Raw genomic sequence first — 57055 nt, 5'->3', positions numbered from 1 at the left:
GGCGATCAGAGCATCCTCGGTGAGGCCGCCGTAGAGTGGCTGCATCGGGTTGTTGAACATGGTCGCCACCGTGCACCCCGAGTCGCGGGCGAGCTGGAGGTTCATGGCCTCGTCGCGCTCCCCACCGTTGCCGCCGGTGTTGCGTACCGCGCAGAAGTCCGGGAAGCGCAGCTTATCCGGGCGGCAGACCTGCACCCGGTGCTGCCAGACATTGCCCTGCCAGGTCTGCGAGATTAGGGTCAGCTCCTCGATCAGGACATCCCCGACACGCTTCTCGCTCTTTTTCTCCCAGCGAAACGCGGGCTCGGGGCGGGCAAGGTAGGCATCAAGGCCATTAAAGACAGACATCAGCGTTGTGTTCATGCAGAGATTATAGCCGACATCAGCCAGGGCCTGAAAGTCCCCGTCTCTGGCCGCCTTCGGCGAAGCGGGCCGGGCCCGCGGAGAAAGCGGCATCAGACGGGGACTTTCAGGCCCCACGGAACAAGAAATCTAGCGCAGCTCGGGGCTGGGCGGGAGGACATTGTTGAAGCTCGGGGTGGTATGGATCGCCGGGTTGAAGTTGCTGAAGGAGCGAACGAGGCGCTGGTTGGTTCCACCAGGGAGCCCCACAAACGGGGAGCTTGCCGACGGCCGGCCGCTGGGATCGAAGGAGACCAGCTTGCCCATGTCGTTGGCGATAAAGTTTCCGGCCTCGTCGATATCGATCCCGACCGGGAACCTTGCCCCTTGGAGCGCTACTTTCCGTAGGTTGGTGATCCCCTTCTCGCCCCCGAACCAGCTGTAGATATCCACCGAGCCATCACAGAGCAGCGAGAGCTCATCGGTGACCGGGTTGCTGACCAGCTCCAGCCTGTAGGGAGTCGCCAGCGGGATATCGAGCCGGTCGGTGCGCAGCGGCTTGAGGTCTGCGTCGAACTGGATCAGCACCCGGCTGGCACGGTCGAAGGCATAGAGCACCCCACGCTTCTCGGAGAAGGCGATCGCGGCGATCGAGAGCCCAGCGGGGAGCGTGAAGACCTTGGCCGTGGCACCATCGCGGCTAAAGGCGGTGAGTTGCCCCGGCTGGAGAACAAAGAGCTTGCGCTCCGGCCCACCGATCACCAGCCGCTGTGGCTTGCTCAGGGTCGGCAAGCCCGTCTCCGTGCGCTGGACTGCGGGCAACACCCGAGACTCGCCGGTCAGCAGGTCCAGCTCGTAGAGCGCATCGCTTCCCTCGATCAGGTAGGGAGTCTTGGTCGAGATTGGGTCGTAGGCGATATCGCTGACACTGCCTCCCGTCAGAGAGCGAAACGTGCGGATGGTCTGCAGCTGCTCCGCATTGGCCAGCTTCACAGGCGAGAGAAGCAAGAGGCTCGATCCCTGCGAGACCAGCCCCTGCTTCGGCTTGATCACCAAGGCACCGTCGATATAGCCGCTCCCGTAGCCCTTCATCCGGCTCTGCACCCGGAAGCCCTGGAGATGATCGACGGAGTTGGCATCGGTGTAGCCAAAAAAGCCGGGGACATCCTCGGAGTCGTAGGTATCGGTGGCGAAGGCGGACTGGGCGAAGAGCATCTTGTCGTTGGCGGGGTCACGAATCCCGATCTTGCCGGGGGTAAAGAGCCCGGGGGAGGCGATATAGCTCAGGGAGACAAAGTGCCCGCCCCGGCGGAAGTGTGGGAGCGCCGTGTCCGCATCGCTGTACCAGCCCACCCCGACATTGACCAGGCGCCCCGAGATCGCCATCAGCGCCAGGTCGATAAAGCGTGGGGACCAGAAGTTGTTGGCATAGACCAGGTCCACCCCAAACTGCGCCGGATTCAAGAACATCTTGGTTGCGTTCAGGGCCGCGTTGCCGCCCGTGCCCTTGGCCGGATCGGTGCCCATCAGCACTCCAAAGATAGTCAAGTCAATGCTCATCTGGTTGTAGAGCGTCGGGTCATTGGCCTGCCAGTTCTGCGCACCGGGCCAGACTGTGCTATAGCCGTGGTTGGAGACATAGGCCAGCAAGTTCATACAGGCAGTCGGCACACAGTACATGGAGCCTTTATTGGGAAGCCCGACGACACTCCCGAGCGAGTCTCGCCGCTGGTCTAGGTCGGTCATATTGCTCAGGTTGTAGCCGTAGTCGAGCTCCCCATTGATGATTTTATAGTAGGCATAGTCGCCCACATCGGCGCGGGCGGCCTTTGCCGCGAGCAGGCTGGCTCCGGCCAGTACGGAGATTCCCAGAAGTGTTGTCCATCGTTGTTTCATTGTGCGTATTCCATTCGGTGTTGGTTCGTTCCGTAGAACTGAGCCTAGAATAGAGCACGGGGGTGGACGGTGCGGTGGACGGATCGTGTGCCGGTGCGTGGACGGTGTGTTCTTTATTGGCCCGCGAGGAGCTGGGCGGCCTCTTCGGTGAGGGCGTAGCCCGCGCCGTACTCGGCGGAGAAGCTTGCCATGCCCAAGCTCTCGCAGAGCTGCTCCCGGTCATCGTCGTAGAGCTGCTTCTCCAGCAGGGTGTAGGCCCCCTTCATGTTCTCCCGGAGGCGGTCCGCGGCCCCGAGGAGCTGGGCGGCGCGGGCGAGCTTGTCCTCGCGGCGTGCCAGGTGTGCCAGGGCGATCAGGCAGGTCAGGAGTGGGCGGCGCTGCCCAAGAGGGAGGCTCTGGAGCAAGAGCGTGTGTGCGGTCGCCAGCTCGCCGCGTGCCAGCGCGACCAGCCCCAGGCTATTGAGCGACTGGGCGATCCCGCGCTGGTCCCCGAGGCTCTGGTTAAGCTCCAGGCTCTCCTCCAGCAAGGTCTGTGCGGCCTCGTAGCCCCCCAGCACCAGCTCGATCTTACCGATATCCATCAAGAGAGAGACGATTCCCGCCTCCATCCCGAGCTCGCGGTGGATCGCCAGTGCCTGCTCCATCAGCGAGCGTGCTCTCTGGTAGTCGCCCTGGTCCACCGCCACATCCCCGAGGTTCTGCAGGTCGTTGGCCTCCAGGTAGCGGTCTCCCAGGGAGCGACTCAAGGCGAGCGACTCGGTGTAGAGGGTCATGGCCCGCTCGTTGTCGCCCTGCTCATTGGCGAGCAGCCCCAGGTTGTGCAGCGCCCGCGCGATCCCCTTGGTCTCGCCCAGCTCCCGGCAGAGTGCCAGGCTCTCCTCGTAGAGGGCTTGGGCCCGCTCGTAGTAGCCCTGCTCCAGCAAGACACTCGCCAGGTGGTTGAGGATACTGGCGCTCCCCCGCCCGTCGTGGAGGGCACGTCGTAGCGCCAGAGACTCCTCAAAGCAGTGTGTCGCGGCGGCGTAGTCCCCTTGGTTTCGGGCGAGGTTCCCCGCCCACATCAGCGCCTGCGCACGAGCGGGAGTGCCCTGGGGCGAGTCGGGGCGGGCGAGGGCCTCAAGGAGCTGTGCGCGTCCCTCGGTCCAGTGCCCCCGTAGGTACCAGTAGCGGCACATGTTCGTGCAGAGCTCCAGGTGCTGCTCCCCCACGCTCAGCACGATCGCATGGCGCAGGTTGTGGTACTCCGCATCCAGGCAGGCGAGCCAGTGTGCTTGCTCGCTCCCCAGCAGGTTGGTCTCGGCAGCGTGGGCGAGCTGCTGGTACCAGGCCTGGTAGCGCTCGGAGAGGGGGGGCCAGTCGGTCTCGGGGAGCATCAGGCGGCTGTACTCCCGGATCGTCTCCAGCATCCGGTAGCGCCGCTGCCCCTCCTCGCTCTCCTCGGTGAGCACGAGCGAGTGGTTGACCAGCAGCTCTAGCAGGTCCAGCACATCGCCTTGCTCCAGCCCTGCACCATCGGCACAGATCGCCTCGACCGCCTCCAGAGAGTAGCTGGCATGGAAGATAGAGAGCCGGGTCAGCAGGCAGCGCTCGGGCGGCGTGAGCAGGTCGTAGCTCCAGTCGTTGAGGGCGCGCAGGGTCTGCTGGCGCGGCAGGGCGATCCGACTGCCGCCGGTCAGGAGCTTGAAGCGGTCATCGAGGCGTCGCGCGATCTGCTCGATACTCAGGGTCCGTGCGCGTGCCGCCGCCAGCTCCAGCGCGAGGGGAATTCCATCCAGGCGCTGGCAGATCTCAATGGCCGCCTCGACGGTCTCCGGGGTCAGGACCAGGTCGGGCTGGACGGCCTGCGCGCGCTCGAAGAAGAGCTTGAGGGCCGCGTAGCGCTCGATCAGCTCGGTCAGCTCCTCGGGGCGGGCGGAGTGGGTGGGAGTCTCCAGCACCGGCACCCGCCAGACCACCTCGCCCGTGATTCCCAAGGGCTGGCGGCTCGTGGTCAGGATCTGCAGGTTGGGGCAGCTCTGGAGCAGGAGCCCCGCCAGCTCCGCGCTGGCGTCGATCATGTGCTCACAGTTATCGAGCACCAGCAGCAGGGCACGCGGGCGCAGGTGCTCCACGAGGGCCTCGATAATGGGCTGCTTGTCGATCTCCTTCAGGCCCAGGGCCGCCGCGCAGAGATGGGGCAGGTGGTTGGGGTCGCGCAGAGGTGCCAGGTCGACAAAGCACGCTCCATCGGGCTGTGCCTTTTGTTGCTCCCAGGCGGTCTCCAGCGCGAGGCGTGTCTTGCCAATCCCTCCGGTGCCGGTCAGGGTCACCAGGCAGGCATTGCTGAGGCACTCCGTGATCGCGGCCTGCTCCCTCTCCCGCCCAATCAGTGCGGTCAGAGGACGCGGCAGGTTGTAGCGAAGTGGCACACGGCGCAGGACGGGAGGAGCCGGCGCAGGAGGGGGCGTGGGGGGTGCGGGCGGAGCGGGGGCGCTGGCGAGGGCACGGATCCGGTTGTAGAGAGCGGTGGTCTCGGTCGAGGGGTTGCTGTTGCTCTCCCGGCGCAGGGTGCTCCGTAGCTCCCGGTAGACCTCGGTGGCGGCGAGGGGGTTGCCACTGGCGGCCAGTGCCTCCATCAGCAGGCGCTGGAGCCCCTCGCGCAGGTAGTCCCGGACAACGGCCTGGCGTAGAAAGGGGAGCGCCTCGGCGAGCTTCCCTTGCTCACGCTTACGCAGGGCGAGCTGCTCCACGGCACGAAAATACGCCTCGTGGCGGGGCTCCCGCTCCTCGGTCGCCCAGACCTCGTAGTAGCCCTCCAGCAAGGGGGCGCGGTAGAGGGAGATCGCCTGCTCCAGCGACTCAGTCGTGTCCTTGCGAAGGGCCTGGTCAAAGGTCAGGACATCGGCCTGCTCGGAGGCGAGTCGCAGGACGAGTGTGTGCTTGGTTGGGGAGAGCAGCTGCTCCGCGGCGGGCCCCAGTGCCTTTCGCAGGTCGGTCAGGGAGCGCTTGAGGTTCTCCAGCCCCTGGCTATCGTCGCTCTCGGGCCAGAGCACCCCCGCCAGCCAGACACGCGAGAGCTCGCGGTTGGCCCGTAGGGTCAGCAAGGCAAGCAGATACAGCCCACGCCGGGAGCGCAGCGAAGGCAGTGGCTCTCCGTTAACCTCAACCGTGATGGGGCCGAACAGCCGCAGGTACAGCATTTTCTCCCCATCATTTCACCCCACGACCACGCAAATCCTCTATCGTTGTCCACGATTCTGTCCACGTTTGGCGCGTAGAATGCATACTATGAAGTGGGGAAGTGTGCCCCACTCAGTGAACTAAGGAACCAAACAAGAATGAACCTACAAAAAACCACGACCCGACGTGCCCTGCTGAAGACAGCGCTTGGCATGGGAGTCGCTCTGGGCATCGGTGCCCGCGCCCGCGCTTTCGTCCCCAGCCCCTTCACTCCCAATGTCCCTTGGACAGGCCAGCTCACGGTTCCGGCCTTGGGGTACTTCGGCAATCCCATAGAGCTGACCGTCAACGATGATGGCGTCACGGGCTCGTTGACCGTTAAAGATACTTCAAACGTTGCCACGATTGCTTCCTTAAAGGTTCTCTCAATAAATTTTGCCAACAGTGTTGCCACGCTTGCCTTGGAGAACGGGGCCCTGATCTCAGGGAACGTGGGTGCCGCGCAAAACACGGGCAGTCCTGAGTTCCAGCCGTTTGGAAGCTACAGCAACAGTGGCTCGCAGGGGACGGTCACCCTACTGCGCAACCAGTCACAAGGGCTTGTTGTTTCGTCTCTTCCCATCGACGGCGGCGTTGTCTCTGTCGAGATCTTCCCACCGGACTGGCTCGGGCGAATGACCGTCAGTGGCTCCCCGATCGTGAGCGGCCCGATGCGCTTCCACCACGATATCCCTGCTGCCGGCCCCTTGCCCGCCTTCAGCCAGATCCGCGGCCTGATAGTCCTCAATGGTGTCAGCTTCGCCACCACCATGACCTTTGCCCCGACCGCGAGCAGTGATGGCAGCTACGCCTTCGACCTCGTGGGCGACTCAGGTCGCGGCCTCGTGATGCTCATGAGTGGGCGCTTTGTCCCCGCCGTAAAGAGCACGCTGGCCGTGATTCCCGCCCAGATGCTCGGTACCTTCCAGCTCTTCACTTCCCGCGGAACCGCCGCTGGAGTGGGCAGCTTTGCGCTCCGAACCCCTTAGTAAGAGACCGTTTTACAGACTGCTCCTGGTTCCTTTCGATGGAGCAAGTGAGATCACACATTTTTTTAGAGAGAAAATACACACCATGAGCTCCCGAGCCTGCCTTCTATCCTTCTGTTTGCTTGCCCTTCTCTGCGCGGGGAAAGCACGGGCAAACGATGCCAGTATCTCGGGGGTCGGGGGCTCTGTGGTGGCGCTCCGCACCGAGCACCCCTCGGTGCAGATGGTCCGCGAGACCGTCCGGCTCGATCTCTACAAGGGCTACTACGAGACAACGGCGGACTTTGTCTTTAAGAACCACGGCAGCGCACGTACGGTTCGTATGGGCTTCCCCGAGCGGGGAGAGGGCGAGGGAAAACAGGGCATAATCCAGAACTTCTGGACCTCGGTCGATGGCAAGAGAGTCACGGCCCAGCGCATCCGAACCCGTCACAGTGAAGAGGAATATAGCGCCTACTGGGTCAAGAGTGTCCCTTTTGGCAAGAACGGGGAGCGCCATGTCCGTGTCCACTTCCGCACCAAGTACGGCGGCGGGATCGGCGACACCCTGGCCGCCTACGACTTTACGGGGGGAAACTGGCGCGGCAAGGTGCGCGAGAGTGTCCTGATCATCACGCCTCATCAAGGCGCTCCTCCACTTCCCTTTGTCCAGACAGAACAGCCGGGTAACTGCAAGGTCCTCGCTCGCCAAGATGCCCGTAAGCCGCGCCAGTATGTCTGGCACTCGTGGGAGGCAGAGGCCATCCTTCTGCTCTCTGAGAGCGAGCGGAAGTACTCGAACTAGGCGAAGGGCGTGGTAAAATACCCGTCCCATGCCACAGCCACCCCAGATCGTCGTTGAGAACCTGGTCAAGCACTTTACCGTGAGCTCCGGGGGCTTCCTGCGCCGCCAGAGCCGCACGGTAAAGGCACTGGAGGGAGTCTCCTTCACGATCGCCCCCGGCGAGGTGGTGGGCTATATCGGCCCCAATGGCGCGGGCAAGTCCACCACCGTCAAGATTCTCTCCGGGATCCTGGTCCCCGATAGCGGCACGGTCCTGGTGAGTGGGCGCATCCCCTGGCGCGAGCGGCAGAGCCATGTCGCCAAGATCGGGGTGGTCTTTGGCCAGCGCAGCCAGCTCTGGTGGGACCTTCCCGTGGCGGAGTCGTTTGCGCTCCTGCGCGAGATCTACGCAGTCCCCGAAGCCCAGCACGCCCAGACCCAGGCCGCGCTGGTGGAGACGCTGGACATCGGGAGCTTTCTCACGACCCCCGTGCGCCAGCTGAGCCTGGGCCAGCGCATGCGCTGCGAGCTAGCCGCCTCGCTCCTGCACCGCCCGGAGATTCTCTTCCTCGACGAGCCAACCATCGGGCTGGATGCCATCAGCAAGCTGGCGGTCCGTGAGTTTGTCGCGCGCCTCGCCCGGGAGCAGGGGGTCACGGTGCTCCTCACGACACACGACATGGACGATATCGAGGCGCTTTGCTCACGGGTGCTGGTGATCGCGAATGGCCATGTCCTCTCCGACGGTCCCCTGGAGGCACTGCGCCAGCAAGTCAGCCGCGAGCGCTGGCTGGTGATCGAGACCGCACAGACACTCCCCCCGCTCCCCGAGGGGGTTGCCGTCCTGCGTACCGAGGGCGAGCGCATCACGCTCGGCTTCGACCCAGAGCGCCTCGCGGTCGCGGAGCTGATCGCCCGCCTCAGCCAGAGCATGACCATCCGCGATCTCTTTGTGCAGAACCCTCCCATCGAGGAAGTGATCGCGCGCTTCTACCAAGCCCCGCTCCCCACAGCGGCTCCGTGATATACTCTGCGACGTCCCATGTCCAATCTCCACCACCTTTTTGAGAGCAACCGCGCCTGGTCGGAGCGGCTTCATCAGCAGGACCCGGACTTTTTTCAGACCCTCTCCCAGCAACAGTTTCCCGCCTACCTCTGGATCGGCTGCTCCGATAGCCGTGTCCCCGCCAACCAGATTGTCGGGCTACTTCCCGGCGAGCTCTTTGTCCACCGCAATATCGCCAACCTCGTGGTCCACACCGACCTGAACTGCCTCTCGGTGATGCAGTTTGCCGTGGACCTGCTCAAGGTGCGCCATATCATTGTCTGCGGACACTACGGCTGTAGTGGTGTCGGGGCGGCCCTGCGCGGCGACCGGCTCGGCCTCAGCGACAACTGGCTGCGGCATGTCGAGGATGTCCGGCAGAAGCACGCCACCACACTGTCTACCCTCCCCCCCGACGAGACCCATGACCGTCTCTGTGAGCTCAATGTGATCGAGCAGGTGGTCAATGTCTGCCAGACCACGATCGCCCGCGATGCCTGGGAGCGCGGCCAGGAGCTCTCGGTGCATGGCTGGGTCTACGGCCTTCAAGACGGCCTCCTGCGCGACTTAGACGCCACCGCAACCCACGCCGGTGAGGTATTTCCCGCCTACGAGCGTGCCCTGGCCGCCCTGGGTTAAGTTCTCATGAGAGCCTACGCCGCGATCTTCACCGCCCGCCTCAAGATGCTCCTGCAGTACCGCGCGGCAGCCTGGGCGGGAGTCGGGACCCAGCTCTTCTTCGGGGCCGCCCTCGTGGCGATGCGCCTCGCGTTCTACCACAGCAGCAACGCCATTCCCCCGCTCCCCGAGGCGCAGATGGTCACCTACTCCTGGCTCGTGCAGGCGTTCTTTGCCCTCTCGCCCTTCACCTCCAACCCCGACCCCGAGGTGCGCACCATGATGCGCGATGGCACGGTCGCCTACGAGCTCGCCCGCCCGCTCGACCTCTACACCCTCTGGTTCACCCGCAACGCCGCCAACCGCCTCGCCCCGACTCTCCTGCGCTGCTTCCCGATCTTCGTGATCGGCATGGCGTTTCTCGGGATGCAGCCCCCACCGTCGCTCGCCGCGCTGGGTGCCTTTCTGCTCGCGCTCCTCGGCGCTATCGCCCTGATCGCCGCGTGGTGCACGCTCATCACCATCTCGCTGCTCTGGACCATCTCCGGCGACGGGATCGCGCGTATGGCTCCGGGGCTGGTCGCCGTCCTCTCCGGCCAGATCCTCCCTCTCTCGCTCCTCCCCGACCGCCTGAAACCCCTCCTTCAGTTCCTCCCCTTCACCGGCATGGTCGAGTCCCCCTTCTCCCTCTGGATCGGCCAGCGCGCGCCCAGCCAGGTCGTCCCCATCCTCCTCCACCAGCTCGCCTGGACCACGGTCTTTGTAATCGCCGGGCGGTTTTTGTTGGCGAGAGGGCTCAAGCGGCTGGTGGTGCAAGGGGGATAAAATGCTGGGTGCCTCGACGGAGATCGTCGGGCTCTAGGGCGCTTCGCGCCGCCTCGCTGCGCTCGGAATAAGCTTGTACCGACGAGGCACGAGGAGGAGGCCGAAGGCCCCATTGCCCCACGTTCACCGTGAGGGATAAGGGATAAAATGCAGCATGAGAGCTGTCTACTCGCCGCGCTTTGATATCAACTTCTTCGGGCTAGAGAAGCTGCACCCCTTCGATGCGAAGAAATACAGCCGGGCGTGGGCACTGGTGCCCGAGCTCCATAAAGATGCGCTGACCGTGACCGAGCCCGTAAGCAATGCCGACTTGCTACGCGTACACAGCGAGGCGTATCTGGCGAGCTTGCGCCATGCACACAACCTTGCGCGGGCACTGGAGCTGCCGATTATCGGGGGCTTGCCCGTGAAGCTCACCGAGCTGGCGGTGCTCAACCCGATGCGCTTCGGGGTGGCCGCGACGATTCTCGCGGCGCGAACTGCCGTGGCGGAGCGGGAGCGGGTCTTCAGTCTCTCCGGCGGCTACCACCACGCCAAGCCCGACCAAGGCGAGGGCTTCTGTGTCTTCAACGATATCGCGGTCGCTATCGCGGTTCTTCGCGCCGAGGGGCTGACGGGAGAGATCGCCTCTATCGACCTGGACGCCCACATGGGCAATGGGGTCGCGCACTGCTTTCTCGACGACCGCAGTGTCTGGCTCTTTGACATGTTCAACGCCTACCGCTACCCCTACAGCGATGCGGTTGCCCGGATGCGCCTCGACTGGCCCATTCCCCTCCAAGACGGCACGGCGGGGCCACTCTATCTCAACCTGCTCCAGACCAATCTCCCCGAGTTCTTAGAGACGGTCGCCAGCATGGGAGAGATCGCGCTGGCAATCTACAACGCCGGCACCGACCCGTTTGAGAACGACGCACTCGGTGGTCTGCGCCTCACAGAGCCAGAGATGCTGGAGCGCGATCTCTTTGTCCTGCGCACCCTCCACGACCTCAACCTGCCCACCATCGTTCTGCCCAGTGGCGGCTACAGCGATGCCAGCCACCGCCTGATCGCCCGCACTCTTCTCGCCGTAGCAGGAGAAGCCACGCTCTAGCGGGAACTAAGACCCTGAAGGAGAGTTTGTCATGCTTCGATCTCTGCCCATCGGCTACTTTCTTCTCGCAACACCCGCACTTGCCCAGGCCGCTGCCCCCGCTCCACCGCTCCAGCCACCCACGACCCTTGCAGAGGCGCTGAAAACAACCTACTGGAACGCCGAGCAGCGAGGGCCACTTCTCGCAGTCGCCCCCGAGCGGGTCAGCCCACGCCGGACCAAGGGGCAGTTTCCCACCCCACCGCGCCCCACCACCAATGGCTACAATGCCCTGGATGTCTGCGACTACTTCAACCAGCAGCCCTTCCGTGTAGGCGGCCTCACCGTGATCGCGCCCAAGACCATGCGGCTCTTCACCCGCCCCAGCCTAGCCCCCGAGCTCGCCGTCCCTCTCAGTCGAGAAGAGGCCTGGATGGAGTTGCTGGCGTCCCTCAGCAGCGCACAGTGGAAGCAGCTTGGCGGTACCAACGGGCTTGGCCTGAGCGACCTAGGCGAGAAACAAAAAGGCTACTTCCTCGCTCTCCTGCCCGTCCAGATGCACCTCTCCCCAACCTACAACGGCGAGGCGACCAACACGCCCCCTGCCCAGCCGCGCGACCTCACGGGCACACAGCTTCAGAGCGTCCGCGTGCGGCTGGCGCGCCAGCTCAGTCTGAACTACCTGATCGAGGGCAAGGCAAACCAATATGTCAGCTTTGGTGACGGTGGCTCCAAAGACCAGCGCTACCAGCTCACGGCATCGTACAACACCGACGACGGCGAGGAGTCGGTCGATCCCCTGAGCGCACGGCTCTATCCCAAGGTGCCCAACAAGCTCAAGCCCAGCGACATGGACTTTGCCAATGCCCGCCTGGATGCGCGGATCGCGCTGGGAGAGCTCAAGACACTCGACGAGCTACTACAGCGGATCGGGGCCGCCACCCGCCTGACCTTCAAAGCCGACTACCGGGTCCGTCGCCTGTCGGTCTCTGTCCGTGGAGAGAGCGCCCGCGCCGGCGACCTGCTCCAAGCGCTCTGCCTAGGGGTCTGTGGTGCGTTTCGCCGGATCGAGACCCCCCAAGGCACGACGTTTCTCCTGACCGAGGACCGCGAGGGCCTCACCACACGCCAGGCGGCCTACGATCTCTGGATACAGAAGGTCTACGAGCTACGCCAGAAGCAACAAGAAGAGCGCACCAAGAAGATGCAGGCCAATGGTGCCACAATCCCCACCGATAACCCGGACGGCCTCTCCCCGGAGACACTCAAAAAAGTAGGGGAGATCTTCCGCCCCCTAAGCCCCGGCGAGGAGCCCGGTATCGCGGCAGCAGAGCTCCCTGCCAGCTACCAGAAGCAGCTCGCAGAGGCAGGCAAGATGGAGTTCACCCTCGGGGACGAGAATGGGGGGAGCACTCCAGGACGTATCCGCACCGACCGGGTCTCGCTCCGCTCGGAGTCCAAGCTGCTCTGGGTGCTCCCCGGTGTGGGCAGCTTTCCCAATCAGGAGCTCAGCCTCGGCTGGAGCCTAGACATGGCCCTGCACAAGAATGAGCTCACCCTGCCTTCCCCCAAGCTCGCCCCGGACGCCCCACTCTTTGCGCCTTGCTGGAAAGATCGCGGGCTCGTGCTCACTCCCAACAGCCCCGAGCAGGCGCGCGAGGCCGTGACACTGGCCAAGCAAGCGGGTTTTAACACCCTGTGGGTTTGTGTCCCTCTGGAGACCGCGCGGGCAAAGCCGCTTCTGGAGGCCGCTCTTGCCGCCGGGAAAACGGCCGGAGTCACGGTCCGCGCCCAGCTTGCTCTGTGGGCGATGGCCAGCGAGCCGGTGCCTCTGGATAAAAATCCTCTGGGAGAGCCCTACGCCTCTCTTGGCAACCTCTTCCCACTCGCCCCAACCCCGGCAACACTTGCCACACTCACCACGCTGGTGCGGAGCCTCACGGCGCTCCCTGGGCTTGAGGCCATCAGCATCCTGGGGAGCTTCCCCAGCTATGCGAGAGACAACTACCAGGCCACCCATGAGAACCTCGGCTATCTCCCCGAGAACCGTACAGCATTCCTAGCCCAGACCGACAGCGATATCTTCGATGTGCCCACACGCCGGTACAGTGCCTATCCCGTTAGGCTGGGCCACTTTAGCAACCTCGACCAGCAGTTCATACTGCTCCCCAGTGGTAGCTACGGCCCCGACCCGGCCTACCATGACATGAGCAAGGACTGGCAGGAGTTCCGTCAGAAGCAGTACAAAAGCTTTCTTTTCGCCCTTGATCCCGCTGTTCGTACCCTCACCTGTCCGTGCTACTCCAACCTGGGCTATCAAGGTTTTCTTGGTCTCTGGACACTGCCAACGAGTAAAGGTCTCCCCGGCTTCGATGGCAACGGAGACCCTGAGGCCTTCCTACTTGCCCAAGCCCGTCGCCAGTCCAGGGTCGCGCTGCGCCAGTTTACTCTCTGGCCGACAGCAAAGCGTGAGGACTTTGTGGCCTGGCTCCAGCGAGCCGCGACCAGCGACACCAAAGCAAAGCAAGGCGCCGATGGCATTGTGGTCGATCTCTCCCTACAGCCCCTCACCGAGGCAAGCGGCTTTCTTGCGGCACTCTCTAGCAACAAGGCCACTCCTGTGCGATAAAGCTGCGTGAAGATTTTATTTGTTTGTGGGAAAAACACCGTGCGCAGTCTCACAGCCGAGAGGCTCTACCAGAAGACACCCGGTATCCAGGTGCGCTCTGCAGGGACGGAGCGCTCGGCGCGGGTAAAGGTGACCGCCGGGGATATCGGCTGGGCAGACCGCATCTACGCCTTTGAGAAGAGCCACCTCCGGGAGCTCAAGGAGCGCTTCGGCGAGGCACTCGCGGGCAAAGAGGTGCTCGTGCTCCATCTCTCCAACCCCGGCGGGAAGTACACGCTCCTCGATGAGCGCCTCGCCGCCAAGATCAAAGAGGCCGTGGGAGAGCTGGCGTGCTGAGGGTCCTACTTGCGCTCATGCGGGCCTCGATCCGCTCGCAGATGCAGTACCGCACGAGCTTTGTCCTCTTCTCTCTGGGGAACTTCTCCGCAGTGGCGGTCGAGGTGCTAGGGCTCTGGGGGCTCTTTGCGCGCTTTGGCAACCTCCCCGGCTGGAGCCTGGCGCAGGTGGCGGTTCTCTACGGCATAGTGCACATGGCCTTCGCCCTCGCCGAGGCCGCCGGGCGCGGCTTCGACCAGTTCGCCAGCGTGGTGCGCGCCGGGGAGTTCGACCGCTTTCTGCTCCGTCCCCACCCCACTGCCTTGCTCTTGGCCGGCCAGACCTTCGAGCTCTCCCGTGTCGGGCGGCTGGCGGCGGGGCTGACGGGCCTGCTCTGGGGGGCGTCCCACGCGGGCGTGCACTGGGACGCGCTAAAAGTCGCGACGCTCCTTGGTGCCATCCTGGGCGGTGCGCTGATCTTCTACGGGGTCCTGGTGATGCAGGCGACCCTCTGCTTCTTCACGGTGGAGTCGCTGGAGATTGTCAATGCGCTCACCTACGGCGGGATCATGGCCGCGGAGCTTCCGCTCACGATCTACCCCCGCTGGATTCGCCTGCTCTTCACCTTTGTGGTGCCCATCGCCTGCATGAACTACCTCCCCGCATCGGTGATCTTTGCCCACCCCGGCGTCTCCCCTTGGCTCGCCCTCCTCAGCCCCGTGGTCGGGGTTGGCTTCCTCACCCTCGCCCTCCAGCTCTGGAAGCTCGGCGAGCGCCAGTACCGCTCCACCGGAAGCTAGAGATACAATTTCCTCATGTGTGACCTTGGAGCCCAAGACGATTTTTTCCTCTTCTGCCAAGCCAATAAAGGCTGGCATATTGAGCGTACCCCCCAAGGCAGAGTCATCATCCAACCGCCAAAAGGATGCCTATCCAGCTGTCACTGTTTGGAGCTTATTGCTCAGCTACATCCTTGGACTCAGTGCAACGCGACGGGACGAAGCGTTTCTCATACAGGCTTTGACCTCCCCAATGGTGCCATGCGCTCGCCTGACGTAGCATGGATAAGTAAGTCCCGTCTCGCGGCGCTCACTACAGAGCAGAAGAAGAAATTTCTCCCCCTCGCCCCGGACTTTGCCGCCGAGCTACGCTCTGAGACGGATAGCCTAAGCCTACTGCAAGACAAAATGGCCGAGTACATCGCCTGCGGTGTCCGCCTCGCCCTTCTGATCGACCCCACCACCCACAGAGTTCACGTCTACCGCCCCAACACCGAGCCGCAAGTTCTCGAAAACCCCACCACCGTAGACTGCTCTCCCGAGCTCCCCGGCTTTATTCTCGACACCCAACCTCTCTTCGCCAACGAGCTTTAAGCAAGCGCTCACGTCGCGCCGATAGAGCGTTATGACATCACGCGAGCTCCAGCAGTGGCGAACACAGCTCAAGTCCCTCCTCGCCACGGGGGATATTGATGGTGCGGCACTGCACGCTCTCTCATTTCCTACTCCCGCCTACCGTCTGCGCTGCCTGATCTATGTCTGCCGTGAGGTGCGGGAGCCGGAGCGGGTCCAAGCGCTACTCGCTCGGGCTCAGGAGCAAGTGGCATTGATCTCACAGCCCCAAGCACAGTCGCACGCCTGGGGCCGACTCTGCCGCACCTACGCAAAGCATCACTTGCTCAACGAAGCAGGCTGTGCCCTTCTTGTCGCCGATCCCTATGCCCGAAAGGCGCACCTGGGCTATCTCATCCAGCTCTATCGCTACGAACGGCGGTATGCGGAAGCGCTCCAGCTCTGTGAAACCTGGCGCGAGGTCGCCGAGCCGCACGAGCGCTCTCTTATTGAAACCCTGGTCGAGCTCCTTGACCTGCCGCTGGAGAAGAAGCGCCGTCAGCTAAAGCGTAGCAAACTCCCCCCACAGCCGCTCGACATTGATTCCGCGCTCCTCAAGGCAATTATTGCCGCCCGTGGCCAAGAAGATACGGAAAAGGCGGTGTACGCTTTGCTCAATACGACGGGCTACACACACAGTCGCCCTCCAGGCAACATTGACCGCGAGCTTTTTCGCAGGGCGATGCACCATGCCCACCGCTGGGTTCGTAGATGGCGCCGTAGCTTGGAGTGGCTATGCTTCTGGACAAAAGAGCCAGAGCTGGGATATCTCTTCGATGATGCGCTCCTCAAGGCTGCTCGGGAGCAGACCGATCCTACCCGTCGTGCAGCGCAGCTACAAGCACGGCTCTGGACTGCCCGCTTCCATAAAGATCAGGCAGCTCTGGAGAGCTTGCTTGAAGAAGTTCGCACAGCGATTCGCACTATCCCTGACTTACGTCAGCGTGAACACGCCTTCACGTTCCTTGGCTGTCACCTGCACTGGCTGGGCTGGCGAGGAAAGCGACTCAGCTGGGAAGACGGAGCAAAAACATAACCCCCTCTCGTCCCGACGAAGTCGGAAACAGAGCGAGAGGGGGTCGGCGTAGTGAGGAACGAACGAAGCCGGGGGGAGTGTCCGGGAGTGCCGTCCCCTAAGCCGGACTATCCGCCTTCAGATCAAGGTAGAGAAGCTCCTGCTCCGTGAGGTCGGTGTTGAGCGCGGCGACATTGGTGTCCACCTCTTCCTGGTTCTGAGCCCCGACCAGCGCGAAGACATTCATCGGGTAGTTGAAGATGTAGGCCAGCGCGATCTGCGGGATGGTGAGGCCCTTGGCATCGGCGAGCTCTTTGACACGGTCGAGGCGCGTGAAGTTGGCATCGGAGCAGTAGCAGTCCCGTACCAGCTTGGCCTGGCCCTCGGTGTAGGTCTCGACACCCTCGCGGTTGAAGCGCCCGGACCAGAAGCCGCCCGCCATGCTCGACCAGGAGAAGATCGGCATCTGGTTGGCCTTGTACCACGCACGCTCCGCCTCGTACTGGTCCCCGGAGATCGTCAGACAGCCGCCCCACGGGACGCGGATCGGGTCCGCAAGCGAGAAGTTGGGCGACGACGACGTGAACGGAATCTGGCCGGTCTGCTCGGCGTAGTCGTTGGCGGCTTGTAGGCGCGCGGTGCTCCAGTTGCTCCCGCCAAACGCCCCGATCTTGCCCTGCTTGACCAGAAGGTTCAGCACATCGACAATCGGCCCAACTTCCACGTTCTCATCGTCGCGGTGGAGCACGTAGAGATCGACATAGTCGAGCTGCATCTTCGCCAGGGTCTCGTGGAGATCGTGCTGGATATCGAAGGGGGTGACTTTCTTGCGGATGCTATCGTGGGCGCCCTTGGCAAGGATCACCACATCGTCGCGGATGCCCCGCTCGCGCACCCACTTGCCCAGGAAGGCATCGGTGCCGTAGATGTAGGCGGTATCGACACAGTTGATGCCCGCCGCAAACGCGGAGTCGAGCTGCGCAAAGCCAATGGCTTCGTCGTTGCGGTTGACCTGAATGATGCCCTGCACCAAGCGCGAGACGGGTTTTGCAATCCCCGCGATCGAGCCGTATTTCATCTGATTGCTCATAACGCCTCAGGATTCGCGCAACACAAGGAATTTTCCTGCGTTCGTTTGAGGCCATCTCCGCGGGGCCATCTCCCCCGCCCTCGTTCCTCGTGCCCCCCCTCTTCCCTGGTTTGCTCGTTCCTCGCAGGAAGAGGGGCAAGAGCCTAGGTGACAGGAAGAGGCACGGGATAAAAAAGAAAAGCCCCTCTTCCCGTGAGCTTGCGAACAAAAAGGGGAAGAGGGGAAGCGCTCTAAGGCGCGGGGAGATGGCCGCGAAGCGGGCGCGGGGAGATGGCGTTTACCGCCTACTACCCGACGCCTTGGGCGCGCTGGAGGGACTTGCCCTCGCTGGGGAGGCTGGGCGCGACAAACATCTCGACCTGCTGCATCTCCTTGATATTGTGCGCTCCGAGCGAGCCCATCGAGAGCCGGAGCGCTCCCACCAGGTTCATCGTGCCATCGTCTTTGTGTGCCGGTCCGTGCAGGATCTCTTTGAGCGGCCCGGAGACCCCGACCTTGATGCGCGTGCCACGCGGCAGGTCGGCGCTCATGGTGGCCATACCCCAGGAGTAGCCGGGAGCCGGAGCCTCTTGCGCGGCGGCGATGGTCGAGCCCAGCATCACAGCATCAGCCCCCGCGGCGATTGCCTTGGAGATATCCCCCCCGTTGCGAATGCCACCGTCGGTGATGATCGGGACATAGCGGCCCGTCTTCTCGAAGTAGTCGTCGCGGGCGGCGGCGCAGTCGGCCGTGGCGGTGATCTGGGGCACCCCGATCCCGAGCACCTTGCGGCTGGTGCAGATATGACCGGGGCCAACTCCCACCAGGATCGCGGCGGCACCGGCCTCCATCAGGTCCATGGTCGCCTGGTAGCCCACCGTGTTGCCGACAATCACCGGGATCGGGCAGTTCTTGCAGAACTCGGCGACAGGGAACTCGGGCACCACCGACGACTCAAAGTGGACACTTCCGACCGTGCTCTGGATGAAGAAGAAGTCCGCACCGGCGGGGATGGCGGCCTCGGCGGCTTTCTGTGCGGAGTGCGGCGCGGCGGCCACGGCGGCGATCCCTCCGGCGGCCTTGATCTCCTGGACACGCTTTGCGATAAGATCGGCGCGCACCGGAGCGGCGTTGTAGAGGCTCTGGATGTAGGCGATCACACCGTCGGGCTCGTGGTCGGCGATACTCTGGAGGATCTCCTCGGCGTTCTCGTAGCGGGTCTGGATGCCATCGAGGTTGAGCACGGCGATCCCGCCCTGCTTGCTGAACTCAATCGCCAGCGCCGGGTTGACCGCGCCATCCAGCGCCGATGCCAGGATAGGCACCTCGATCCGGCGGCCTGCCAGCTCCCAGGAAACATCCACGTCGCGTGCATCAATCACCAGCGGCCCTGGTGCCAGTGCCACCTCGTCGAACCCGTATGCGCGTCGCGCCTTCCGACGACCGCCAAGAACAATCTCCAAAGAATTTTCCTTCCACTCCCCATCTCCACCGCCCTTCGCTTGCCGGAGGGGGTCGCCGTCTCAGCGGCGGGGGGAGGTCAAAATTATTAGGACTATCCTATCACACCCACGCATCCCCCCCGGTGGGAGCGGGGGGGATGATCTGGACTACCCGAGCCGCACCTCCAGCGATGGCGCACCGCTGGCCCAGTGGCCGTTCTTGTCCACGAGTACCAAGCGCACGTGTGCCCCACGGATCTGGAGAAAGCCCAGCGAGCGCTTACCGCCTTGCTGTAGCAGCTCGTTGAGCGGGAGACGAACCGTCGGCACGGTGGGATTATCCACGAAGAGGAGGAGGACCAGCCCGCTATCGAGCTGGTAGGGCGGACCTTGTGGGTAGCGCACCTGGAGCGCGGTGAGAAAGTTACCCACGCTCACTGCCTTGGACCGCCCCGCCTTGCTGTCGTAGAGGAGTGCCTCGCCCTGGATAAAGTTTGGTACGCCCGAGAACGCGACACACTCCAGTGCGCCTCCTTCATCCAGATCGTAGGTACCGGAGTCGTCGGGCTCCCCGAAGAGCTCGCCTGCCTTGTGGGGATGCCTCGACCTTGCCTCTCCGCGTAGCCGCTCAAAGAATCCCTGTTTTGGGGCCGGTGTCACAGAGCGACAGATATCCGCGGTCCCCACAGGCATATCCACAAGCGATTTCAGGGCCATCGCTCCCAAGCTACCTCCCATAGACGAGGCACCTGCCCAGCCCTTTGGGTGGGCGTTGGCAATGGGAACCGATGCCGTCACCACCTGCCCCTGCTCTTTTCGACTGGCAGAAAAGGCGGTCAGGGAGCAGATCACCCCGGTGCGAAGAGACTCCTCGATCAAGAGCTTACGGAGAGAGGCAGAAGCGTCGCTCGCATAGATTTCGGGTAGCCCGAGCGCCTTCAGCGTGCGCCGAATCTCGTCGGACTGTACGTGGCCTGTGAGAAGATAGTCCAAGGCGTTGAGGCGTCGTACTCCCACCAGCGCCTTCACGGCTGCAGGGCCAGGCTGAGGAAGTGCCGTGGCGAGGACCTCTCCCTGGCTCTCCAGCGTAAAGGGTGCCTCCGTGGCCTCGGGAAGCTCTCCGACAACCCAGCGGGCTCGCTTCTGGGGAAGATCGCCCAGCTCCTGGGTAGACGTGCCCACTCTCAGGGTCAGCCCGGTGTGCAAGGGAGCGTCCCACTCCCGCAGGATCTTATCGAGTGCGGTGGTGATGTCGTCCTGCTCGGGGTCGCTGGTCAAGAAGTGGGCACTCCCGCCCCCTTTCTCCGTGAGCTGGTGGACAAGGTGGCTGTGGGGAGCGGCATCGATACAGATCACGCTCACACGCCGCCGCTGGTCGCGCCGTGCCTCGCGCTCCACTAAGCTCAGAAGCCGTCCCGTGTCCGTCACCTCCGCATCGGTGATGATCAGGACATGACGGGCCAGCTCCGTGCCAGCAGTCCGGGGGATACGGAGCGCTTGCTCCAGCGCCTCCCCCAGCTCGGTTCCTCCGGTATCCTGGTGCCGTTTTAAAAATCCAATTGCCTCACCGATAGCCTTTGGTGTGGCGAGAGAGAGCTCGGGGGAGAACCAGCGGCAGGTGCTATGGAAGAGCCCCAGTGCAAAGCGGTCTTGGGGTGTCAGGGACGAGAGAAAGCGGGTCAGGGCCTGATCGGCGGCGCGCCACTTTGTTCCCTGCATCGAGCCTGAGTGATCCACCAGGACAATCACCTCACGTGGGAGCCCCGCAGAAGATGCCGTCAGCGGTGGCGCGACCTGAGCGAGAAAGACATTCTCGTGGGTAAAGACACGCAGCCCGATCTGGCTCTCCGACGCGGCGGCGCGCCAGAGAATCACACAGTCCTGGTTGGGGAGGACGCTCTCCAGACGTAGGCTCAGCCCCTCGTCATTCACGGTGAGTGTCGGATGGTGGCTACTACACGTGGCACTTGTCGCCCCTTTGAGTGTCAGCTCGAGAGAAAAACGGTGTCCCGGATCGCGCAGGGTAAAGAGTGGGTTGCCCCGGGCGTGTGGCGAGCGCCGCTCCGCGTTTCGGATATAGCGGGGCGCGGTCGTCAGCGGCAGGCGCAGCGACCACTTGCCTCCCTCCTCCGCCTGCGCGAGCTGGACAAAGTGGGTCGTGACTTGCACCTCTTGGTCGGGGAGGATTCCAGCGACGTGGAGCGTGAAGACATCCGGCGACTCGCGTGTCACGAGCGCTGCCTGCCGCCCCTGGCTCTTGGCGCTCTGGTACTCTGCCTCCGCGGCGGCACGCTCCTGGAGCACGGCCACCAGCTCGACCTCGCCAAAGCGAATGGTCACCCCCAAAACGGCGGCGTCGCCGGGAAGGGGAAAGCGGTAGAGCGCCTCGATGGCTCCGTCAAACGCCGCTTTGGAAAACGCGAAGGTCTGCACCTGAGTCAGCTCCGCCAGGGGCCCGGCCACGATCCCGGTGACAGTCGTTTGGCGGAGGGGGACAAACCCTGTCACCCCCTCGCTCTGAATCTCCAGCACCGAAAACCCATCCAGCCGCGTGTTTGCAAACCGTGTTGTGTTCAGCATACCTACCTCCTTGATGCTATAAAGTGTCTACATACTCTTGCGCCCTTCGATGCCCTTGCGCTGCCGCCTTTCGCATCCAGTGCGCCGCCCAGCGTCGATTTTTCGCCACCCCGAGTCCTTCGTCGTAGAGGACTCCCAAGTTGTACTGCGCCTTTGCATCTCCTCTCTGCGCCGCATAGCGCATACAGCGAGCCGCTTTCTCAAGGTCTACTTCCGTGCCTTGCCCAAGCCAGTGCATCACCCCCATGTTACAGACAGCAGGCACATCGCCAAGTGCGCCCGCTTTTTTGTAGAGCGCCAGTGCTTTTTCTAGGTCTCGTGCAACCACTTTTCCCTCCTCATAGCACCGTGCTAGATTGAAGAGAGCCACCTGATGATCGCCTGCGGCGGCTTTCTCGTACCAGAAGAGGGCTTTGACTCGATCTTTTTCCACACCGAAGCCACTATCGTAGCAAAATCCGACCACATTCTGGCAGTGGACATGCCCCAGCTCCGCCGCTTGCAGAAGAAGAGGAAACGCCTTGCGGTAGCTCTTCCGCCCCCCGATACCATAGAAGAAGTTTTGCCCTAGCTCTGCGGGATCGGGTTGAGGGGTTTTCCGTTTCATTAGCTTCTCTATCGAATCACTGCCCCACTTTTCTAAACCACTACTTCATGCCAGTGCCACGTGAGCGCCTCTTCCGCATCTTGGAATAAGGTGACAAGTTCCGGGAGGGGATCGGGTTCATGGAGGACGTTGGACTTCATCTCCTCCCAAACAACCTGCCAGTTACATCCGAGTAGCGAGCGCTGAAGCTGGCGTAGCTCCTCCTCCGGTACTTCGGCTTGTTTTTTAGTTTTGTATTCTATGAGACGTGCCTTAAAGCTCCCGAAGGCATTCTCGCGAGCAGTTCTTAGTGAATCTCTCGTATTAAGTTTTAGAAAATCAATGGTGTGTTTCGCACGTTCGTATTCCTGTGTGCCTTCATCGGCGCGTGGCTCAAACCGGCACGAGGGGAAACGTAGACGGAGATACTGCAAGGGGTTTTCCTGCCGTGGGTGAATCAGAACGGGGTCTCCTGCAAGAGGCTCCTGATTTTCGAGAACACGATAGAGCTGGCCCGTATCGGCACGGTAGATGAGCACCGTGTTATTTTTGACGCGCTGACAGCTACCGCAAGCGGGAACAAAGTTAGCCCAGCGAAAGGTGAAATCCGTGTAGAGTGTTTTGGAGAGAAAGTGATCAATCGTATCCCCGACCGAGCTTTCGCAGTAGGCACAGCCGCGTGCTCCAGGCGCGATGGCCCCAAGAATCTCCCGAACCACAACAAACGCAGGCTCGGTCATGCGATTACGTGCCGACCACTCGGAGACAGCTTTCGTCTTGCGTTCCGCAAACGTCGGTAGGTCGTCGATACCCTGTTGCCACTGCGCCAGTTGGTTCAGTGTCTCAGCAGGCAAACTACGAGAGGGAAGCTGTACCATAAGACACTACTCATTCGCGAGCGCAGGAAAGGTTGCCCGAAGCTCTGCCTGTCTTTCTTTTTCTTCCGGCGTCAATGGTGTCTTGCGCTCCTTACGATTGAGTTGTGCAAGTTCCTCGATCATGTCTTCGCCTAACTCTGAGCGTGTGTCTGGCAGTCCGAAAGCAGGAGTATCGTAGGCATCGAGAATATCCCCATAGAGAATCTTATTTAGCTCCACTCTTTCTAGCATACGCCCTTCTTCATCGGAGCCAGGAGCAGGAAGTTTATACACACTCCCTCCCATCGCCGCCGCCTGACAAACAAGAGGACTATGTGTTGTCACAATAAACTGCATATTAGGAAATGCCCGACGGAACCAGAAACCAATTTTCTTTTGCCAAGTAGGATGAAGATGAGCATCAACTTCATCAATTAGAATTACTCCTTTACTAATAATTTTCATGCCATTATCTTCATAAAAGATTTCTTGATCTCTAAAATTCTTATTAATATGCCTAACAATATCTATAGCTAAGCTTAAAATCGACCTATATCCATCGGACAAATCTTCAATGTTGAGGTTGTTTGTGTTTTTATCAATAAGCTTAATACCCTCAGAACTCACAGATTCTATTTTTATATCACTAGGAAGAAAATCATTCTGGTTAATAAAGTTAATAATCTTCAACAAAATTTTTGACTCTTCACTATCCACACCGCTTTCTAATTCTTTAAATTTTAATTCTCTCAACCATGATAAGCTTTCATAAAGTGAATACTTCTCGCCAAATGCTGTGAGATACTGTTCATTTTTGCGGAATAAAGAACTTTGCTTTTCTATACTAACTTCTCCTCCTTCAAACCTCCGAAATGGCCCATAAGCGCAACAAAACATTCCTTTGTACGAGACAAAACCATGTCTATAATATTCCATCCTTGAGTTTTCATTTTCAATTTCAACATCAACATCTCCCACAATGCGTATTTGTATTTCGCTTATATTCCTATCTTCATCATAGACCAATTTAAATTCTGATTTTAAATTTGATTTATTATAAAATTTAGCATTACTCCTATATTTACCTAAATTAACCGATTTATCAATACGTATATCATCATACTCATCATCTATCAATATAGCAGCTGATGATTTTGAATCCAGAAAAGCATTAGATTGCCATCTATTCCAATCTTGACGCATTGCTGAAATAGTATCACGATCCATCACCATAATACTGAAGCATCTAACAACTGTAGTTTTACCAGTTCCATTTTCCCCAAGAAAAACATGCCAACCTGGGCAGTTTTTTTCTTCAACTTCCCAGGCTAGTTTTTTTATAGAACGGATATTTTCGATCTCAAGCTTTTTTATGTACATAGCATGACAATTAATCTAACCTGCAAAAGGCTTGTTTTTAGGAAGACCAAAGGCTGTTCGGATTGCGGCATTTTCGGGTTCCCAGTGAGGATAGGCACCATCGGCGGCGAACTGGACTTTTCGGCGCAGGGCATTGATCTCTTGCACCATCGTATCACGGCGACTTCGGGCGGTAGAGCGCTCTTCGGTGGTGGCAGACTGCGACGCATTAGCCGACTTCCAGGTGGCGATGGCGCTACGCAAATCCGCAGCGGCAGTGGTGGGGATTCCGGGGAGGGTATCTTGTGCAAGGCGGGTTGCAATGCCATTGACAAGGGCCTCTAAGTCGGCACGGTTGAGCGCGGTGAGCCGTCCGCCAATCCCATAGTCACGCAGGGCAAGGGGATCGCTGTCGGCGTATTTGACGCGGGCGGCGGCTTGGATCGAATAGACCTGCTGGAGCATGAGCTTCTTTGCATCGCCTTCGGTCTGAGCAGAGCGCTGCTTTTTACCAGCACCTTGGGCAACAATATCTGCCAGCTCACGGGCATCGGTGATTTTTTCCTCCAGCGCAGAGACAACATCGGCTCCCACACCTCGTGCTGTGAGCTTTGCACTGTGTTCAGGGAGCTTTGCCGTCTGAACAATCTGCTCCGAACGGGAGAGCTCGGCGCTCTGACGGCTGTTATAAAACCCCGACGGCTTGCGCGTGGGCTCCATACGCTTGTTTGCAGACTCGGTAGACTCGTTTTCTACAATCATCGTGTTGTCATCCATGATCCGACACCTCTTTGATAGAAAAGGGGCCTTCCCTTAGGAAAGCCCCAGAAGTCCCTTATTGTACCGAAGGACCTATTTGTCGTCAAGCGCCTCGACGCCGGGGAGCTTCTTGCCCTCCAGGAACTCCAGGCTCGCGCCGCCGCCGGTGGAGATGTGGCTCATCTTGTCGGCATAGCCCAGGAGCTCGACCGCCGCCGCGGAGTCGCCGCCCCCGACGATGGTCGTTGCGCCGTTGGCGGTTGCCGCTGCCAGTGCCTCCGCGATTGCCTTGGTGCCCGCCGCGAAGTTGGGGAACTCAAAGACCCCCATCGGGCCGTTCCAGACCACGGTCTTGGCACCGGCGATGATCTTGGCGAAGGCCACAGCGGTATCGGGGCCGATATCGAGCCCCTCGCGGTCGGCGGGGATCGCCTCGACACTCACGGTGATGCGCTCGGCATCGTTGGAGAACTCGGAGACCGTCACACAGTCCGTGGGGAGCGCGATCTTCGGGTTGCCCAGAAGCGTCTTGCAGAACTCCAGCGAGTCCGCGTCCAGCAGCGACTTGCCGATCTCAAAGCCCGCCGCCTTCACAAACGTGTAGCCCATCCCGCCGCCGATAATCAGCGTGTCCACTTGGGGAAGCAGGTTCTCGATCACCGGAATCTTATCCGCGACCTTCTTGCCACCGAGGATCGCCACAAACGGCCGCGCCGGGTTGATCACCGCGCCGCCCAGGTAGTCCAGCTCTTTTTGCATCAGCAGGCCACTAACACAGGGCTTGCCCGCCGCCTTGCAGACCGTCGCGACCCCCTCGGTGGAGGCGTGGGCACGGTGCGCGGCACCAAAGGCATCGTTCACGTAGACATCGGCTAGCTCGGCTAGCTTGGCGCTGAGCGCGGGGTCGTTGGCCTCCTCGGCATCGGTGAAGCGCGTGTTCTCCAGCAGGGCGATCGCGCCCGGTGCCGGGGTGACGGTCCCGATCCCCAGCGGGTCCTCTTCCGAGGCGGTCGCCAGGTTCACGGTCACGCCGGTCAGCGCCGCCAGCCGCTCTGCGACCGGCTTGAGGCTGTACTTGGCGCTGATCTTGCCCTTGGGGCGTCCCAAGTGGCTCATCACGGTCAGCGCCGCGCCCGCGTCTAGGAGCGCCTTGAGGGTCGGCAGCGCCGCCTCGATCCGTCTATCATCGGTAATGGCCCCGGAGTCGTCCTGGGGGACATTAAAATCGACGCGAACCAGCACCCGCTTGCCCGCGACCTCAACATCGGCAATTGTCTTCTTCATAGCGGCATTATTGTACCGCCCTGGGAACGTCAGAAGATTAGGAATCGTACAAAGTGAGTGCTCGATCTTGCCTGCTTTCGTCTGCTTGTCGCGCTCAGTGCAAAGCTGACCCTGCGTGGCTACCTTAATAGCAAGCCTGCCCTGCTCGGTGCGGTGCTGATGCTCTTGATTGGCGTTCCCACCACGCTACGGATCGCGCTCCACCTACAGCACTTCCCGCTCAGCACGACCCTCCTGGTGATCTTCGCCAGCCTCATCGCCACCCCGCTCGTCCTCACCTCCCTCCTCCCTGGCTCGGGTGACCCCGCACGGCTCTTGCACTACCCCATCACCCCGCGGACCCTGGCGGCGGCGCTGGCAGTCGGAGCGTTTCTGGAGCCGGTTGGGCTACTGATCCAGGCCCCCATCCTGCTGGCGCTCCCCGCGCACTTTGGCCTGAGCCTGCTCGTCCCCTTGGCTCTCCTGATCCTGTGCGGCCTGCTTCTGGGGCAGGTCACGCTCTTTCTGGGCGGGGCGCTCGCACGGAGCCGCCGGGTGCGCGAGGGGCTCTCGCTCCTGATCCCCTTCGTTGCAGCAGGCGTCCTGCTTCTGGTGGTGCGTGCCCCCGCCAAGGCCGCGACACCGGTGCTCCTGCCGCGCCCGCCCGCTCTGGCGCTCTCGCTGACACCGCCGGGCCTTGCCGCACAGCACGATCTTCTGGGGAGCCTTGGCCTCGTGGTCTGGGTGGGAGCGGCGTTTCTCCTCGCAGGACGGCTCGCGGCGGCGCGGGCGGGCGTGGAGACCGAGCGCAACAACGGTGCCCGGGTGGGGCTCTCCCCGCTCCGCTACCTCCGGCGTGGCCCGGCTCTGAGCATGGCGGGCAAGGAGCTCTCCTACTTCCTGCGCGAGCCCCGGCTCCGGGGGGTGCTCAGCCGCTCCAGCGCCGTGATGGTGGTGGTCGGGGTGATCACGCTCCATCCGGTTAATGTCTCGCATGTGCTCTGGGACTCGGTGCTGGGCACGGGGATCGTCCTCTATCTCGTGCTCTGGCTCCTGGAGCGGGCGTGCAACCAGTGGGGAACCGAGGCGGCGGCGGGTCGGCTTCTCTGGAGCTTCCCGGGTGTGCGCTGGCGCTGGGTCTTGGGCAAGAACCTGGCCCTCTTCCCGCTCCTGAGCCTGTGTGTTGGCTTCACCCTCACGGAGTACGCCCTGATCGCCCATCCCCCGGCAAGGGCACTGGCGGGCTTCTTTCTGACGGGCGGTCTCTGGATTCTGGGCGTGCTGGGGCTCGGCAACGTGGTGAGCCTCTTTCTCCCCTTCCCTGCGCTGGGAAAGGCCGCGCAGACCAACCCTGGCCAGGACTTCACCACCGGGCTTCTCTACCTCGTGATCGGGCTCGTGGCGGCCTATCTCACCGCGGAGCCCTGGCTCGCTCCCCTGCTCTGGGCCCTCTCCATCCCGCTCGCCGGCCACCTCCTCGCCCGCCGCGAGCCCCAGGTGATCGAGGCGCTGGCCCCCTGACCCCCACGGGTGGGGGAAGTTATAGAAGCCATAGGAGATCGTCGAAGGCCCCCTCCCGCACCAGGGGCTCGATCTCGCTCCAGAAGACAAAGGTCTGCCGCCCCTGCCCAATCTGACTGCTGATGCGGTAGCTCACCAGCAGCTCCCGAATCCGCGTGTGGATCGCCTCCAGCACCGCCGGGTCGCGCGCATCCGAGCGGCGCGGGGTCGCACGGGGACTCTCTTTGAGCATGTCGTAGGTACGCAAGGCGGCGGTCGCGATCTTCAGAGACATGGCACTATTCTACGTCATCGGGAGGTGCTTGTGAGTTTCTGTTTTAGGAGAGCGAGAGCTACCGTGATTCGTTCTGCGTAGCCCTGCGCCTCTTCTGGTTCCGCACGAGCCTGTGCCATTTGCTGGTACAGAACAAGTAGAGTAAGTGCCGTACATAGCATGCTGGCACTACTCTTTACAGAGCTATCGTTTTCGGCGGGGGTGTACCAGATGTCGCAACGCTCTAGGGCTTTATGGTACTCCGCGACGCGCAGAGGCTTGGCATTGGGATCACGTGCCAGCCAGCGACAGACCGCCTCGGCATCTGCCTGGCTCGCCTCTGTGTTACCTTGCTGGGAGTAGAGCCACGCGCGCGTGGCAAAGGTGGATGCCAGCCACTCAAACATCCAGTAGAAATCGTCGTCCACTTCACAGAGGGCATCCAGAAGCCGCTTTGCATCGTCGTAGGCCTCCAGCGCGATCAGCCACCAAGCGCCATGGAGCATGTCACGGAAGCGATTAAAATTGGTCGGAGAGAACGCCGCCGCAGATTTGGCGAGATACTGGCGACAGAGGAGATTTTCCACCCGAAGCGCCGCAACTTCCCCTTGAACCCGCTCTGTCAAGCGTAACTTCTCTACCTTGGTCATCAACTAACCCTATAGGCCCATTCATGGGTCTTGCCGCAACAGCAGGCCGATTTAGCCGCCTGATGAATAATCACGCCATGGGGTGACGGTTGTAGGCGGAGTAGCGGCCGGTGACATGGTGTTCCAATTGGCGCTCGATGTCCGAGAGGAGCGACGAGGCACCGATTCGGTAGCGGTCGGGCTTGGTCCAGGCGACGCCGAGCTCTTCTTTCATGAGGATCAGGCCATCGAGGGATTGTTTTGCAGTGCGGATGCCGCCCGCGGGCTTGAAGCCGACCACGTGACCGGTGCGCTCGTGGAAGTCGCGAATCTGGCGGGCCATGATAAGGCTATTGCCCAGGGTCGCGTTGGTAGGCTCTTTCCCGGTGCTGGTCTTGATAAAGTCCGCGCCCGCCATCATGCAGACAAGGCTCGCCCGCGCGACATTGGTGAGGGTCCCCAGCTCGCCGGTCGCGAGAATGGTCTTGAGGTGAGCATCGCCGCAGGCCTCGCGGAAGGCTCGCACTTCGTCGTAGATACCCTGCCAGTCCTGTAAGAGCACTTTACGGCGGGAGAGGACGATATCGATCTCTTGCGCCCCGGCCTTGACGGACTCCTTGATCTCGGCGACGCGCAGATGAAACGGGGAGAGGCCGGCGGGAAAGCCGGTGGAGACCGCGGCGACCGGGATGCCGGAGCCCGCGAGCGCCTCGACTGCGGGGGCGATCATGTCGTGGTAGACACAGACGGCTCCAACCGTGAGCTTGGGGATCTCCAGCGCATCGAGGATATCCTGGCGCACGGGCTGGCGGGCCTTGGCGCAGAGTCGGCGCACATTGCCGGGGGTATCGTCGCCAGAGAGCGTGGTTAGGTCCATGCAGGAGATCGCCCGCAAGAGCCACGCGGCCTGCCAGTCCTTCTTGACACTGCGGCGGCCAGGAAGGCTTGCCACACGCCGCTCGACCGCGGGGCGATTGATCCGCGTGGCAGCGACCCACTCCAGGTCGAGGGGCGTTCCGGGGTTACGATTTTCCATCCCAGTCCCTCCACAAGCGGTGCGCGTAGGCCGCAGCTGGGGCATCGGACGTGCACGCGATCATCATCCCGATCTCATCCGGGAGGAACTCACGCAAGGCCTTGGCCGACTCTTCGTCGTCCACGGGCAGCAGCAGCGCGCTCGCGCCGCACTCCACCGCAAGCCGAGCCAGCGACTGACGCTCCAAGGGTTTGAGCTGCTCCCACGGCAGCCAGAGGGTCACCTCCGAGTCCGTGGGGGCGGCGGCATCGACCACGGTCTGCACCGCATCAGCCACGAGCAGCTCCGCGCCGGACTTGAGGGCGGAGAGGTTGGGAAAGAAGATCAGCTCCGTGGCGCCATCGGCGGTCGCCATCGCGGCCTCGATCCCGAGCGCCTGCGTGTTGGCGGCTCCGTGCGGCCACCCGATCACGGTCGCCACCTCAAGGCCACTCTCCAGCACATCCGCGACCCAGGTCGGCAGAACGCAGGCAGTCTCGGCGGTCTCCGCAAACTTCTCACAGAGAGCCACGGCCTCACGCCGCGTCGAATCCGGGCGCAAGAGGGCCACGGTAACAGGTTTGGTACTCACGCCGGTATTGTACCGTCTCCCCCTCGCCGAAACCGCTCAGCCGCCTCTCGCATCTCTTCGGCACGGTTTCGCGCCGTCTCCCAAATGTTCTCCGCCAGGTCGCGAAAGGTAACTTTAGGCGAGAAACGCCAGGGAGGCAACGCCTTGACGCGGCGTTTACAGAACTCGATGGTCACCACTCCCACGATACACCCAAGCGGCCAACCGATGCACCAGCGTGGCTCGCTGGTCACGACGGCAAGCCCGAGGCAGACGACACTGGCAATAAACGGTAGGAAAAGCCATAGAGGACGCCGATGCGGAACATTTTCCGTGAGCCCCCAGGCAGCCCCCTCATGCGTATCACACATTGCCTCAATTGCCCAAAGGAGATTCATAATGAGATTCTCTTCGTCCGATAGAACCTGAACTAAGGGAATGTCAGGGTCCTGTGGTGCCCCCATGCGCGTTAAAATGTTTTGTAAGGCGTCCTCAGCGAGGCCGTAGCGGTAGGCGCGCTCCCACTCTCGTTGATAGAGATTTGGCGCAATATCAACAGGGAGCCGTCCTTTGTTTGGTGTCATACCCAGCTCATCCAAGCAATCTTCACCCCGGTCTTCATCCCAGCACTTCTGAACGCACTGGCGGACTTCTTCGTCGGTGAGCGGCGGTGGGGGCATGGAGAGTTAAGGACTCTGGAGCTCGTCCCAGGTCTCAGCTTCGAGCAAGCGATCCACGATGCTATCGAGCACCTCGGGGTCGGCGATACCCTCTAGCCAGGAGACTTGCTCTGGAGTTGGCATGCCGAGACGGCGCCCCCCAATTCTTAGGATCAGGCTCCGTGTCGCCTCAGCGCGTCCCTCGGTCAAGCCCTCAGAGCGTCCTTCGGCAAGGCCTTCGGAACGTCCTTCGGCGAGGCCAGCGGCGCGGGCTTCTTGCTGCATGGCTTGGTAGGTCGACGATAGTTCCAGTACGTTTCTGCTCATCAGTTTCTCCACAAGGATTTTATCAAACTTTATCCCCATCAAGATAAAGGTTGCCGTGCGCAGGAGGTCGGCGCGTGCGGGCGCGGCCTCCACTTCCAAGCGCTCCTCAATCCGATCCAAGATGCGAACGAGCTCACTCCGGCGAGTGCGTGCAATCGTGGCAAGGGGGAGTATCGCTAGCCCCCCCGCAAGGAATACCTCAGGGGGCATCTGCCAGATACGCAAGACCCGGTAGCGGAAGTCCAGCAAGAGCTCTTGGTCGGGGCCAAGCATCCGGTGGCGCCCGCGGAGCTTGTCCTGCCCTGTAAACGAGCGTAGCAAGATCACCACGGGGTAGACCGGCATGCCCAAGCGATTCTTTGCAAGGACGGTGTACTCCAGCAAGCGGCTCTCAAACTCAGGGTCGGTGTTGCCCTGAAACTCCACCAGGAGCGCGTAGGGCGGGCTTGCCTCCACAACAACGAGGCGATCCGCGGCGGTCGAGACCGTGGAGAGATCGGTCTCCGAGATGCGTGTGGGGCCTAGGGGCAACCCCAGTAAGTGGAGCCAGTCCGTGGGGTTGAGCTCGACCAGAAACTTGGTAGTGGCATCAAAAGGCTTGGGCATGGCTCTCTCAGGGGACCATTTCCAGGAGTTGGTCGGTGTTGTCGAGGACTGCCAAGCATCCCTGGCGGTACTGCTTGATGCGCTCCCAGACCGCTTTTGTCTCGGTGTCGCGCTCCTTTCGGGTGAGGGCAGCATCGGCGATTGCCTGACGGGTCTTGTTGTAGGTGGTGCGCTGTGCGACAAGCTCGGCGGTGAAGTCGGCGAGGGAGTAGCCCTTGGCAAGGGTGAGGGGCGGGGTGAAGCCGTTGATGGTCGCCGCATTGATCCGCTCCCACAGGTCGGCCATGTCGTCGAAGGCGCTCAGAAATGCCGCCTCCGTCGCCGTTGTCTTGGGCTGTGCGGGGAGCTCGCCTAGGAAAGCCGTGTCGCCGAGTTTGTTTTGCACAGCGGCGCGGAACTGTTTCAGGCGCGCTTTAAGGGGTGCCTTGCCCGCATCGCGCTCCGCCAGGGCGATTCCGTAGGCATTCTCCGTATCGGGCATCTGGGCAAGGCGCTGCTCCAGGGCAGTGATGTCGGTGGTAAAGTTAGCAAGCGTGTAGCCACGGCGAAGTGTCAGCGGCGAGGCTCCCAGAGTGGCATCGACCTTTTCCCAGTGAATCGCGCAGGCTTTTGCGGTCTTGAGTATCTCCGAAGTAACGAGAGCGGGCATAGTAGGGCATCCTTTCCTGGCGTCGCGGCCAGTGGCGATAGCGTTGTGTGTGTTGGCGATAGAAGAAGAAGCGCTGGCGATTGTGTCGGGGCTCTTGGTGACACTGTCGCTGCCGTTCTCTTTCTCTTTTCCTAATACAGCAAGAGCGTCGCTAACGTTTCCGTCCCTGCCCTTTACGAGCCTGTGCGGCTGTTTGCATCTCCTGAGCTTGGATTCTTGCCGTATCGCGAATGCACTCTGCCAGCTGTTGGAATGTCATCTGTGGATTGATACGCCGCTCAAGGAGTCGTCGGGTAGCTTGTTGCTCTACCCATCGCGATAGACAGATTGCTAACACAAAGCACAGTATCCCTCCCATAGCCACGAGAGGAAGAAGGGCAAGTGCTACGATGATACAAATGGCACTGATGACAAGGAGAAGAAGTATCACGAAGAATTCGAGAGACTCTTGAAGAGAGGGGTGTAGTACGCGCCAGGCCGAGATATTTTTGGTATCACACATCTCCTTCACTGTTTCCAAAAGACGAGGAATGTCTACTTTCGCGAGCACTTGTACAAGAGGAGTTGAGGGATTATCAGGCGCTTCGAGCTTGACTAGAATACGGGCAAGCGCATCATCGGCGAGGCCATAGCAATACGCCTTCTCCCACTCCCGGCGGTAGACTATAGGTACAACCTGCAGCCAAGTCTCTTCCTTTGCAGAATGATCCGGCATTCCCTCTATCTCGAAGGATATGCCTAGAGGGAAATTCAGATATCCTTCTAAGGGGCAAAGGACACGCTGGCGGACTTCTTCATCGGTGAGTGGCGGCGGGAGCATGCGAAATTATACCAACCCCTTCGCGGTAGAATAACGGCATGCGCTTTCTTGCGACCTTGCTTCCAGCGACGGCTCTTGCAACGGTGGCCCTCAGCCCGACCGTTCCTACTGATGTATCCAGGGGGCTCTCAGGGCCGGAGATTAGAGAGACCCAACGGGCGGTGGATGCGTTTGCCTGGGACGAGTTTGTGGCGATTCAGTGGCCAGCACGGGCCGATCAGCGTGGGGTAGCCGACACCAACAAGCCTTTCGGGGCGGAGGGACTGCGGGTCTGGGAGACGTGGAAGACGCCGGGGGAGATCTTTCTGCGAGGCGGCGCGGAGCCGCTTCCTTGGAGTGCCCCCCTCCCCCATGAGCGCGAGCTGACCGACAACCTACAAGCCGTCCAGAGCGATGGCACCCTACCCGCCACCCTCACGGATCGCTTTGGGCACGTGGTGCGCTACGAGATCCGGGTCAATCAGGTTCTCTTCGACTACCTCCGCAGCCACAAGCTCTACGACAGCCGCCAGCAGCGCGTCGCGGAGAGCGTGCGCTACCCCGACGGTGCCATGGCGGTCAAGGCGAGCTGGCGTGAGCTGGAACCGGGGGAGGAGGCGCACTACCTCACGCGCGAGTGCGTGGTCTTCGATACCAAAAACGGGCGTGCGGGGCGCAAGCGCAAGCGCAAGATGGGGCTGGTCGGGCTACACATCGTCCAGAAGACACCGTCGGCGCCCCAGTGGGTCTGGGCGACCTTCGAGCACATCAGCAACACCGAGGGCAGCGATGCATCGTTCTGCCCCCCGCTGGTCCCCGAGGCGCGGACCAACAAGCAGACCGAGCCGGGTGTCCCGAACCTCGTGCAGCGCCTCAGCCCGCTCCGGGCGCGGCTCCGGGAGCTCAACCGGGCACAGCAGCAGGTGCTCCACGCCACGGGCAGTGTCCTCCAGAACTACGAGCTGGTCGGGGCGCAGTGGCCCGCGCCGGGCGGGCGTGTCGAGCCGACTTTTCTCTCCAACACGACCATGGAGAGCTTTGTTCAGGAGAGCTCCTGCCTGGGCTGCCACGCGTCGGCACGCACGCTCAATACGGAAAAGTATGTCAGCGCGGACTTTCTTTTCTCTATCCGCCGCGCCCAGCCCGAGGTGAAGGAGATGCCGCTCATCCCGCCGCCCACCAAGGCCGTGACCGAGTGGGACAAGAAAAACTGGCGGGCGGTCCAGCGCGGCCACGCCCTCGCGGAGCGCAGCTACGAGCTGATGCCGCGCTATGTGGGCAACAAGCTGCACTGCGGGAGCTGCCACCTCGATGTCGGGCGCAACCCGAGCTCATCGTGGTGGGTGGGGATGTTCGCCGACGGCAAGTACGAGACGCCGCAGAAGTTCTACGACCGCATTAATCAGTGCATGCAGCGCAGCATGAACGGCCGGCCGCTGCCCACCGACGGCCCCGAGATGGCGGCGTTCAATGCCTACTTCCACTGGCTCGATGAGCAGGCGCAGGCCCTTGGCATCCCGCCCCAGCCGACGGGAATGCTAAAAGTGGAGAAGCGCGACGGCGACCCTGTACGCGGCAAGGAGCTCTTTGCCCAGCGCTGCGCGGCCTGCCACAGCACCGATGGCAGCGGGCGCTACGAGAGCGGCTCCTACTACCGGCCCGCGCTCTGGGGGCCGCGCTCGTTCAACAACCTGGCGGGGCTTGGGGCCAAGCCGGAGAAGATGGCGGGCTTCCTCAAGCACAACATGCCCTTCGGCTCTGGCGGCGCGCTCACCCTCCAGGAGTCCTGGGACCTAACCGCCTTTCTGATCGCCCAGCCGCGCCCGGTCAAGCAGTAGCGCGCGGTAGCTCTCCAGCGGGGGAATCACCAGGTCGGTGACTTTTCCCTGGTCGTCGTAGCGGCGCAGGCGGACGGCCCACTCGGCGTGGGGACTCGCCTCAAAGGCCTGCGCCTCGCTCTCGGTCATGGGGCCACCTTGCAGAGCCAGGCTCCGCTGCGATGCCTCCGAGAGCGCCTCGGTGTAGCCGGGCTCGCGGGCGCAGAGGTAGCGCTTGGCGGTGACGTGCAGGCGGACGGGCTCGACAATCTCCGGGGGGAAGTAGGCCGCGAGCCAGCGGGCGCCGTACTCCTCGTGCTGGGCATCGATCCCCTTCTCGGCGATATCCTCCCCCAGGTCGTGGAGCAGGTGCCCGATATCGTGGAGCAGGCAGGCGACGATCAGGCTCTCGGGCTCCCCCACCTGGGCCGCAAAGTAGGCGCACTGGAGCGCGTGCTCCTGCTCGGTGACATCCTCGCCATAGCTCTGGTGGCCGCGGCGTGCAAAGCAGTCGTAGATCGCGGCGACTACCTGCTCGGGGGTCTCAAGTCTCTGGCTCATGAGCTATTGTAGCCGATAGAGCCACAGCTCCGAGGGAGGCGGTAGCGGGCCGGTGCGGGGCTTGTCGCGGTTGGGGCCGAGGGTCTCCCAGCGCAGGACATAGCGCCCGCCGCCCGAGGCAGGCTTGCCTAGGTCGCCGGCCCACTTGACCTGTAGCTCGGGGAACTTGGCGCGGACGGCGCGCAGGCTCTTGGGGTAGCCCTCGGGCGGGGGGAGCTTCTCGACCACCGCGAGTGTCTTTTCGTCGAGCACCAGCACCCCGCTCCCATGGCTCTTTGTCCGAAAGGCTAGCTTGAGCCGCCCCGCCCCCGCACTCTCGACCGCCCCCAGACCGATCTCCGCAGCGATTGTCCCCCCACCGCCAAACTCCCAGCGCCAGTCCCAGCGGGTCACGGGGTAGACCTTCCAGCCGGACCTCTCACGGCGGCTACAGTAGAGCTGGCTCTTGCCGTTCTTATCGTACTTGGTGTAGGAGACAATCGGGCGCTTCTGGGAGTCGAAGCCCAGCTTGACGAGGCCATTGAGCGCGCCGCCGTGCTCCGGGATGGGGTCGATCACATCGCCGGTCTTGAGGGTGATGGGCAGTGTCAGGGGCTTTCCCGCGCTATCTTCCCAGTGCACCAGATCGCGGCTACGGGCATACGACGGGTGGTGGTTGGTGGCGGCATCAGGAGTCTCGCGCCAGATCCAGATCAGGTGGAAGTAGCCATCGGGGCCGAGCTGCGGGAGGGCGGGGTAGGCATTGCGCTGGCCCTCGCCATTGGTCACGACTTGCTCGGTGAGGCGCTTCCAGGTCTTGGTCTTGGGGTCGTAGGTGTTGTAGAGCTGGTCGCCGTTGCCGCTGCCGCCATCGCGGTAGGTAAAGATCAGCTCCTGCTTGGCGCCCCGGAAGAACAGCGGATAGGTCACCCGAGTCTCTTTCTGGTCCGTCATCGCCTTCACCTGCACCAAACTACTGGCATCGAGCGGCTTGGTCGAGCGGAAGTAGACCAGTGGCACGACATGCATATTGCCCGAGACATGCAGAAACCCGCCACTATCCACGGCCAGGGTGACATAGTTGTGCGAGTCCCAGCCCAGCTGCGATGGCAGCTTGGTGTACTTCCAGGTCTTGCTCCCCAGGCTCCGCTGCGCGACTGTCATCTGTCGCGTGGCATCGTAGAACGCCACAAACTGCTGGTTGCCGTGGGTCAGCAGGGCAAAGCCCACCGGGTGCCCCGCCCAGACATCGGCGAGCTTCAGCGACTCAGTAATCTTCTCTTCTTGCATGATTTTCGTTGTTTGGCATCCCGACCTCGCACCACTCGGTCACCCTTCGCCTGAAACCCAACTTCGTTGGGGCGAAGGGTTAATAAAGCGTACCCTAAACCCTTTGCCCCTCGGAACGAGGCGGGTACCCTTTGGGTGTGGCGAAGGGTGGCGAGCCTAAGCGAGCCGGGATGCCAAAATGTCACACCTTTGGCAGGGACCACTTGGAGCGGCGCTCGCGGTCGAGCCACTTGTTGGCCTCTTTATCGCCGATAAACTCCCACTTGACGGGGTCCCACTTCAGGCGGCGGCGGTGCCAGTAGGCAAGGTTGGCCAGCTGCACCAGCGCCACGGAGCGACAGCCGATCTCCACATCACAGAGGGGCTTCTGGCGGCTCTTGATGCAGTCGATCCAGTTGCGGTGGTGGCCCGGCGAGACAAACAAGTGGGTCTCTTTCTCACTGAGCGGGGTCTTGGCCAGCTCGGGCGGGTCGCTTTTTAGCACGCCACGGTCCAGGTGCAGGGTGCCGTTGGTGCCGGTGAAGAAGCAGCCGCTCGGGCCGCCGTGGGTCACCTCGATCCCATCGGCATAGATCAGCTTCGCCCCAAAAGTCGCCATGGGATCGTCGGGGGGGACGATCTCCACAGGGTCGGTGTCGTCCTTGCCCAGTGCCCACTGCGCGATATCGTAGTGGTGCGCCCCCATGTCGGCGTGGCCGCCGCCGGAGTACTCGCGGTAGTTGCGCCAGGCGGGGAAGTGGTTGTGCTGGCCGCGGGGGGAGAGCACGGAGCTGTAGGGCCGCATCGGAGCCGGCCCGAGCCAGAGGTCCCAGTCTAGGCCGGGCTCGGGCATCTCTTCTTTCAGGTCGCACCAGACACTCGGTGCCGCGACACCTACCGTCACGGACTTGATCTTGCCCAGCCGCCCGCTCCGCACAAACTCGCAGCCCTCGCGGAAGCGCCCAAAGACATTCGAGCGCTGCTGGCTCCCGGTCTGCAAGACCCGCTTGTACTTGCGCACCGCCTCGATGCAGCGCTTGGACTCGGCGAGGGTGAGGGTCAGCGGCTTCTCGCAGTAGACATCTTTGCCGGCCTTACACGCCTCGATAATCGGGATCGCATGCCAGTGCTCGGGGGTGACAATCACGACGGCATCGATATCCTTGCGGGCGAGCACCTCGCGGAAATCGTTGTAGGCGGCGCAGGTCTTGGTCGCGCGGCCCTCGCCCTCGTAGTGGGTCTCCACCCGCTTCTTGGCACGCTCCCGCCGGGTCGTGTCCACATCGCAGACCGCCAGAATCTGTACATCGTCGAAGTCGAGCAGTGTGGGCAGGTGGAAGTCGTTGGCCATCTTCCCACAGCCGATCACGCCCACGGTGATACGATCCGCGGGCGCGGTGAAGCCTGCACGTCCCAGCACAGAGCTAGGCAGAAAGAGCGGCGCGGCGGCGGCTCCCAGAAACTGTCGTCGGTTCATGGGGCCATTGTACACGAGAATGCAAAAACCGGAACCACGAGAGCCCGCGGAACGAGTTGCCGGAACCAGCCGTAACCACAAGGGTCTCGGCTTGAGAGGGCGACGGGCACCTGCGGACGCAGTAGATTCGGTTGGCTGCGAAGGCAGCCGTCGCCCTCTCAAGCCCGGACACTCGTTGTCCGGGCTCATGTCCGAGCTAGCGCGTTGCCTCTTTCAGCGACGCCACATACGCCTTCACGACATCCAGCGCCTCGGGGTTTTCGCGGGTTTCGTGCAGCAGGGTGACCAGCGAGCTCCCGACCACGGCACCGTCGGCGAAGGCACAGATGGCCTTGACCTGCTCGGGGGTCTTGATCCCAAAGCCCACACAGACCGGGGTGGTGCCGGCGTGCTGGCGAATCGCCGCGACCAGGCTGGGCAGCTCGCTCGGGACCACTTCTTTGGTGCCGGTGATTCCCGTCATGGAGACACAGTAGATAAAGCCCGCCGCCAGCTTTCCGACCGCTTCCATCCGCTCCGTGGTCGAGGTCGGGGCCAGTAAGAAAATGGTCGCGAGGCCCGCCGCATCCGCGATCGGCTTCCAGGTATCGGCCTCCTCGGGGATGACATCGGTGACAATCGCGCCATCGACTCCTGCCGCCACGGCGTCCTGGGCGAACTTTTCGGGGCCGTACTGGAGCACCGGGTTGTAGGCTCCCATCAGCACGATAGGGACACTCACCCCACGGGCACGCGCCTCGCGCACGGCAGCCAGCACCTTGGGCGGGTTCATCCCGCCTTGGAGCGCCCGAAAGCTCGCCGCTTGGATGGTCGGGCCATCGGCGAGGGGATCGGAGAAGGGGACTCCTAGCTCGATCACATCGGCTCCCGCCTCCGCCAGCGCGCAGAGGACATCGACCGTGCGCTCCGGGTAGGGGTCTCCCGCGGTCACAAAGACCACCAGCGCCCTCTCGCCCTGTGCCTTCAGCGCCGCAAAACGTGTGTCCAGTCGGTTCATCTTATCTTCCCTTGATCGCGCCGAAGGTCATGCCGCGTAGCAGGTGGTTGCGCATCAGGAAGGTAAAGACCGCAGCGGGTAGCAGGAAGACCATCGCGCGGGCGGCCACCTCGTTCCAGGGAATCGAGCCGCCGCCAATCACCGCCGTGATCGAGGGCGGGGCGGTGAGGGGCTCCAGGCCGGAGAGGAAGTAGCCAAAGGCGTACTCGTTCCAGGCGTTGAGAAAGACAAAGACCGCGGTGGTCGCCATACCGGGAATCACGAGCGGCAGGACAGTCTTCTGCATCGCTCGCAGGCGCGAGTAGCGGTCCAGCAGCGCCGCCTCCTCGTACTCGGGCGGGACATCGTCGGTGAAGCCCTTCATCAGCCAGGTCGCAAAGGCAACCCCGACTGTCGTGTAGAGCAGCCCTAGGCCAAAGAGTGTGTTGAGTAGCTTGATGCCGGTCTTCTGCTCGATCAGCTGGTACATGAGATAGACCGGCACCAGAACGACAACGGGCGGGAGCATGCGGGTCGAGAGGATAAAGAAGAGCGCATCGCCCTTGGCCTTGATCTTGAAGCGGGAGAAGGTGTAGGCCGCCAGGGTGCCCATGAAGACCGCGATCAGGGTGGAGACAACGCTCACCAGGAGGCTATTGCCCATCTGCCCTAAAAACTTCTTGCCATCGACACTGCTAAAGATCGCCGCGTAGTTGGCACCAGTCGGGGTAAACGCGAACTTGGGGGGCATGGCATTGACATCGGTGTACTGCTTCAGCGAGGTCGCGATCATCCAGCCTAGAGGAAAGAGATAGACAAAGAGCGCCACCGCGATCCCAATGGTCGCCAGAACGGAGCGGACCTTCTGTGGGATAGAGAACGTCGCGGCGATCAGCCCTCCCAGGACGGCAAGCCCCAGCACAAAGAGCGGCCCGCCGGCCTTGAAGACTCCCCAGAGCAAGAGAATCCCCAGGGTCGGGGTGGCGGCCTTCTGAATCCCCACGAGCCAGGGAGTCTCCGGCGCAAAGAGCGGGGCGGCATCGAGCTTGGCCTCGCCGCGCACCCGGGCCATCATCATTAGGTAGAGGTTGGTCAGCCCGATAATCACCAGCAGGACGATATAGGCTAGCGCGCAGGCCTTGCCCGTGTTCCAGTTGCGTAGCGCCTCGCGGAAGACCTGGATCGAGACCGTCTCGACCGTCGCGCCGCGCTCGGTCATGATCCACGCCAGGTCGAACATCTTGAAGCTATCGAGTGTCCGAAAGAGCAGCGCGATCAGCAGCAGCGGCGTGATGAAGGGCATGGTGATAAACCGGAAGCGGAACCACTCGCTCGCCCGGTCCACACTCGCCGCTTCGTAGAGGGTCTTGGGAACACTGGCGAGCCCCGCCAGCGCGATGAGCATCACAAAGGGGGCCCACTGCCAGGTATCGGCGATCACCACCGACCAGAGCGCGTGGTCTTTGTCGGTCCAGTTGATCGGGTTCTTGGGGTCCATCAGCCCCACGGAGCCCAGGAGCCAGTTGATCATCCCAAAGTTGGTGTCGAGCAGGAAGCGCCAGAACAGCCCCACCACCACGGAGCTCAGCATCATGGGAAGCAGGAAGAAGGTCGTGACAATCCCCTTGAGCTTGAAGCTACGGTTGAGCAGGATCGCCAGGCCAAAGCCGACGGCCAGCTGGAGCCCGACCGCCAGGAGCACAAAGGCGGCGGTGGTGGTAAAGGAGTGCCAGACCTGCTCGCGGCTCATCATCTCCACGTAGTTGGCGTTGGCGATCCACTCCGCGGGCTTGTTGGCGTTGGCCTTGAACTTGGTAAAGCTCAGCCCCAGCGACCAGAAGAGCGGGAAGATATTCATCGCCACGAGCAGTAGGATCGTGGGCAGGAGAAAGAGGTTCGCGACCGCGCGGTCGGTGAGGGCCTTCTTAGGCGAGGCAGGCGTCGTTACAGTGTCGGTGTTGGGCACGGCTCAGTATACCAAACCTGAACTGCGCTACTGTGCCGGGCGGGTGCTCTGGCAACTACCAGGTTGCGAGCCACCGTGGTTCCACCTCCGAGACGGTCGGAGACTGGGTCAGGTTCACCAGCCCACTGCCATCAGCATTCATCATAAAAATATCATACTTCGTACTGCCGTCGGTTGAATCACCACCACAAAAAACAATCTTACGATTATCCGGCGACCAGTGCATGCCAGAGTGGTATTTTAATCCCGTTGGCAAGATACGAAACCCTGTCCCATCAGGATTAAACACACAAATCCTTGTTTCGTAGCTTCCACTTCCGGCAATACATCCTGCAACAATAGATCTTCCATTAGGCGACCAACGAACTCCAAAGAAGGTATCACGAACCCCTATGGGAGCATCGGGAGTCTGAATTTCCCTTAGAGTAGCCCCACTTGCTTTTCTAAGCCAAATATGTCCTCGCTTAACATAAAGAACCTGAGTGCCATCGGGCGACCAACAAGGAGCAGTCTCAAACTCCCCGGGGGGCGTCAGAATAGTTACACGGGTTCCATCCACAGCAGCGGTGAATATCTCGGTGGTTTCTGAAGTGGCCCGTGCTTTTATACCCAGGAGGCTTCGGCCATCGGGAGATAGCTGGAGCTGTGAGGCAGTAAAATCCAAGATCCGACGGGGAGCCCCATCACGATCGAGGCGGTAGATACCGGTGGTATTGGAATAAAAGACCGTTCGTCCCTCGGACGTGAAGGTGAGCCCATAGCGAGTACTTCCGATGTTGGTGCGCTTCCCCCACAGATCCCGCTCCTCACTACGATCGGTTTTGATGGCACCAATGCGCGGCTCCACCGAGTCTAATCGGATGTAGGCAACATAGGACGTATCGGTGAGAAGCGGGATTCTAGGCTTCCCAATCTGCGGTGTTCGGGCCTTTGCGGGGAAGAGGAAGGTGCCTCCAAGAAGCGTGATGGCAGTTAGTAGATAGTATTTTTTCATTGTTTAAAGCTGTAGTCCTGTGAGGGGCACGACCACATTTCCATAGCCGATTGCGGGATTGAAGCGTGCCTTCAGCTCCCCAAGCTTGGCGGCGGGCACGAGAAAGGTCAAGGCGGCCTTGGTGGTCTTACCGGGGCGGGTCTGCGACGGCAGCCGTCCGGCAAAGAGATCCGCGCTGTAGACAGTCCCCGCACGATCCTCCAGCACGACACTATGAGCGCCGTGGGCAATGGCCTCGGGCAGCGGGTTGGTGTGCTCCACGGAGACAATCACCGCGACCGTGTCTGGGCTGGTGGAGCGAAGCGGGTTGGCCTTGGGCGTCCCCGTGGCAGCTCCGGTGACCTTCACTTGGTAGCCAAAGAGCGTCCCCAACTCCCCCACGGCAACACTCACCTCGGCGGGCGCGGTGTAGGGCGGGAGTGTCCCCAGGTCGATCTCGTAGTTGAGCTTCTGCGGCGCACGGCCCTGCGGCTGCAGGAGAATAAAGCCAAGCCACGCCGCGCGGTCCTCGGTGTTGGGCACGAGGGCAACGACGGTCCAGGTGAACGCCTCGCCCGGTGCGAGCCCTTTCTTGGACATCACCCGCGCCTCGCTCGCCCCCAAGACCCGCACCGGGTCGGCTAGCATCGCGAGAGTGTCGGGCGACGATTTCCCACCCGAGCCTTGCGCCACCACTCCGGGAGTGACAGGCGCGTTGCCACGCAGAGTCGGGCGGGGCTCGGGCCGCGAGATCATGCCCGGCCCCGGAGCGGTGGTTGTGGTTCGAGTGATGGTTGTCGGGCCGCTCGCCACGCCCGGCGTGCTGGGAGCATTGCCACGGAGCACCGGAGCGGGCTGCCGCTGCGAGATGACGCCCGGCTCGGGTGCTCTTGTCGTGACGGCTTTGTAGACCGTCACGCCCTCAAAGCCCTTGGGGGCGCGTGTCACCTTCGTGCCCGCTCCCGCCTCCATCCGCATTTCAAAGGCGATGTAGTGGTAGCCCTGAGGAGGCTGCTGCTGGGGTGTCCCCGCTTGGTTGCGGATATTGCGGATCGTCACCTTGGAATCCCCGAGGGTGAGTGGAGCGCCAACGCGCCCCACGATCTTCTGCTGCGCAAGCGTCGGAGCGGCAAGTGCTAGCCCTATTCCTAAAGAAGCTACAGTCCACTGGTTTTTCATAGGGAACAACCTCTCTAAAGTCCCAGGCGCAGTCGTGGTAGGCTATAAGGTTCTTGCCACTTAGGACTTGTTTCCGAAATATCCGGGGTGTTGGTCAGGTTGGTCAGGTGCGCCCCATCGGCATCCATCACAAAGATGTCCCATTTTGCGGTGCTAGCGGCGCTTGTTGGCCCAGAAAACAGGATCTTTCGTCCATCGGAGGACCAGCTTGGCGTGGAGTGCATGAGGGGATCGGTGGTGAGCTGTCGAGGGGATGTCCCATCCGCGTTGAGGGTGTAGATCTGCCACCGGCCTGCCGTATAGCCAACAGCGACGAGCTTCGTGCCATCGGGGGACCACTTGCCCATATTGAACTTGATCTCATCGGGTGCCGTGAAGCTTCCCCGGGTGATGGCGTGCTGGCTGCTCCCATCGGCCTCCATGACCATGAGCTTCTGTATCTCACCTACCCCCGCACCTTGTGCATAGAGAATCTTGCGTCCGTCGGGGGACCAAGCGGGCCATGCCTCGGCTCCTCGGGCATTTGTGAGCTGCCGCTCCCCGGTTCCGTCGATATTGCAGACGTAGATATCCGTCTCGCTGGTGCCTACCTTGCGCGTGTAGACCAGCTTCCGAGCATCCGGGGAGACCTGAATTCCCCCAACAACGGTGGTCATGATCTTGGTGCGCGCCCGGCCACGCGCCTGAACATAGGTGCCATCGACAGCAGAGTAGACCACAGTCTGACCATCGGGCGTAAAGGTAAAGTCCACCCCCGCATAGCTCTCGTTGCTCAGAGGAAGCCGTGTCCCCCAGAGGTCAGTCGTCGCCGTGCCATCAAAATTCATGGAGCGTAGAGCGTAGTTTCGCGGCCCCTCCGCACTGAGGAACCCAATACGCAGGCTCTCACGGAGAATTCCTCGTGCGACATCAGGGGGGATGATTGGGCCTTGTGCCATCGTGTGAGAGCCAAGCCCTCCTCCGAGAAGACAGGCCGCTACAAGAGATAACATTCGCTTCATTTTCAACAGAACTTTCTTAGCTTTAATTCAACTGCGCTCTTTGTTGCTAGGAATGCACTAAACAACTTCCGCTCGCCAGGTTTACAGACGTGACATCATAACATCTTGTGACGATTTACTTACCTATTCGTCATGTGCAAATTTCCACTCTACACAAAAACCACGATTATCCATATAAGACAAAGCCTATCTTGATAGTGATCGGTGCTATTTAGCGTAAGTTAGCCGTGACTTGCTTCACCACAGCCTGGGCAAGTGCCTCGTAGCCGGCGGGGGTGAAGTGGACATTGCGGGGCTGCTGCAGGGTCGCCAGGCTCCCGGCGACAGCGGCGTGGAGGTCGTCGATGGGGATCTGGTTCTCGGCCATGACCTTGACAACAACCTCGTTGTAGGCGCGCTCGCTGCCGGCGATCCGGCCGGTGGTGCCTTCGGGGACGGGTGTCGTGGTGGCCCAGATCAGCTTGGCTCCGGTCTTCTTGAGCCGTGCCACCAGCGTGCGTAGGTTGGCTTCGTAGTCGGCGAGGGAGGCGAGCTGCTTGCCCTTTTCCACCGCGACCATCGTCCCCTTCTCGTCCACAAACTTCAGGTCATGCAGGCCAAAGTTGACATGAATGACATCCCACGGCTTGTCTCCCAGCCACTTGTCCAGCTCGCGCACCCCGAAGCCACTGTGGGAGCAGTTCACCGGGGGGTGGATCACATTGGCCTTGCCCTCAAGGAGCTTGCGCACGGGGAGCGTGTAGCCCATGGAGATCGAGTCGCCGATCAGGAGCACCCGTGGCAGGCCCGGTGTCTCGGCGATCGGGCGCAGAGCGGGGTCGGGCTTGGGTTGCTTTTTCAGCCAGCCGAGACCCTCTAGGAAGCCCTCCATCTCCGCGATCGTCTTGCCGAGATACGGCTCCTTGTTGAAGAACCCGTGCCCTTGCCCTGGGTAGACCATCAGCTCGGACTTGACCCCGGCAGCGCGCTGGGCATCGCGAAACGCCTCGGCGGTCTTAACAGGGACGAGGTTATCCCTATCACCAAAGAAGACAAGCGTCGGCGGAGACGTTTTATCCAGGTTGTGGAGCGGCGAGAACTCCTTAAAGCGCTCCCCGATCCGCTCGTTGCCGTAGCCGCCGGGACCGTTGTCGTAGACCGGGTTGAAGAGCACCAGCGCATCCGGCCGACAGGAGACAGCCTTATCGTCCTTGGGATCGTCGAGGGCCTTGATCGTCCCACAGTGCGCCGCCAAGTGCCCCCCGGCCGAGCCACCGCCCGCCCCGAGGCGCTTGGGGTCTATTCCCAGCTCGCCCGCATGGCTCCGCACCCAGCGCATCGCCGAGCGCGCATCGCTCACCGAGGTCTCAGGCGCTTTCCCCTTCTCCGCGAGGCGGTACTGGGCGCTGATCGCCACCATCCCGCGTGCCGCCAGCGCCTTTGCCTGTGGGTAGAGCACCGTGGGGGTCCCACCGGTCCAGCCCCCGCCGTGAAAAAAGACAAAGCCCGGGCGCTTGTCGCTCGCCTTCCAGCCGGTCGGCTTGAAGACCTGAAGCACCAGTTGCTTGCCGTCGGCCTCTTTATAGGGAATCGCCTCCTGCGCCCGGGCACCGGACACCAGTGTCACCGCGGCGAGTGCGGCAAGAAGAAAGAGCTTCATTTCGAGGAGCCTCCAAACTGTTTTTCGTAGCGTGCCTTAAACGGGTTGACCTTAGGCGCGGTCTTGTACGCGTCCTCGTTCTCCAGGCAGGGAAGGACACTCGCCCACCAGGAGTCGTAGGCAGCATTGACTTTCTGTACCAGCGCAGGGTTCTGCGCCGAGATATCCGTGGTCTCCCCGGGGTCGGTATCGAGGTCAAAGAGCTGCCAGCAGGCACTGGGGTTCTTGGTCGCCACCGCGTTGTAGTGCGAGAAGCGGACCCCGGCGTTGCCGTACTTACTAGGCGGCTGCCCCGGCTCCCAGCGGCCCGTGTGGACAAAGAGCATCCGGTCGCCCCACTTGGCTTGCGGGTTCTTGAGCAACGATACCAAGCTGCGGCCATCGAGCTCTCGCGGCGCCTTGGCTCCGGTCAGCTCAGCGAGGGTGGGAAGAATATCGAGGTGCGCCGTCAGCCGGTCACAGTCGGCGGGCTTGAGGGTTCCCGGCCAGCGCCAGAACGATGCCGCACGGGTGCCGCCTTGGTAGACCGTGTTCTTCGATGCCCGCATCCCCGCATTGAATACTTTTACGCCCGCCGTGCCGCCGTTGTCGTTCATAAAGACCACTAGGGTCTCGCGCTCGATGCCCAGCTCTTTGAGGCGCTCCAAGAGCTTCCCGATATTGTCGTCGATATTGGCGATCATCCCAAAGAACTTCGCCGCCTGCTTGTCCGCCACCTTCCCAGCGTAGCGTGCCTCGTCCTCCGGGCGCACTTGCAGCGGAGCGTGTGGGGCGTTGGGCGTGATGTAGGCAAAGAACGGGGCTTTCTCGGCGCGTTTTTCTTCGATCCAGCGGGTCGCTTGGGCAAAAAACACATCGGTGCAGTAGCCCTTGGTCTTCTCGAAGCGCCCGTTGTGCCAGATCGCCGGATCGAAGTAGGTATTGCCGGGCGCATCGCCGCAGGAGCCGGGGTAGCTCTGCCCGATCCCACCCGCGCCATGGATAAAGACCTCGTCAAAGCCGCGCTTATCGGGCTGGTAGGCGTCTTCATCCCCGAGGTGCCACTTGCCAAAGATGCCGGTGGCGTAGCCGACACCCTGGAGCACCTGTGCTAGTGTCGTCGCTTTGAGCGAGAGCCGCTCGCGCTCGTAGATCGTGTGGCTGATCCCCGAGCGCATCTCGTGCTTGCCCGTGAGCAGCGCTGCGCGGGTCGGGGAGCAGGTCGGGCTGACATGAAAGTGGGTAAAGCGCACGCCCTCATCGTGGAGGCGATCGATATGAGGTGTCTTGAGAACCGGGTTGCCATGGCAGGAGAGATCGCCAAAGCCCTGGTCATCGGTGAGAATCAGGACAATGTTGGGTTTCTTCATCCTGCCATTCTAGCAGAGATCGCTACGGGATTCCCGCGGCGCGGAGGCGTCGCACCAGCTCGGTGCCAGAGAGCTGCGCGGTGTTGTTGCTATCGTTGGCATCGTGGTACTCGATCGAGCGCCGTGTACGCGGATCGACGGCATTGAGCTTCACCCAGGTGCGCAGGTAGAGATTCTCTAGGACAGAGGTCCCCACGGTCACCGAGACATCGGCGACGATCAGTGTCCGCTCACCGGTTCGTAGGGTGGGAATATCATGGGTAATCAGGGTTCTGGCTCCCTCGTCGCTGGGAGCGGGGGACGCATTGTCACGTGAGATTGAGAGTAGGTAGGCCGTCACTGCCCCCCCCTGTGAAGGTCGTGCGACCGAAGTTGGTAATGGGAATCGTCAGCCGAAAGGTGAGGGGGCTCCGGGCGCGCACCTCGACCTCAAAGGGAAGCACAACGAGGTCGATTCCTGCGGGGCGCAGTGCCTCGCGCAGGCTAGGATCGGCGAGGGGCTTGAGGTTTCTGACAAGCCGCTGAAGCTCCGTCGGTGAGAGGCTCTTTACGATGGGGTCTTGCATCATCTTCTCCTGATACTATTTTAACAAATTCTCTGAGGCTTGCAAAAACGGGAGCTCCAGAGGATCGGCGAGCTGTTTTTGGAGCGTGTTGAGGCGCCCCCAGAGACTCTTTACCCGCTCGGGCTGCTCGGCGGCGAGGTTCTTTGTCTCCCAGGGATCGTGCTCCAGATCAAAGAGCTGGACGTGCTTGGCCTTGGGGTAGACAATCAGCTTGTGGGTGCGGGTACGCACCATGCGCTGGACATCCAGATACGCCCCAAAGACCGCCGCATCGCGCTCTTGCTTGCCCCCCTTGACCAGTGGCGCGAGGCTGGGGTTCTCCAGGCCGGGCGGCTGCGGCACCCCGACCAGGTCGCAGAGCGTGGCGAAGATCTGGTTCTGGTAGATCAGAGCATCGTTTTTCTTATTCTTAGGAATCCCCGGCCCCGCAAAGACCAGCGGAATCCGCACCGAGTGGTCGTAGCAGTTCTGCTTGCCCATCAGCCCATGCTCCCCCACCGCGAGCCCATGGTCGCCCGAGAAGACAACCAGGGTGTCGTCGGGGAGGGCATCCAGGATACGCCCGATGTGGTAGTCGGCGTGGGTGAGGATCGCGTAGTACTCCTTGCGGTGCTGCTTGATCGCCTCGGGCGTACGCGGCCACGGTGCCAGCTTCTCGTCGCGCACTCGCAGGTCGCCGTTGTCGAAGGGGTGCTCGGGCAGGAAGTTGGGCGGCAGGCTGACACGCTCAATCGGGTACTTATTGAGGTACTCGGTCGGGGCCTGGCGCGGGTCGTGGGGCGCGTGAAAGGCGACATGAAGAAAGAAAGGGCTATCCGCATTGTCCCCCCGCCGGGCGGGGGTTAGGGGGTGAGCATTGCTTTTGAGGAACTCCAGTGCACCGTTGACCCAGTGCTCGCTGCTGTGGACAACCTTGCCGTCGACTTCGAGCCAGTGGCCCTTGCGCGACAGGTCATCGGGCTTCCAGGTGTTGTTTCCCGGCGCGGGGCGCAGGTAGGCATCGCCTTTCTCGTCGGTGGAGGGGTAGAAGCCACCTGCGTGGGGTCCGATAGTCTGGTAGCTCCGCTTCAGGGCGGCATCGGAGTTGTGCCACTTGCCCACAAAGTGTGTCGTATAGCCGTGCTTTCCCAGCCACTCGCCTAGGAGTGGGGTCTTCTCGATCCGCTCGCGCGCGTGCCAGAGCGAGAGCCCGGTGATCAGCATCGCGCGGCTGGGGATACAGACCGCCCCCGACCACGCGCCCTGGTTGTGGGCATGGGTAAAGGTCGTCCCCCGCGCCACGAGCTTGTCCAAGTTCGGTGTCTCGACTTCTTTATCGAGGAGTAGCCGGTGCATCATGTCGTCCATGAAGATGAGGCAGATATTGGGCTGTTTCATGGCGGCATCTTACCCGAGTTCGCCCCGCTTTAGTGGGTATAATCGTCTCAACCGACACAACCCTGTCGATGAGGATAGAGGATAACCATGGCAAGACTAGCATTTCTGACATTTGGGCTTCTTAAAGAGCCGTGGGGCGCTCCGGGTGTGGCGGGTTTTGAGGAGCGGGCTCCGGGTAACTTCGCGGCGGCTGCGGCGAGCCCGGGCTTCCTTGGTCGCTCGGGTCTCGACGGCGTAAGCTGGGGCGAGTGGATCTACCCGGCGTCGCTTCCGACCGAGACCTACCCCCGCTTGGCGCGGACGCTCTCGCTCTGGGAGAGCTTGGAGGCGGTGTATGCCTTTGCCTACTCAGGGAGCCACGCCGAGTCGCTCCGGCACCGCAAGGAGTGGGTGAACGAGTTCCCGCTGCCGACCTATGTTGCGTGGTGGGTCGCCGACAGCCACACACCAACCTGGACGGAGTCCAACGACCGCTTGACACTGCTCCACACCGACGGCCCCACCCCCGCCGCGTTTACCTTCAAGAGTGCCTTTACGCCCGAGGGAGAGAGCTATGCCTTGGACAGTGCCCTGGTGAAGACACTGCTCGTGCGATAGAGTTCCCTCCCTCTTACCTTCCGTGGGTTGGCCTGGTTGTTGGGTACACTTTTCTATGGCTAAAACGCTCTCTCTGCCTGCCGGGCCAGCGCCGCTCGACAACCCGCTCAAGGGCTGGTGCGCCTACTCCGACCCTGGCTTTGTCCATGCACTTCCTGTCTCTCTGGCCTACTTCTACGCCTCCTGGCGGGAGCTAGAGCCGCGCCCGGGTGTCTTTGCCTGGGAGGCGTTCGAGAAAAAGTGGGAGAGCCCGCTCGCACGGGGCAAGCATGTGATCCTACGGCTGTTTTTGGAGTACCCCAATGAGCCGACAGGCCTGCCCCAGTGGGTGATCGACTCCGGTGTGAAGCGCACCGCCTACGATACCAAAGAGGTCGGCAAGGGGCTCTGCCCGAGCTGGGACGACCCCAAGCTCTTGGAGCCACTTCTGAGGTTCATCGCGGCCTTTGGAAAGCGCTACAACGCCCACCCCCGCGTCGCGTTTCTTCAGCTGGGGACACTGGGCTTCTGGGGGGAGTGGCACACCTGGCCCGTGGAGAAGCTTATGGCATCGCTGACGACACAAAAGCGGGTCGTCGCGGCGTACAGAGCGGCCTTTCCCGATGTCCCGATTCATGCGCGCTACCCCTATGAAGGGACGAACCACGCCTGGCTTGGCTACCACGACGACATGATCCCCGAGGACTCCCTGGGTACAGAAGCGTGGCAATTTCTACCGTCGCTGACGAAAGCCGGGCGCACGGAGAACTGGAAAACCGCGCCCTTGGGCGGTGAGATGGTGCCCAGTGCGGCGAGAAAATGGCTTGGGGAGGGCTGGCCGACACTCCAGAAAGCCGTGGAGCAGCTTCATTTCTCCTGGATCGGGCCGTACTGCCCTGCAATCGAAAAAGACTTGCCTCCCGAGCAAAAAGCCCGCGCCGACACGCTCGTGCGGCGCATGGGCTACAGCTTCCGCCTGACCCAGCTCACCTATGGCACCGCTGCCCACGGCGCTCTGGAGCTCACGCTTGACGGTATCAACGAAGGGGTCGCGCCGTTTTATCGAGACTGGCCGCTGGAGGTTGGGCTCCTCGACGAAACCAGCCGCGTGGTGGCTCGCATCCGCCCGATCACCGATCTGCGCCGCTGGCTTCCCGGCCCGTTTTCGGTGAAGGCATCGCTTCCGAGTCCTCCCAAGCTCCCGAAACTTCGGCTTGCCGTGCGTGTCGTGGATCCGTGGGAGGGCGCGGCGCAGCCCCTTCGCTTCGCCAACGCGCTCCCTGTCGTTGCGGGCGGCTGGACGGAGCTCACCCAGCTCTAGCGGACCGCTTGCGTCTTCTTGCCTTGGCTCACAAACTCCTCACGGCTAAGGAAACCGTCTTTGTTGGTATCGAAGCTCGTGAAGCGCATACGGGCCGCCTGCGGGTTCGCTTGGTTGTTGGGCCCGACCAGGAACTCCTCCAGGCTCAGCTTGCCATCTTTATTCGTGTCTTTCTGGTCGAAGAGCGTCGCGCGCCCCTTCGCGGCGTTTGGGGCAGCGGGTACCGTGGCGGGCTTGGCTCCGCCGGCGGGGACAGCGTCTCTCAGGAGCGCGGCGAGCTCCGCGCGGAGCTCCTTGACCTTCTCGGGCTGGCTCGCAGCGACATTGGTGCGCTCGCTGAGATCGTCCTTGAGGTTGTAGAGCTCCACACGCCCTCCGAGCTTCTCCCCCTCACCCACCTCCTCAGCGTCCCTCTCCGAGGCGTTGACCAGCAGCTTCCAGTCCCCCTTGCGCACTGCGGCGACTCCGGGGCGGGTCCCGTGCAGGAGGAGCACATCGTGGGGGGATTTTGCGCGCTTGGTTAGGACGGGCCAGAGATCGCGGCCATCGACCGGGAGCTTTTGCTCGCGCGTGGCCCCAGCGAGCGTGAGCAGGGTCGGGAACCAGTCCACCGCATGCAGGGGCTCGTCGATTGTCTGCCCGGCGGGAATCTTTCCTGGCCAGGTCGCAAAGGCGGCGGCGCGCACTCCCCCTTCGTAGATCGTGCCCTTTCCGGCCCGCAGCGGCGTGTTCATGGTCACCCGCCCCGGTCCCGGCCCACCATTGTCGCTGGAGAAGACAATCAGCGTGTTTTTTCGCAGCCCCTTGGCCTCCAGCGCCGCCACCACCTGCCCAATGGCCTGGTCCACGGCCGAGAGCATCCCCGCGATTGTCTGGCGCGGCTTGGGCAGGTTTTGGTAGGGCGTCAGGTAGCGCTCCGGGACCTGGTGCGGCGCGTGGATCCCATTGAAGGGCAGATAGAGAAAGAGCGGCTTGTCCTTGGGCTGGGCCTCGATCAAGCGCACGGCCTCCTTGGCGAGCAGCTCCGTGGAGTAGCCCTCCTCTTTGAGTGGCTTGTCGTCGCGGTACCAGTCTGGCTTGCCATCGCGGATATGGGTGAAGTAGTCGATTGCGCCAAAGAAGTGCCCGTACTGGTGGTCAAAGCCGCGATTTGTGGGGGTGTAGGCGGGCTGGAACTCCCCGAGGTGCCACTTGCCGCAGATCGCGGTCGTGTAGCCCTCCTCTTTCAGCGCCTCGGGCAGCAAGCGCTCCCCCAGTGGCAGCCCCCAAGACGCGCCGGGGGTGACAATCGTGTAGACCCCGGTGTGGGTGACATAGCGCCCCGTCAGCAGCGCCGAGCGCGTGGGCGAGCAGACCGGCTGGACATAGAACGACTTCAGAACCGCGCCCTCTCTGGCGAGCCGGTCGATCTGCGGAGTCTGGATGTCCTTGCCGCCATTGAAGCCACAGTCGGCGTAGCCCAGGTCGTCCACGAGAAAGTAGACAATATTGGGCTTCTCTACCTGGGCATGGGCGACAGGCACGGTTGCGGCCAGCAGCGGCAGGAGCGCAAGGCACGTCATGGTCTTCATTCTTCCATTATGCCGTAGGTTCGCCCGTTTTCATCGCTCCCATGAACGGGAGCGTCTTGCTGTCGTCGCAGGCTCCGACACGAAGGGCGCTACGCGCCCATAATTCTGTATGGCCGGAGGCCTTTGTGTCCGAGGAACGAGGACAGCTAGACGCTCCCGTTCATGGGAGCGATGAAAATCCCCAGATTTTCTCTAAGAGCGCAAAGAGCTCGGGGTCGTGGGTCTTGAGCTGGGCTTTGTTGAAGGGGTAGAAGTCGTTGGCACCGAAGAACGCCTCTGTGCCCTCGGCGAAGTACTCCTGGACATTGGTGAGGGCGTAGGCGCGGTCCAGGCGCTTGCGTCCCTCCGAATCCTGGCGCTCGACCCGATCGTACTTGCCCCCGGCCTTGGCGTTTTTATAGGCCGCCAAGAGGCGTGGCTCGTCGTTGCCCAGCACCCGGTCGTGGTAGGCGTGGGCGAGCTCGTGGAGCACGAAGAGCGGCATGCGGCGCATCTCCGCATCGAAGTTCTTGACATCGGTGATCTCGACTCCCTTAGCCATCTCGGGGTTGCGCCCGTTGGCCCGCAGCCAGTCCGCACCGGGGTGGTACTCGGCGCGCGGCGGGGTCTTGGGGTACTCCGGCGAGAGCCAGATCGTCACTTTCTTGAGCTCCGCTAGCTGCCGAGGCGGGACAAGCTTGTTGATCGTCTTGAGCTGCGAGGTCAGCAACACCAGCGCCCAGTCCAGCGCGGCGGCGTCTTGCTGACGCAGGCGCGTGTCGATCTTGATGGTCCAGCCCTGAATCGGGCGCGTGATGTAGTCGAGAGTGGGCATTTTTTTCCTTGACGGTTTACTTCAAACGAAAATATACCAACAATTAAGGCAGAATGTCTGCCAACGACGAAGCCAAGACCCGCCGCCCCAAACCGCACCCGCAGTGCTGGAAGCGGATTGTGCGCGCGTGGGACTACATGATGCAGACCAATCTTGAGCTCGCCGAGCGCCACCTGCGCCGGGGGCTCCGGCTCGCCTACCGCCTCCAAGACCGCTCGGGGCAGGCCCACCTCATCCACGGGATCGGCTGTATCCACCTCGACCGCGGCCAGTACGCCGAGGGCCTGGAGCGCCTCCACGAGTCGCTGGCCCTCTTTGAGGAGCTCCAAGACGCCACGCACTGCGCCATGGCGCGGGGCAACATGGCCAGTATCTACACCGCGCAGCGCCTCTACACGGAGGCAGAGTTCCACTACCGCGAGGTCATACGCCTCCATGAAGAGACAGACGATCCGAACAACCTGATTGTCAGTATACAGAACCTCGGGGACGCTCTCTACCAGCAAGGGCGGTACGACGAGGCGGCGCGCTACTTTGAGCAGGCACATGCCCAGCTCTACAACGCCCCCGAGGGAGACATCAAGCGCAAGCGCATACTCGAAGGCCAGCTTCTGTACAACCTGGCGCTGATCGCCTTCCAGCGGGGGGAGCGCAAGCGGGGCTTTGCCTTGGTACGGCAGGGCCTGACGATCGCCCAGGAGACAGCCAGTCGCGATGTCGAGGTCTCTTGCCTGCTCGCCCTGGGAAAGAACGCCCCGCGTGGCCAGCGCCCCATGCTGGAGGCAGCTCTCGCCCTCGCCCAGCAAGTGGGCCGCCCCGAGCTGATTGTCGAGGTGCACGAGGCCCTGGCGGAGCTCCATAAAAAGGCGGGGCGCTGGAAACTCGCGCTGGAGGCCCGTGAGGCAGGTCTTGCCCTCCAGCAGGCGCTCTTTGGACCGCAGACCCTCCAGCGGCTGGAGCAGCTCCGGCGGGGAGAGCTCACCCGTGCCCTCGAAGAGGCGCAGCGGCTTCGCGAAGAGGCACAGCAGGCCGCCCACCGCGATAGCCTCACCGGGCTCTACAACCGGCGCTTGGTGGACCTCCAGCTCCAGCGGCAGTTTGCCACGGCGCACGAGCAAGCGCTTCCTCTCACCGTGGTCCTGCTCGATATCGACAACTTCAAGCACATCAACGATACCTTCGGCCACACGATCGGAGACCAGGTCCTCATTCGGGTCGCGGCACTCCTGCGCGAGGGAGTACGTCCCAGCGACCTGGTGGGGCGCTACGGCGGTGAGGAGTTTGTGATCGTGCTCCAGGGGCTCAAGCCCAAGGATGCCTGGCGGGTCTGCAACCGGATCCGTAAGACCATCCAAGCAGAGGACTGGCAGAGCCTCGCGCCCGGGCTTGCGGTGACAATCAGCGCCGGAGTCTGCGCGGAGCCGTCGCTACCCAGCCATGAGAAGATGCTCCAAGCCGCCGATGCTCTCCTCTACCAGGCCAAGCGCACGGGAAAGAACCGTGTGCTCCAGGCCGCTAAGCTCCGGGCAGGTGCAAGACAACCTGCGCGTGCGGGTCGACACTGACCGGGAAGGTCTCCACCGACGGCTCCACCCCCACCTCGTAGGCCTTGACACGGCAGGCATGAGGGTTGAAGATCGAGCGGCCCGTGGTGAGATCAAACTCCCAGCCGTGCCAAGGACAGCGCAGAATCTCACCGTCGCGGCCCCAGATATAGGGCTCGCCAGGCGCACTCGGGAGAGTCGTCCCCCGCACCGACCCGACACAGAGCGGCGCACCCTGGTGCGGGCAGACATTCTTGAGCGCGTAGAACGTCCCCGCGACATTGAACACCCCGATCGAGAGCCCATTGACCTCGACAATGATGCGGCTTCCCGGCGGGAGGGCACTCACGGGGCAGACAATATGCTTCATTGGGGGAGCCTCGTGAAGGTCGCGAGGGCATTGCCGTAGAGGATCTTCTCCCGTAGCGCCTCACTCTTGAGCGCCCGCAGCGAGTACCGGGGATCGTCGCCGTCCCAGTGCGGGTAGTCCGACGAGAACATCAGAAGCTCATCGCTGCCCATCATGTCGATGAGGTTCTCCAGGTGCCCTGGCTTCTCGGGCTCCTCCATCGGCTGGGTGGTCAGGCGAATGTGCCGGCGGAACACCGCGCTGGGCGGCTCGGTGAGCCAGGGGAGCTGGAGCCGGAGCGCCTTCCAGTTCTTATCGGCGCGCCAGAGCACGTGCGGCACCCAGCCAAACCCGCCCTCCGTGAGCACGACCTTGAGCTGGGGGAACTTCTGGAACACCCCCTCGGCCAGCAGCGAGACCGTGTGCGCCATGTAGCCCTGGGAGAGGTCGGTGTGCCACTCAAAGTAGGTGCGTGGCCAGCCCACCGCGGTCGGCGGCCCCGCGGTCCCCGAGCCATCCGCGCCCGGATGGAGCGAGACCGGCAGGCCCACGCGCTCCGCGGCGGCGTAGAGCGGCCAGAACTTCCGGTGGCCCGCCGGTGCGCCCAGCGCCGACGAGAGCAAGACACTGGCGATCCGGGGGTGCTCCCCGATCCGCTCGATCTCCCGCGCGGCCGCCTCGGCGTCCTGCGGCGCGACCACCATGGCGAGATAGTTGCGCGAGTCGTGCAGCCACTCGCTCTGGAGCTGCCAGTCGTTGTAGGCGCGGCAGAGAGCGCTGGCGTAGTCGCCGTCGGGGTAGGTCGCGATCGAGATGATGCTCGCCGGGTTTAAGATCGCGTAGGCGATCCCCAGCGGCTCGTAGAGCTGCTGCGCCACAAACGCGGGATCGGACGCGGGCCGGCCTCCATCGGGCGGCACGGAGTCCTCGCGCTCCACCCCAATCGGCGAGTTCCAGCCGTGGCCCGTCCCCACCGCGCGCAGTCCCTTCGCTACCTGAAAGCGCCACGGCTCGTCCAGAAACGGCAGTAGTTCCTGCACGGAGCGCCAGGTGTGGTGGACATCGGTGTCGATTACGGTCATCGTCCTCACTCCGTCGGGTGGGTAAACAAGTAGCGCCAGACATCCTCGTGGATAAACTTCCCGCTGGCGTCTTTGACCGCCGCGCCGCCGGGCATCGCCGAGCTATGCGCGCGGTCGGGGTTGCCCTTGACATCGGCGTCCGTGATCAGGCGGCGCGTGTTTCGGTACGGCGGCTTCTCTTTATCCACATTGACAATCGGCCCAAACTTCTCCAGCCCGAGCAGCTCCCAAGAGCGGGGATAGTGGTTGCCGCCCCAGCCCGCATCCAGCACGTGGCTAAAGCCAAAGTAGCGATTGGTCGGTGTCGCCGATGGTAGCGACTGCCAGGTCTCGTGCTGGTCGCGCGGGCCGCTGAGCATCACCACCCGCGCGACTTTTTGTTGCTTGGCAAACCGCGCCGCCGTGGTCGAGCCGTGGGAGATGCCCGCCAGGATCACCCGCTCCCAGCGCAGCTCGCTGCCACCGGGCGTCAGAAAGTAGTCCCAGCCTCCCTGCGGGTTCTCCTTGGCGAGCCAGCGCACCAGCACCAGCGCGCGCTCCTTGATGCTATCGGGCTTGGGAATGGTGACAACCTCGCTGACATCCTCCCCGGTGGCGGCCTCCAGACGAATCCGGCCGTTGAAGGTC

Annotated in this window: 52 protein-coding genes (2 of these 52 only partly in view); 16 read left to right on the top strand and 36 right to left on the bottom strand. The window is 62.4% G+C overall.

The genetic code is table 11. The features are described 5' to 3' along the window. The 3 genes from HNQ39_RS01990 to HNQ39_RS01980 form a co-directional block, all read right to left on the bottom strand. On the bottom strand, positions 1-363 hold the 5' portion of the coding sequence (locus HNQ39_RS01990) for a PhoPQ-activated protein PqaA family protein (protein ID WP_184192277.1). The gene continues 876 nt to the left of window position 1, outside the view; 363 of the gene's 1239 nt are visible here — the first part of the coding sequence; the start codon lies at positions 361-363; its stop codon lies beyond the left edge, outside the window. A 129-nt stretch (positions 364-492) separates the two neighbouring features. After that, a complete protein-coding gene (locus HNQ39_RS01985; protein ID WP_184192276.1) occupies positions 493-2238 on the bottom strand; it encodes a hypothetical protein in 1746 nt (581 codons plus the stop codon). Positions 2239-2351: 113 nt separating this feature from the next. After that, positions 2352-5417, bottom strand: coding sequence for an AfsR/SARP family transcriptional regulator (locus tag HNQ39_RS01980; RefSeq protein ID WP_184192275.1), 3066 nt, complete (start codon positions 5415-5417; stop codon positions 2352-2354). A 138-nt stretch (positions 5418-5555) separates the two neighbouring features. On the opposite strand from HNQ39_RS01980, the gene HNQ39_RS01975 reads away from it, so the two are divergent. The 11 genes from HNQ39_RS01975 (at position 5556) to HNQ39_RS01925 (ending at position 16119) form a co-directional block, all read left to right on the top strand. Next, positions 5556-6425, top strand: coding sequence for a hypothetical protein (locus HNQ39_RS01975; protein WP_184192274.1), 870 nt, complete (start codon positions 5556-5558; stop codon positions 6423-6425). Between the two features lie 118 nt (positions 6426-6543). Beyond that, positions 6544-7209 carry a hypothetical protein gene (locus tag HNQ39_RS01970; RefSeq protein WP_184192273.1) on the top strand — a complete coding sequence of 222 codons (666 nt, stop codon included), beginning with the start codon at positions 6544-6546 and terminating at the stop codon, positions 7207-7209. Positions 7210-7237: 28 nt separating this feature from the next. Continuing rightward, positions 7238-8212, top strand: coding sequence for an ABC transporter ATP-binding protein (locus tag HNQ39_RS01965; protein ID WP_184192272.1), 975 nt, complete (start codon positions 7238-7240; stop codon positions 8210-8212). Positions 8213-8230: 18 nt separating this feature from the next. Next, entirely contained in the window at positions 8231-8872 is a 642-nt protein-coding gene (can, locus tag HNQ39_RS01960) for a carbonate dehydratase (protein ID WP_184192271.1), read from the top strand. A 6-nt stretch (positions 8873-8878) separates the two neighbouring features. Then, a complete protein-coding gene (locus HNQ39_RS01955) occupies positions 8879-9676 on the top strand; it encodes an ABC transporter permease (protein ID WP_184192270.1) in 798 nt (265 codons plus the stop codon). Positions 9677-9830: 154 nt separating this feature from the next. Continuing rightward, positions 9831-10769: a histone deacetylase family protein gene (locus HNQ39_RS01950; protein ID WP_184192269.1), complete on the top strand. Its 939-nt coding sequence runs from the start codon at positions 9831-9833 to the stop codon at positions 10767-10769. Between the two features lie 31 nt (positions 10770-10800). Further along, complete coding sequence (locus HNQ39_RS01945; protein ID WP_184192268.1) at positions 10801-13377, top strand: hypothetical protein; 2577 nt, start codon at positions 10801-10803, stop codon at positions 13375-13377. Positions 13378-13416: 39 nt separating this feature from the next. Continuing rightward, complete coding sequence (locus HNQ39_RS01940; protein WP_184192267.1) at positions 13417-13713, top strand: protein tyrosine phosphatase; 297 nt, start codon at positions 13417-13419, stop codon at positions 13711-13713. Continuing rightward, entirely contained in the window at positions 13707-14492 is a 786-nt protein-coding gene (locus HNQ39_RS01935) for an ABC-2 family transporter protein (RefSeq protein WP_221289751.1), read from the top strand. The genes HNQ39_RS01940 and HNQ39_RS01935 overlap by 7 nt, the downstream gene beginning before the upstream one ends. A 15-nt stretch (positions 14493-14507) precedes the next feature. Beyond that, on the top strand, positions 14508-15065 hold the full coding sequence (locus tag HNQ39_RS01930; RefSeq protein ID WP_184192266.1) for a Uma2 family endonuclease: 558 nt from the start codon (positions 14508-14510) through the stop codon (positions 15063-15065). A 31-nt stretch (positions 15066-15096) separates the two neighbouring features. After that, a complete protein-coding gene (locus tag HNQ39_RS01925; protein ID WP_184192265.1) occupies positions 15097-16119 on the top strand; it encodes a hypothetical protein in 1023 nt (340 codons plus the stop codon). 97 nt (positions 16120-16216) lie between these two features. Here HNQ39_RS01925 and HNQ39_RS01920 read toward each other — a convergent pair whose 3' ends face one another. The 8 genes from HNQ39_RS01920 to HNQ39_RS01885 form a co-directional block, all read right to left on the bottom strand. Further along, complete coding sequence (locus tag HNQ39_RS01920) at positions 16217-17188, bottom strand: aldo/keto reductase (RefSeq protein WP_221289749.1); 972 nt, start codon at positions 17186-17188, stop codon at positions 16217-16219. Positions 17189-17475: 287 nt separating this feature from the next. Continuing rightward, the gene (locus HNQ39_RS01915; protein ID WP_184192264.1) at positions 17476-18630 is read right to left on the bottom strand and encodes a GuaB3 family IMP dehydrogenase-related protein; all 1155 of its coding nucleotides are present in this window, start codon (positions 18628-18630) and stop codon (positions 17476-17478) included. Positions 18631-18777: 147 nt separating this feature from the next. Next, positions 18778-21189 carry a VIT domain-containing protein gene (locus tag HNQ39_RS01910; RefSeq protein ID WP_184192263.1) on the bottom strand — a complete coding sequence of 804 codons (2412 nt, stop codon included), beginning with the start codon at positions 21187-21189 and terminating at the stop codon, positions 18778-18780. A gap of 16 nt (positions 21190-21205) precedes the next feature. After that, positions 21206-21796, bottom strand: coding sequence for a tetratricopeptide repeat protein (locus tag HNQ39_RS01905; RefSeq protein ID WP_184192262.1), 591 nt, complete (start codon positions 21794-21796; stop codon positions 21206-21208). 32 nt (positions 21797-21828) lie between these two features. After that, on the bottom strand, positions 21829-22653 hold the full coding sequence (locus tag HNQ39_RS01900; protein WP_184192261.1) for an HNH endonuclease family protein: 825 nt from the start codon (positions 22651-22653) through the stop codon (positions 21829-21831). A 6-nt stretch (positions 22654-22659) separates the two neighbouring features. After that, positions 22660-24012: an AAA family ATPase gene (locus tag HNQ39_RS01895; RefSeq protein WP_184192260.1), complete on the bottom strand. Its 1353-nt coding sequence runs from the start codon at positions 24010-24012 to the stop codon at positions 22660-22662. Between the two features lie 15 nt (positions 24013-24027). Next, on the bottom strand, positions 24028-24768 hold the full coding sequence (locus HNQ39_RS01890) for a hypothetical protein (protein WP_184192259.1): 741 nt from the start codon (positions 24766-24768) through the stop codon (positions 24028-24030). 75 nt (positions 24769-24843) lie between these two features. Beyond that, positions 24844-26034, bottom strand: a complete 1191-nt coding sequence (locus tag HNQ39_RS01885; protein ID WP_184192258.1) for a phosphoglycerate kinase — start codon at positions 26032-26034, stop codon at positions 24844-24846. Between the two features lie 57 nt (positions 26035-26091). Between HNQ39_RS01885 and HNQ39_RS01880 the strand changes: the two genes are divergently transcribed. Further along, on the top strand, positions 26092-27534 hold the full coding sequence (locus HNQ39_RS01880) for a hypothetical protein (protein WP_184192257.1): 1443 nt from the start codon (positions 26092-26094) through the stop codon (positions 27532-27534). A 19-nt stretch (positions 27535-27553) separates the two neighbouring features. On the opposite strand, the gene HNQ39_RS01875 is transcribed toward HNQ39_RS01880, so the two are convergent. The 8 genes from HNQ39_RS01875 to HNQ39_RS01840 all read right to left on the bottom strand — a co-directional run bounded on the left by HNQ39_RS01875 (position 27554) and on the right by HNQ39_RS01840 (position 33063). Beyond that, positions 27554-27808 (bottom strand): hypothetical protein, encoded by a 255-nt coding sequence (locus HNQ39_RS01875; RefSeq protein WP_184192256.1) that lies wholly within the window; start codon positions 27806-27808, stop codon positions 27554-27556. 14 nt (positions 27809-27822) lie between these two features. After that, positions 27823-28413 (bottom strand): hypothetical protein, encoded by a 591-nt coding sequence (locus HNQ39_RS01870; protein WP_184192255.1) that lies wholly within the window; start codon positions 28411-28413, stop codon positions 27823-27825. Between the two features lie 94 nt (positions 28414-28507). Further along, entirely contained in the window at positions 28508-29452 is a 945-nt protein-coding gene (deoC, locus tag HNQ39_RS01865; protein WP_221289747.1) for a deoxyribose-phosphate aldolase, read from the bottom strand. Next, positions 29439-30023, bottom strand: a complete 585-nt coding sequence (locus tag HNQ39_RS01860) for a hypothetical protein (RefSeq protein ID WP_184192253.1) — start codon at positions 30021-30023, stop codon at positions 29439-29441. Before HNQ39_RS01860 ends, deoC begins: the two co-directional genes overlap by 14 nt. Then, complete coding sequence (locus tag HNQ39_RS01855; RefSeq protein ID WP_184192252.1) at positions 30020-30601, bottom strand: hypothetical protein; 582 nt, start codon at positions 30599-30601, stop codon at positions 30020-30022. The genes HNQ39_RS01860 and HNQ39_RS01855 overlap by 4 nt, the downstream gene beginning before the upstream one ends. Before the next feature lie 87 nt (positions 30602-30688). Next, on the bottom strand, positions 30689-31594 hold the full coding sequence (locus tag HNQ39_RS01850) for an RpnC/YadD family protein (protein ID WP_184192251.1): 906 nt from the start codon (positions 31592-31594) through the stop codon (positions 30689-30691). 7 nt (positions 31595-31601) lie between these two features. After that, positions 31602-32243, bottom strand: a complete 642-nt coding sequence (locus HNQ39_RS01845) for a hypothetical protein (RefSeq protein ID WP_184192250.1) — start codon at positions 32241-32243, stop codon at positions 31602-31604. A gap of 151 nt (positions 32244-32394) precedes the next feature. Beyond that, complete coding sequence (locus tag HNQ39_RS01840; RefSeq protein WP_184192249.1) at positions 32395-33063, bottom strand: hypothetical protein; 669 nt, start codon at positions 33061-33063, stop codon at positions 32395-32397. Positions 33064-33101: 38 nt separating this feature from the next. On the opposite strand from HNQ39_RS01840, the gene HNQ39_RS01835 reads away from it, so the two are divergent. Next, the gene (locus HNQ39_RS01835) at positions 33102-34880 is read left to right on the top strand and encodes a c-type cytochrome (RefSeq protein WP_184192248.1); all 1779 of its coding nucleotides are present in this window, start codon (positions 33102-33104) and stop codon (positions 34878-34880) included. Here HNQ39_RS01835 and HNQ39_RS01830 read toward each other — a convergent pair. From HNQ39_RS01830 to HNQ39_RS01770, 12 genes are all read right to left on the bottom strand, one after another. Then, positions 34836-35420 carry a phosphonate degradation HD-domain oxygenase gene (locus HNQ39_RS01830; protein WP_184192247.1) on the bottom strand — a complete coding sequence of 195 codons (585 nt, stop codon included), beginning with the start codon at positions 35418-35420 and terminating at the stop codon, positions 34836-34838. The two genes, HNQ39_RS01835 and HNQ39_RS01830, sit on opposite strands and share 45 nt — an antisense overlap. 3 nt (positions 35421-35423) lie before the next feature. Continuing rightward, entirely contained in the window at positions 35424-36689 is a 1266-nt protein-coding gene (locus HNQ39_RS01825; RefSeq protein ID WP_184192246.1) for a BNR repeat-containing protein, read from the bottom strand. Positions 36690-36870: 181 nt separating this feature from the next. Beyond that, the gene (locus HNQ39_RS01820) at positions 36871-38145 is read right to left on the bottom strand and encodes a Gfo/Idh/MocA family protein (protein ID WP_184192245.1); all 1275 of its coding nucleotides are present in this window, start codon (positions 38143-38145) and stop codon (positions 36871-36873) included. A 196-nt stretch (positions 38146-38341) separates the two neighbouring features. Next, complete coding sequence (trpA, locus tag HNQ39_RS01815; RefSeq protein ID WP_184192244.1) at positions 38342-39142, bottom strand: tryptophan synthase subunit alpha; 801 nt, start codon at positions 39140-39142, stop codon at positions 38342-38344. A gap of 1 nt (position 39143) precedes the next feature. Next, positions 39144-41087, bottom strand: coding sequence for an ABC transporter permease subunit (locus HNQ39_RS01810; RefSeq protein WP_184192243.1), 1944 nt, complete (start codon positions 41085-41087; stop codon positions 39144-39146). Positions 41088-42084: 997 nt separating this feature from the next. Continuing rightward, positions 42085-43239, bottom strand: a complete 1155-nt coding sequence (locus HNQ39_RS01800; protein WP_184192241.1) for a hypothetical protein — start codon at positions 43237-43239, stop codon at positions 42085-42087. Between the two features lie 14 nt (positions 43240-43253). Further along, on the bottom strand, positions 43254-44231 hold the full coding sequence (locus tag HNQ39_RS01795; RefSeq protein WP_184192240.1) for a TolB family protein: 978 nt from the start codon (positions 44229-44231) through the stop codon (positions 43254-43256). A 220-nt stretch (positions 44232-44451) separates the two neighbouring features. Further along, entirely contained in the window at positions 44452-45879 is a 1428-nt protein-coding gene (locus HNQ39_RS01790; protein WP_184192239.1) for an alpha/beta hydrolase fold domain-containing protein, read from the bottom strand. Next, positions 45876-47228 carry an arylsulfatase gene (locus HNQ39_RS01785; protein WP_184192238.1) on the bottom strand — a complete coding sequence of 451 codons (1353 nt, stop codon included), beginning with the start codon at positions 47226-47228 and terminating at the stop codon, positions 45876-45878. The genes HNQ39_RS01790 and HNQ39_RS01785 overlap by 4 nt, the downstream gene beginning before the upstream one ends. A gap of 22 nt (positions 47229-47250) precedes the next feature. Next, the gene (locus HNQ39_RS01780; protein ID WP_184192237.1) at positions 47251-47568 is read right to left on the bottom strand and encodes a hypothetical protein; all 318 of its coding nucleotides are present in this window, start codon (positions 47566-47568) and stop codon (positions 47251-47253) included. Next, a complete protein-coding gene (locus HNQ39_RS01775) occupies positions 47537-47797 on the bottom strand; it encodes a hypothetical protein (protein WP_184192236.1) in 261 nt (86 codons plus the stop codon). The genes HNQ39_RS01780 and HNQ39_RS01775 overlap by 32 nt, the downstream gene beginning before the upstream one ends. Before the next feature lie 12 nt (positions 47798-47809). Continuing rightward, positions 47810-49171 (bottom strand): sulfatase family protein, encoded by a 1362-nt coding sequence (locus HNQ39_RS01770; RefSeq protein WP_184192235.1) that lies wholly within the window; start codon positions 49169-49171, stop codon positions 47810-47812. 87 nt (positions 49172-49258) lie between these two features. Between HNQ39_RS01770 and HNQ39_RS01765 the strand changes: the two genes are divergently transcribed. Both HNQ39_RS01765 and HNQ39_RS01760 read left to right on the top strand, forming a co-directional pair. Continuing rightward, the gene (locus HNQ39_RS01765) at positions 49259-49768 is read left to right on the top strand and encodes a DUF3291 domain-containing protein (RefSeq protein WP_184192234.1); all 510 of its coding nucleotides are present in this window, start codon (positions 49259-49261) and stop codon (positions 49766-49768) included. 55 nt (positions 49769-49823) lie between these two features. Next, entirely contained in the window at positions 49824-51068 is a 1245-nt protein-coding gene (locus tag HNQ39_RS01760; RefSeq protein WP_184192233.1) for a DUF4832 domain-containing protein, read from the top strand. Here the strand turns inward: HNQ39_RS01760 and HNQ39_RS01755 are convergent. Both HNQ39_RS01755 and HNQ39_RS01750 read right to left on the bottom strand, forming a co-directional pair. Then, on the bottom strand, positions 51065-52639 hold the full coding sequence (locus HNQ39_RS01755; RefSeq protein WP_184192232.1) for a sulfatase-like hydrolase/transferase: 1575 nt from the start codon (positions 52637-52639) through the stop codon (positions 51065-51067). The genes HNQ39_RS01760 and HNQ39_RS01755 overlap by 4 nt on opposite strands. A 160-nt stretch (positions 52640-52799) precedes the next feature. Further along, positions 52800-53453 carry a M90 metallopeptidase family protein gene (locus HNQ39_RS01750; RefSeq protein ID WP_184192231.1) on the bottom strand — a complete coding sequence of 218 codons (654 nt, stop codon included), beginning with the start codon at positions 53451-53453 and terminating at the stop codon, positions 52800-52802. A 53-nt stretch (positions 53454-53506) separates the two neighbouring features. Between HNQ39_RS01750 and HNQ39_RS01745 the strand changes: the two genes are divergently transcribed. Then, positions 53507-55018, top strand: a complete 1512-nt coding sequence (locus HNQ39_RS01745) for a tetratricopeptide repeat-containing diguanylate cyclase (RefSeq protein ID WP_184192230.1) — start codon at positions 53507-53509, stop codon at positions 55016-55018. On the opposite strand, the gene HNQ39_RS01740 is transcribed toward HNQ39_RS01745, so the two are convergent. The 3 genes in view from HNQ39_RS01740 to HNQ39_RS01730 are tightly spaced (at most 5 nt apart) and all read right to left on the bottom strand, a layout consistent with a single transcriptional unit that may run on beyond the window. Next, on the bottom strand, positions 54969-55367 hold the full coding sequence (locus tag HNQ39_RS01740; RefSeq protein WP_184192229.1) for a Rieske (2Fe-2S) protein: 399 nt from the start codon (positions 55365-55367) through the stop codon (positions 54969-54971). The two genes, HNQ39_RS01745 and HNQ39_RS01740, sit on opposite strands and share 50 nt — an antisense overlap. Then, positions 55364-56428 (bottom strand): amidohydrolase family protein, encoded by a 1065-nt coding sequence (locus tag HNQ39_RS01735; RefSeq protein WP_184192228.1) that lies wholly within the window; start codon positions 56426-56428, stop codon positions 55364-55366. Before HNQ39_RS01735 ends, HNQ39_RS01740 begins: the two co-directional genes overlap by 4 nt. A 5-nt stretch (positions 56429-56433) precedes the next feature. Further along, a protein-coding gene (locus HNQ39_RS01730) for a BPSS1187 family protein (RefSeq protein WP_184192227.1) crosses the window boundary here: on the bottom strand, positions 56434-57055 show its 3' portion. The gene runs 326 nt beyond the window's last position; the window shows 622 of its 948 coding nt (coding positions 327-948); the start codon falls outside the window, past its right edge — the gene reads right to left on this strand; it ends in the stop codon at positions 56434-56436.

Source organism: Armatimonas rosea (genome assembly GCF_014202505.1).
GTDB classification, from domain to species: Bacteria; Armatimonadota; Armatimonadia; order Armatimonadales; family Armatimonadaceae; genus Armatimonas; species Armatimonas rosea.
The sequence above is the reverse complement of the archived record's forward strand: the minus strand, read 5'-3'. Positions and strand labels throughout refer to the sequence as shown.

Excerpts from the sequence above, each read along its gene's own strand:
- trpA (WP_184192244.1), bottom strand. The coding sequence starts at position 39,142 with ATGAACCGACTGGACACACGTTTTGCGGCGCTGAAGGCACAGGGCGAG.
- HNQ39_RS01795 (WP_184192240.1), bottom strand. The coding sequence starts at position 44,231 with ATGTTATCTCTTGTAGCGGCCTGTCTTCTCGGAGGAGGGCTTGGCTCT.
- HNQ39_RS01770 (WP_184192235.1), bottom strand. The coding sequence starts at position 49,171 with ATGAAACAGCCCAATATCTGCCTCATCTTCATGGACGACATGATGCAC.
- HNQ39_RS01790 (WP_184192239.1), bottom strand. The coding sequence starts at position 45,879 with ATGAAGCTCTTTCTTCTTGCCGCACTCGCCGCGGTGACACTGGTGTCC.
- HNQ39_RS01845 (WP_184192250.1), bottom strand. The coding sequence starts at position 32,243 with ATGCCCGCTCTCGTTACTTCGGAGATACTCAAGACCGCAAAAGCCTGC.
- HNQ39_RS01745 (WP_184192230.1), top strand. The coding sequence starts at position 53,507 with ATGTCTGCCAACGACGAAGCCAAGACCCGCCGCCCCAAACCGCACCCG.
- HNQ39_RS01975 (WP_184192274.1), top strand. The coding sequence starts at position 5,556 with ATGAACCTACAAAAAACCACGACCCGACGTGCCCTGCTGAAGACAGCG.
- HNQ39_RS01985 (WP_184192276.1), bottom strand. The coding sequence starts at position 2,238 with ATGAAACAACGATGGACAACACTTCTGGGAATCTCCGTACTGGCCGGA.
- HNQ39_RS01750 (WP_184192231.1), bottom strand. The coding sequence starts at position 53,453 with ATGCCCACTCTCGACTACATCACGCGCCCGATTCAGGGCTGGACCATC.
- HNQ39_RS01875 (WP_184192256.1), bottom strand. The coding sequence starts at position 27,808 with ATGTCTCTGAAGATCGCGACCGCCGCCTTGCGTACCTACGACATGCTC.
- HNQ39_RS01955 (WP_184192270.1), top strand. The coding sequence starts at position 8,879 with ATGAGAGCCTACGCCGCGATCTTCACCGCCCGCCTCAAGATGCTCCTG.
- deoC (WP_221289747.1), bottom strand. The coding sequence starts at position 29,452 with ATGGAAAATCGTAACCCCGGAACGCCCCTCGACCTGGAGTGGGTCGCT.
- HNQ39_RS01950 (WP_184192269.1), top strand. The coding sequence starts at position 9,831 with ATGAGAGCTGTCTACTCGCCGCGCTTTGATATCAACTTCTTCGGGCTA.
- HNQ39_RS01820 (WP_184192245.1), bottom strand. The coding sequence starts at position 38,145 with ATGAACCGACGACAGTTTCTGGGAGCCGCCGCCGCGCCGCTCTTTCTG.
- HNQ39_RS01755 (WP_184192232.1), bottom strand. The coding sequence starts at position 52,639 with ATGAAGACCATGACGTGCCTTGCGCTCCTGCCGCTGCTGGCCGCAACC.
- HNQ39_RS01920 (WP_221289749.1), bottom strand. The coding sequence starts at position 17,188 with ATGAGCAATCAGATGAAATACGGCTCGATCGCGGGGATTGCAAAACCC.
- HNQ39_RS01830 (WP_184192247.1), bottom strand. The coding sequence starts at position 35,420 with ATGAGCCAGAGACTTGAGACCCCCGAGCAGGTAGTCGCCGCGATCTAC.
- HNQ39_RS01900 (WP_184192261.1), bottom strand. The coding sequence starts at position 22,653 with ATGGTACAGCTTCCCTCTCGTAGTTTGCCTGCTGAGACACTGAACCAA.
- HNQ39_RS01760 (WP_184192233.1), top strand. The coding sequence starts at position 49,824 with ATGGCTAAAACGCTCTCTCTGCCTGCCGGGCCAGCGCCGCTCGACAAC.
- HNQ39_RS01775 (WP_184192236.1), bottom strand. The coding sequence starts at position 47,797 with ATGATGCAAGACCCCATCGTAAAGAGCCTCTCACCGACGGAGCTTCAG.
- HNQ39_RS01835 (WP_184192248.1), top strand. The coding sequence starts at position 33,102 with ATGCGCTTTCTTGCGACCTTGCTTCCAGCGACGGCTCTTGCAACGGTG.
- HNQ39_RS01895 (WP_184192260.1), bottom strand. The coding sequence starts at position 24,012 with ATGTACATAAAAAAGCTTGAGATCGAAAATATCCGTTCTATAAAAAAA.
- HNQ39_RS01905 (WP_184192262.1), bottom strand. The coding sequence starts at position 21,796 with ATGAAACGGAAAACCCCTCAACCCGATCCCGCAGAGCTAGGGCAAAAC.
- HNQ39_RS01980 (WP_184192275.1), bottom strand. The coding sequence starts at position 5,417 with ATGCTGTACCTGCGGCTGTTCGGCCCCATCACGGTTGAGGTTAACGGA.
- HNQ39_RS01765 (WP_184192234.1), top strand. The coding sequence starts at position 49,259 with ATGGCAAGACTAGCATTTCTGACATTTGGGCTTCTTAAAGAGCCGTGG.
- HNQ39_RS01925 (WP_184192265.1), top strand. The coding sequence starts at position 15,097 with ATGACATCACGCGAGCTCCAGCAGTGGCGAACACAGCTCAAGTCCCTC.
- HNQ39_RS01825 (WP_184192246.1), bottom strand. The coding sequence starts at position 36,689 with ATGCAAGAAGAGAAGATTACTGAGTCGCTGAAGCTCGCCGATGTCTGG.
- HNQ39_RS01930 (WP_184192266.1), top strand. The coding sequence starts at position 14,508 with ATGTGTGACCTTGGAGCCCAAGACGATTTTTTCCTCTTCTGCCAAGCC.
- HNQ39_RS01965 (WP_184192272.1), top strand. The coding sequence starts at position 7,238 with ATGCCACAGCCACCCCAGATCGTCGTTGAGAACCTGGTCAAGCACTTT.
- HNQ39_RS01885 (WP_184192258.1), bottom strand. The coding sequence starts at position 26,034 with ATGAAGAAGACAATTGCCGATGTTGAGGTCGCGGGCAAGCGGGTGCTG.
- HNQ39_RS01735 (WP_184192228.1), bottom strand. The coding sequence starts at position 56,428 with ATGACCGTAATCGACACCGATGTCCACCACACCTGGCGCTCCGTGCAG.
- HNQ39_RS01945 (WP_184192268.1), top strand. The coding sequence starts at position 10,801 with ATGCTTCGATCTCTGCCCATCGGCTACTTTCTTCTCGCAACACCCGCA.
- HNQ39_RS01740 (WP_184192229.1), bottom strand. The coding sequence starts at position 55,367 with ATGAAGCATATTGTCTGCCCCGTGAGTGCCCTCCCGCCGGGAAGCCGC.
- HNQ39_RS01890 (WP_184192259.1), bottom strand. The coding sequence starts at position 24,768 with ATGGATGACAACACGATGATTGTAGAAAACGAGTCTACCGAGTCTGCA.
- can (WP_184192271.1), top strand. The coding sequence starts at position 8,231 with ATGTCCAATCTCCACCACCTTTTTGAGAGCAACCGCGCCTGGTCGGAG.
- HNQ39_RS01800 (WP_184192241.1), bottom strand. The coding sequence starts at position 43,239 with ATGAAAAACCAGTGGACTGTAGCTTCTTTAGGAATAGGGCTAGCACTT.
- HNQ39_RS01850 (WP_184192251.1), bottom strand. The coding sequence starts at position 31,594 with ATGCCCAAGCCTTTTGATGCCACTACCAAGTTTCTGGTCGAGCTCAAC.
- HNQ39_RS01840 (WP_184192249.1), bottom strand. The coding sequence starts at position 33,063 with ATGCTCCCGCCGCCACTCACCGATGAAGAAGTCCGCCAGCGTGTCCTT.
- HNQ39_RS01910 (WP_184192263.1), bottom strand. The coding sequence starts at position 21,189 with ATGCTGAACACAACACGGTTTGCAAACACGCGGCTGGATGGGTTTTCG.
- HNQ39_RS01785 (WP_184192238.1), bottom strand. The coding sequence starts at position 47,228 with ATGAAGAAACCCAACATTGTCCTGATTCTCACCGATGACCAGGGCTTT.